The organism is Pseudomonas kielensis (assembly GCF_030505375.1).
GTDB lineage: Bacteria > Pseudomonadota > Gammaproteobacteria > Pseudomonadales > Pseudomonadaceae > Aquipseudomonas > Aquipseudomonas kielensis.
The window spans coordinates 4,207,562-4,265,232 of the sequence record NZ_CP130043.1 but is presented as its reverse complement, the minus strand read 5'-3'; the positions used below and the strand labels follow the sequence as shown (position 1 = coordinate 4,265,232).

51 protein-coding genes, 5 tRNA genes and 1 pseudogene (1 of these 57 cut by a window edge) are annotated in these 57,671 nt (G+C 59.1%); 39 read left to right on the top strand and 18 right to left on the bottom strand.

What is annotated here, in order from left to right; translation table 11 throughout:
- The first annotated feature begins 98 nt into the window (after window positions 1-98).
- The 21 genes from Q1W70_RS19940 to nuoN all read left to right on the top strand — a co-directional run bounded on the left by Q1W70_RS19940 (window position 99) and on the right by nuoN (window position 23,866).
- Complete coding sequence (locus Q1W70_RS19940) at window positions 99-545, top strand: NUDIX hydrolase (protein ID WP_166589922.1); 447 nt, start codon at window positions 99-101, stop codon at window positions 543-545.
- 59 nt (window positions 546-604) lie between these two features.
- Complete coding sequence (gene mnmA / locus Q1W70_RS19935; RefSeq protein ID WP_166589923.1) at window positions 605-1,729, top strand: tRNA 2-thiouridine(34) synthase MnmA; 1,125 nt, start codon at window positions 605-607, stop codon at window positions 1,727-1,729.
- Window positions 1,726-2,349, top strand: a complete 624-nt coding sequence (hflD, locus tag Q1W70_RS19930; RefSeq protein ID WP_095165225.1) for a high frequency lysogenization protein HflD — start codon at window positions 1,726-1,728, stop codon at window positions 2,347-2,349. Before mnmA ends, hflD begins: the two co-directional genes overlap by 4 nt.
- Before the next feature lie 124 nt (window positions 2,350-2,473).
- Window positions 2,474-3,844 (top strand): adenylosuccinate lyase, encoded by a 1,371-nt coding sequence (purB, locus tag Q1W70_RS19925; protein WP_166589924.1) that lies wholly within the window; start codon window positions 2,474-2,476, stop codon window positions 3,842-3,844.
- Window positions 3,845-3,930: 86 nt separating this feature from the next.
- Entirely contained in the window at window positions 3,931-5,100 is a 1,170-nt protein-coding gene (locus Q1W70_RS19920; protein WP_166589925.1) for a ribosomal protein uL16 3-hydroxylase, read from the top strand.
- Window positions 5,093-5,518: a GNAT family N-acetyltransferase gene (locus Q1W70_RS19915; RefSeq protein ID WP_166589926.1), complete on the top strand. Its 426-nt coding sequence runs from the start codon at window positions 5,093-5,095 to the stop codon at window positions 5,516-5,518. The genes Q1W70_RS19920 and Q1W70_RS19915 overlap by 8 nt, the downstream gene beginning before the upstream one ends.
- A gap of 183 nt (window positions 5,519-5,701) precedes the next feature.
- Window positions 5,702-6,439, top strand: coding sequence for a secretin N-terminal domain-containing protein (locus tag Q1W70_RS19910; RefSeq protein ID WP_166589927.1), 738 nt, complete (start codon window positions 5,702-5,704; stop codon window positions 6,437-6,439).
- A gap of 495 nt (window positions 6,440-6,934) precedes the next feature.
- Window positions 6,935-8,260, top strand: coding sequence for an isocitrate lyase (gene aceA / locus Q1W70_RS19905; protein WP_008032724.1), 1,326 nt, complete (start codon window positions 6,935-6,937; stop codon window positions 8,258-8,260).
- A 668-nt stretch (window positions 8,261-8,928) separates the two neighbouring features.
- Window positions 8,929-9,342, top strand: a complete 414-nt coding sequence (locus tag Q1W70_RS19900) for an NADH-quinone oxidoreductase subunit A (RefSeq protein ID WP_007905050.1) — start codon at window positions 8,929-8,931, stop codon at window positions 9,340-9,342.
- 10 nt (window positions 9,343-9,352) lie between these two features.
- Window positions 9,353-10,027: a NuoB/complex I 20 kDa subunit family protein gene (locus tag Q1W70_RS19895; protein ID WP_074755324.1), complete on the top strand. Its 675-nt coding sequence runs from the start codon at window positions 9,353-9,355 to the stop codon at window positions 10,025-10,027.
- 72 nt (window positions 10,028-10,099) lie between these two features.
- The gene (nuoC, locus tag Q1W70_RS19890; RefSeq protein WP_095165240.1) at window positions 10,100-11,884 is read left to right on the top strand and encodes an NADH-quinone oxidoreductase subunit C/D; all 1,785 of its coding nucleotides are present in this window, start codon (window positions 10,100-10,102) and stop codon (window positions 11,882-11,884) included.
- Window positions 11,885-11,886: 2 nt separating this feature from the next.
- Entirely contained in the window at window positions 11,887-12,384 is a 498-nt protein-coding gene (gene nuoE / locus Q1W70_RS19885) for an NADH-quinone oxidoreductase subunit NuoE (RefSeq protein WP_008020715.1), read from the top strand.
- Complete coding sequence (gene nuoF / locus Q1W70_RS19880) at window positions 12,381-13,736, top strand: NADH-quinone oxidoreductase subunit NuoF (RefSeq protein ID WP_095165241.1); 1,356 nt, start codon at window positions 12,381-12,383, stop codon at window positions 13,734-13,736. Before nuoE ends, nuoF begins: the two co-directional genes overlap by 4 nt.
- A 136-nt stretch (window positions 13,737-13,872) precedes the next feature.
- A complete protein-coding gene (gene nuoG, locus Q1W70_RS19875; RefSeq protein WP_166589928.1) occupies window positions 13,873-16,587 on the top strand; it encodes an NADH-quinone oxidoreductase subunit NuoG in 2,715 nt (904 codons plus the stop codon).
- The gene (gene nuoH, locus Q1W70_RS19870; RefSeq protein ID WP_166589929.1) at window positions 16,584-17,591 is read left to right on the top strand and encodes an NADH-quinone oxidoreductase subunit NuoH; all 1,008 of its coding nucleotides are present in this window, start codon (window positions 16,584-16,586) and stop codon (window positions 17,589-17,591) included. The genes nuoG and nuoH overlap by 4 nt, the downstream gene beginning before the upstream one ends.
- 11 nt (window positions 17,592-17,602) lie before the next feature.
- On the top strand, window positions 17,603-18,151 hold the full coding sequence (gene nuoI / locus Q1W70_RS19865) for an NADH-quinone oxidoreductase subunit NuoI (RefSeq protein ID WP_042559871.1): 549 nt from the start codon (window positions 17,603-17,605) through the stop codon (window positions 18,149-18,151).
- A 9-nt stretch (window positions 18,152-18,160) separates the two neighbouring features.
- A complete protein-coding gene (gene nuoJ / locus Q1W70_RS19860; RefSeq protein ID WP_166589930.1) occupies window positions 18,161-18,661 on the top strand; it encodes an NADH-quinone oxidoreductase subunit J in 501 nt (166 codons plus the stop codon).
- A gap of 3 nt (window positions 18,662-18,664) precedes the next feature.
- Window positions 18,665-18,973 (top strand): NADH-quinone oxidoreductase subunit NuoK, encoded by a 309-nt coding sequence (nuoK, locus tag Q1W70_RS19855; protein WP_093421177.1) that lies wholly within the window; start codon window positions 18,665-18,667, stop codon window positions 18,971-18,973.
- Window positions 18,970-20,823 (top strand): NADH-quinone oxidoreductase subunit L, encoded by a 1,854-nt coding sequence (gene nuoL / locus Q1W70_RS19850; protein ID WP_159996946.1) that lies wholly within the window; start codon window positions 18,970-18,972, stop codon window positions 20,821-20,823. Before nuoK ends, nuoL begins: the two co-directional genes overlap by 4 nt.
- A 39-nt stretch (window positions 20,824-20,862) precedes the next feature.
- The gene (gene nuoM / locus Q1W70_RS19845) at window positions 20,863-22,395 is read left to right on the top strand and encodes an NADH-quinone oxidoreductase subunit M (RefSeq protein ID WP_159996948.1); all 1,533 of its coding nucleotides are present in this window, start codon (window positions 20,863-20,865) and stop codon (window positions 22,393-22,395) included.
- 7 nt (window positions 22,396-22,402) lie between these two features.
- Window positions 22,403-23,866, top strand: coding sequence for an NADH-quinone oxidoreductase subunit NuoN (gene nuoN / locus Q1W70_RS19840; protein WP_159996950.1), 1,464 nt, complete (start codon window positions 22,403-22,405; stop codon window positions 23,864-23,866).
- Window positions 23,867-23,936: 70 nt separating this feature from the next.
- Here nuoN and Q1W70_RS19835 read toward each other — a convergent pair whose 3' ends face one another.
- From Q1W70_RS19835 to gltX, 8 genes are all read right to left on the bottom strand, one after another.
- Window positions 23,937-24,374 (bottom strand): acyl-CoA thioesterase, encoded by a 438-nt coding sequence (locus Q1W70_RS19835; protein WP_166589931.1) that lies wholly within the window; start codon window positions 24,372-24,374, stop codon window positions 23,937-23,939.
- 48 nt (window positions 24,375-24,422) lie between these two features.
- A complete protein-coding gene (locus tag Q1W70_RS19830) occupies window positions 24,423-25,256 on the bottom strand; it encodes an alpha/beta fold hydrolase (RefSeq protein ID WP_166589932.1) in 834 nt (277 codons plus the stop codon).
- 29 nt (window positions 25,257-25,285) lie between these two features.
- A complete protein-coding gene (locus Q1W70_RS19825) occupies window positions 25,286-25,825 on the bottom strand; it encodes a TetR/AcrR family transcriptional regulator (protein ID WP_166589933.1) in 540 nt (179 codons plus the stop codon).
- 180 nt (window positions 25,826-26,005) lie between these two features.
- Window positions 26,006-26,081: transfer RNA gene (locus Q1W70_RS19820), tRNA-Glu, on the bottom strand.
- A gap of 79 nt (window positions 26,082-26,160) precedes the next feature.
- Window positions 26,161-26,236, bottom strand: a tRNA-Ala gene (locus Q1W70_RS19815).
- A 53-nt stretch (window positions 26,237-26,289) separates the two neighbouring features.
- Window positions 26,290-26,365, bottom strand: a tRNA-Glu gene (locus Q1W70_RS19810).
- A gap of 78 nt (window positions 26,366-26,443) precedes the next feature.
- Window positions 26,444-26,519, bottom strand: a tRNA-Ala gene (locus Q1W70_RS19805).
- A 180-nt stretch (window positions 26,520-26,699) separates the two neighbouring features.
- Entirely contained in the window at window positions 26,700-28,181 is a 1,482-nt protein-coding gene (gltX, locus tag Q1W70_RS19800) for a glutamate--tRNA ligase (protein ID WP_166589934.1), read from the bottom strand.
- Between the two features lie 231 nt (window positions 28,182-28,412).
- On the opposite strand from gltX, the gene Q1W70_RS19795 reads away from it, so the two are divergent.
- Both Q1W70_RS19795 and Q1W70_RS19790 read left to right on the top strand, forming a co-directional pair.
- The gene (locus Q1W70_RS19795; protein WP_166589935.1) at window positions 28,413-29,459 is read left to right on the top strand and encodes an HlyD family secretion protein; all 1,047 of its coding nucleotides are present in this window, start codon (window positions 28,413-28,415) and stop codon (window positions 29,457-29,459) included.
- Complete coding sequence (locus Q1W70_RS19790; protein ID WP_166589936.1) at window positions 29,449-30,999, top strand: MDR family MFS transporter; 1,551 nt, start codon at window positions 29,449-29,451, stop codon at window positions 30,997-30,999. The genes Q1W70_RS19795 and Q1W70_RS19790 overlap by 11 nt, the downstream gene beginning before the upstream one ends.
- Window positions 31,000-31,058: 59 nt before the next feature.
- Here Q1W70_RS19790 and uvrB read toward each other — a convergent pair whose 3' ends face one another.
- Window positions 31,059-33,074 carry an excinuclease ABC subunit UvrB gene (gene uvrB, locus Q1W70_RS19785; RefSeq protein WP_166589937.1) on the bottom strand — a complete coding sequence of 672 codons (2,016 nt, stop codon included), beginning with the start codon at window positions 33,072-33,074 and terminating at the stop codon, window positions 31,059-31,061.
- Window positions 33,075-33,424: 350 nt separating this feature from the next.
- Between uvrB and Q1W70_RS19780 the strand changes: the two genes are divergently transcribed.
- Window positions 33,425-34,621 (top strand): amino acid aminotransferase, encoded by a 1,197-nt coding sequence (locus Q1W70_RS19780; RefSeq protein ID WP_166589938.1) that lies wholly within the window; start codon window positions 33,425-33,427, stop codon window positions 34,619-34,621.
- Between the two features lie 194 nt (window positions 34,622-34,815).
- Entirely contained in the window at window positions 34,816-35,019 is a 204-nt protein-coding gene (locus Q1W70_RS19775) for a hypothetical protein (protein ID WP_166589939.1), read from the top strand.
- A 4-nt stretch (window positions 35,020-35,023) separates the two neighbouring features.
- On the opposite strand, the gene Q1W70_RS19770 is transcribed toward Q1W70_RS19775, so the two are convergent.
- Window positions 35,024-35,257, bottom strand: coding sequence for a hypothetical protein (locus Q1W70_RS19770; protein ID WP_095165258.1), 234 nt, complete (start codon window positions 35,255-35,257; stop codon window positions 35,024-35,026).
- A gap of 252 nt (window positions 35,258-35,509) precedes the next feature.
- Between Q1W70_RS19770 and Q1W70_RS19765 the strand changes: the two genes are divergently transcribed.
- A tRNA-Asn gene (locus Q1W70_RS19765) sits at window positions 35,510-35,585 on the top strand.
- 81 nt (window positions 35,586-35,666) lie between these two features.
- On the opposite strand, the gene Q1W70_RS19760 is transcribed toward Q1W70_RS19765, so the two are convergent.
- The 6 genes from Q1W70_RS19760 to Q1W70_RS19735 all read right to left on the bottom strand — a co-directional run bounded on the left by Q1W70_RS19760 (window position 35,667) and on the right by Q1W70_RS19735 (window position 42,456).
- Entirely contained in the window at window positions 35,667-36,686 is a 1,020-nt protein-coding gene (locus Q1W70_RS19760) for an alpha-xenorhabdolysin family binary toxin subunit B (RefSeq protein WP_166589940.1), read from the bottom strand.
- Window positions 36,687-36,700: 14 nt separating this feature from the next.
- A complete protein-coding gene (locus tag Q1W70_RS19755; protein WP_302097796.1) occupies window positions 36,701-36,889 on the bottom strand; it encodes a hypothetical protein in 189 nt (62 codons plus the stop codon).
- Complete coding sequence (locus tag Q1W70_RS19750) at window positions 36,873-37,901, bottom strand: hypothetical protein (RefSeq protein WP_302097794.1); 1,029 nt, start codon at window positions 37,899-37,901, stop codon at window positions 36,873-36,875. Before Q1W70_RS19750 ends, Q1W70_RS19755 begins: the two co-directional genes overlap by 17 nt.
- A gap of 239 nt (window positions 37,902-38,140) precedes the next feature.
- Window positions 38,141-39,664, bottom strand: a complete 1,524-nt coding sequence (locus Q1W70_RS19745) for a nucleobase:cation symporter-2 family protein (protein WP_166589942.1) — start codon at window positions 39,662-39,664, stop codon at window positions 38,141-38,143.
- 209 nt (window positions 39,665-39,873) lie between these two features.
- The gene (locus Q1W70_RS19740; protein ID WP_166589943.1) at window positions 39,874-40,704 is read right to left on the bottom strand and encodes an arylamine N-acetyltransferase family protein; all 831 of its coding nucleotides are present in this window, start codon (window positions 40,702-40,704) and stop codon (window positions 39,874-39,876) included.
- 183 nt (window positions 40,705-40,887) lie between these two features.
- Window positions 40,888-42,456: a sensor domain-containing diguanylate cyclase gene (locus Q1W70_RS19735; RefSeq protein ID WP_166589944.1), complete on the bottom strand. Its 1,569-nt coding sequence runs from the start codon at window positions 42,454-42,456 to the stop codon at window positions 40,888-40,890.
- Window positions 42,457-42,660: 204 nt separating this feature from the next.
- Here Q1W70_RS19735 and Q1W70_RS19730 point away from each other — a divergent pair, with 204 nt between their 5' ends.
- Window positions 42,661-43,293, top strand: coding sequence for an HAD family hydrolase (locus Q1W70_RS19730; protein ID WP_178117376.1), 633 nt, complete (start codon window positions 42,661-42,663; stop codon window positions 43,291-43,293).
- A 93-nt stretch (window positions 43,294-43,386) separates the two neighbouring features.
- Here Q1W70_RS19730 and Q1W70_RS19725 read toward each other — a convergent pair whose 3' ends face one another.
- Complete coding sequence (locus tag Q1W70_RS19725) at window positions 43,387-44,052, bottom strand: ribonuclease T2 family protein (RefSeq protein WP_302097792.1); 666 nt, start codon at window positions 44,050-44,052, stop codon at window positions 43,387-43,389.
- 174 nt (window positions 44,053-44,226) lie between these two features.
- Here Q1W70_RS19725 and Q1W70_RS19720 point away from each other — a divergent pair, with 174 nt between their 5' ends.
- From Q1W70_RS19720 to kdsB, 11 genes and pseudogenes are all read left to right on the top strand, one after another.
- Window positions 44,227-44,715 (top strand): hypothetical protein, encoded by a 489-nt coding sequence (locus tag Q1W70_RS19720; RefSeq protein WP_166589946.1) that lies wholly within the window; start codon window positions 44,227-44,229, stop codon window positions 44,713-44,715.
- Window positions 44,716-44,898: 183 nt separating this feature from the next.
- Window positions 44,899-45,132: pseudogene (locus Q1W70_RS19715) on the top strand (arsenical resistance protein ArsH); the annotation flags it as partial.
- A gap of 914 nt (window positions 45,133-46,046) precedes the next feature.
- The gene (locus Q1W70_RS19710; RefSeq protein WP_232534544.1) at window positions 46,047-46,838 is read left to right on the top strand and encodes an ABC transporter permease; all 792 of its coding nucleotides are present in this window, start codon (window positions 46,047-46,049) and stop codon (window positions 46,836-46,838) included.
- 10 nt (window positions 46,839-46,848) lie between these two features.
- A complete protein-coding gene (locus Q1W70_RS19705; protein WP_182341146.1) occupies window positions 46,849-47,502 on the top strand; it encodes an ABC transporter ATP-binding protein in 654 nt (217 codons plus the stop codon).
- A 49-nt stretch (window positions 47,503-47,551) separates the two neighbouring features.
- The gene (locus Q1W70_RS19700; RefSeq protein WP_166589949.1) at window positions 47,552-48,658 is read left to right on the top strand and encodes a KpsE/RkpR family capsule polysaccharide export protein; all 1,107 of its coding nucleotides are present in this window, start codon (window positions 47,552-47,554) and stop codon (window positions 48,656-48,658) included.
- Window positions 48,651-49,742, top strand: coding sequence for a polysaccharide biosynthesis/export family protein (locus tag Q1W70_RS19695; protein WP_182341150.1), 1,092 nt, complete (start codon window positions 48,651-48,653; stop codon window positions 49,740-49,742). The genes Q1W70_RS19700 and Q1W70_RS19695 overlap by 8 nt, the downstream gene beginning before the upstream one ends.
- A 120-nt stretch (window positions 49,743-49,862) precedes the next feature.
- Window positions 49,863-50,843: a glycosyltransferase family 4 protein gene (locus Q1W70_RS19690; protein ID WP_182341154.1), complete on the top strand. Its 981-nt coding sequence runs from the start codon at window positions 49,863-49,865 to the stop codon at window positions 50,841-50,843.
- Window positions 50,840-52,576, top strand: coding sequence for a capsular polysaccharide export protein, LipB/KpsS family (locus Q1W70_RS19685; protein WP_302097788.1), 1,737 nt, complete (start codon window positions 50,840-50,842; stop codon window positions 52,574-52,576). Before Q1W70_RS19690 ends, Q1W70_RS19685 begins: the two co-directional genes overlap by 4 nt.
- A 38-nt stretch (window positions 52,577-52,614) precedes the next feature.
- Complete coding sequence (locus tag Q1W70_RS19680; protein ID WP_182341161.1) at window positions 52,615-54,153, top strand: hypothetical protein; 1,539 nt, start codon at window positions 52,615-52,617, stop codon at window positions 54,151-54,153.
- Entirely contained in the window at window positions 54,150-54,992 is an 843-nt protein-coding gene (kdsA, locus tag Q1W70_RS19675; protein ID WP_182341164.1) for a 3-deoxy-8-phosphooctulonate synthase, read from the top strand. The genes Q1W70_RS19680 and kdsA overlap by 4 nt, the downstream gene beginning before the upstream one ends.
- A 31-nt stretch (window positions 54,993-55,023) precedes the next feature.
- Window positions 55,024-56,310 carry a 3-deoxy-manno-octulosonate cytidylyltransferase gene (kdsB, locus tag Q1W70_RS19670; RefSeq protein ID WP_302097787.1) on the top strand — a complete coding sequence of 429 codons (1,287 nt, stop codon included), beginning with the start codon at window positions 55,024-55,026 and terminating at the stop codon, window positions 56,308-56,310.
- Window positions 56,311-56,455: 145 nt separating this feature from the next.
- Here the strand turns inward: kdsB and Q1W70_RS19665 are convergent, their stop codons facing one another.
- Window positions 56,456-57,388, bottom strand: a complete 933-nt coding sequence (locus Q1W70_RS19665) for a KpsF/GutQ family sugar-phosphate isomerase (RefSeq protein WP_182341168.1) — start codon at window positions 57,386-57,388, stop codon at window positions 56,456-56,458.
- 238 nt (window positions 57,389-57,626) lie between these two features.
- Here Q1W70_RS19665 and Q1W70_RS19660 point away from each other — a divergent pair, with 238 nt between their 5' ends.
- On the top strand, window positions 57,627-57,671 hold the start of the coding sequence (locus Q1W70_RS19660) for a phosphotransferase (RefSeq protein ID WP_302097786.1). It continues 996 nt past the right edge of the window; the window shows 45 of its 1,041 coding nt (coding positions 1-45); it begins with the start codon at window positions 57,627-57,629; its stop codon lies beyond the right edge, outside the window.

Here is a 57,671-nt window from a genome sequence, read left to right as displayed (position 1 = left end):
ATATCATTCAGCATTGGTGTGAACTGATCCGCCGCAATCGCGAGCAAGCTCGCTCCCACACTGTTTTTTATTCCAATACCAGAAACCGAGGAAGCTGCATGGATTGGCTACCCCACATCACCGTCGCCACTATCGTCGAGGACAACGGCCGATTCCTCATGGTTGAAGAGCACAAAGCCGGGCGCAACGTACTGAACCAGCCCGCCGGCCACCTGGATCCGGATGAGACCCTGACCGAAGCCGCCGTACGCGAAACCCTCGAAGAGACCGGCTGGGACGTCGAGCCGACCGGCGTGGTAGGCATTTATCTCTACACCGCCCCCAGCAACGGCGTGACCTATCAACGGGTCTGCTTTATCGCCAAAGCCATCAAGCACCACCCCGATTACCCACTGGACGACGGCATCGTCGGCGCCAAGTGGCTGACTCGGGACGAGTTGCTGGCCCAGCGCGAAAGCTGGCGCAGCGAGCTGATCATCCGCTGCATCGACGATTACCTGCAGGGAAATTGCTTCAGTCTCGAACTCATCCGTCCTTCTCTTTAGCCTTGCGGGCGCCAGCCTGTTAGAATCGCGTCCTTTTTCAAGACACTCATTAAATTCCCATGCGTGATCCAGCCCCTTCTGACACCCAATCGAAGCGCGTCATTGTCGGCATGTCCGGCGGCGTGGACTCTTCCGTTTCCGCCCTACTGCTGATCGAGCAGGGTTACCAGGTGGAAGGCCTGTTCATGAAGAACTGGGAAGAGGACGACGGTACGGACTATTGCACCGCCATGGATGACCTGGCCGACGCCCAGGCCGTGTGCGACAAGATCGGCATCAAGCTGCACACCGCCAACTTCGCCGCCGAGTACTGGGACAACGTGTTCGAGCACTTCCTGGCCGAGTACAAAGCCGGTCGCACCCCGAACCCGGACATCCTGTGCAACCGTGAGATCAAGTTCAAGGCGTTCCTCGACTACGCCATGATGCTCGGCGCCGACCTGATCGCCACCGGCCACTACGTGCGCCGCCGCGACATTGATGGCCGCACCGAACTGCTCAAGGGCCTGGACCCGAACAAGGACCAGAGCTACTTCCTGCACGCCGTCGGCGGTGAACAGATCGCCAAGACCCTGTTTCCGGTCGGCGAGCTGGAAAAACCGCAAGTGCGCGCAATCGCCGAGAAACACGACCTGGCCACGGCCAAGAAGAAAGACTCCACCGGCATCTGCTTTATCGGTGAACGGCGCTTCAGCGACTTCCTCAAGCAATACCTGCCGGCCCAGCCGGGCGAAATCAAGACCACCGAAGGTGAAGTGATCGGCCGCCACCACGGCCTGATGTACCACACCATCGGCCAACGCCAGGGCCTGGGCATCGGCGGCTTGAAAGACGCCGGCGACGAGCCCTGGTACGTGCTGGTCAAGGACCTTGAGCACAACGAGTTGATCGTTGGCCAGGGCAACAACCACCCATGGCTGTTCTCCGGCGCCCTGCTCGCCTCCGAGATCTACTGGGTCAACCCGGTCGACCTGAGCCAGCCGCGCCGCCTGACCGCCAAGGTCCGCTACCGCCAGAACGACCAGGCCTGCACCCTGGAACAAACCGCGACCGGCTATCGCGCCACCTTCGATGAGCCGCAACGCGCCGTCACGCCTGGTCAGTCCGTGGTGTTCTATGACGGTGAAATCTGCCTCGGTGGCGGCGTCATCGAAGTTGCAGAACCCTGGAGCAGCAAGGCATGAGCCCCACTCAGGAGCAATTGACCGCGCTGGGCGGTGTCTTCCTGGCCGCCGTGCTGGTGGACAAGATCGCCAAGACCGGCCAGGTCAGCGAAGCCGGCCTGACCTGCATGCTCGGCAGCCTGCTGATCCGCGACCCCAAGGACACCCTGGAAGTCTACGGCGGCGACGACCTCAACCTGCGCGAAGGCTATCGCGCGTTGATCGGCGCCCTGGAGCGCGACCCCAGCACCCTGCAACGCGAGCCGCTGCGCTACGCCCTGTCGATGCTCGGCCTTGAGCGTCAACTGGCCAAGCGCGAGGACATGCTCGCGGAAATCGGCAAGCGCCTGCCCCAGATCCAGTCCCAGGTTGAACATTTCGGCCCGGCGCACGAGAACGTGATTGCCGCCTGTGGCGCTTTGTACCAGGACACCCTGAGCACTCTGCGCCAGCGCATCCAGGTACACGGCGACATGCGCAACCTGCAGCAGCCCAGCAACGCCTCGAAAATCCGCGCCCTGTTGCTGGCCGGGATCCGCTCGGCACGCCTATGGCGGCAACTGGGTGGGCACCGCTGGCAGTTGGTGATCAGCCGTCGCAAATTGCTCAAAGAACTTTACCCATTGATGCGCAACGAATAAGTCGCATCAAGGGTCCTGTACACCGTGTTAGGCGTAATACGCTGGTCAGTTGGCAACGGACCGGCGGATTTTTTCATGTATGATACGCGCCCCATTTCGTTGCCCGACTGTCCGAGAACACCCCATGCAGCTCTCTTCGCTCACTGCGGTTTCCCCTGTTGACGGCCGCTACGCCGGCAAAACCCAGGCCCTGCGGCCGATTTTCAGCGAATACGGCCTGATCCGTGCTCGCGTCCTGGTGGAAGTGCGCTGGCTTCAACGCCTGGCCGCTCACGCCGCCATCCCTGAAGTGCCCGCCTTCTCCGCGCAAGCCAACGCCGTTCTCAATGAACTGGCCGAGAACTTCTCGCTGGAGCACGCCGAGCGCGTCAAAGAGATCGAGCGCACCACCAACCACGACGTCAAGGCCATCGAATACCTGCTCAAAGAGCAAGCGGCCAAGCTGCCGGAACTGGCCAACGTCAGCGAGTTCATCCACTTTGCCTGCACCAGCGAGGACATCAACAACCTGTCCCACGCCCTGATGCTGCGCGAAGGCCGTGATGACGTGATGCTGCCGCTGATGCGCCAGACCGCTGACGCCATCCGTGAACTGGCGATCCGCTTCGCCGACGTGCCGATGCTGTCGCGCACCCACGGGCAACCGGCTTCGCCGACCACCCTGGGCAAAGAGCTGGCCAACGTGGTGTACCGCCTGGAGCGCCAGATCGCCCAGGTCGCTGCCGTGCCACTGCTGGGCAAGATCAACGGCGCCGTAGGCAACTACAACGCGCACCTGTCGGCCTACCCGCAGATCGACTGGGAAGCCAACGCCCGCGCCTTCATCGAAGACGAACTGGGCCTGGGCTTCAACCCGTACACCACCCAGATCGAGCCGCACGACTACATCGCCGAACTGTTCGACGCGATCGCACGCTTCAACACCATCCTGATCGACTTCGACCGCGACATCTGGGGCTACATCTCCCTGGGTTATTTCAAACAGCGCACCATCGCTGGCGAAATCGGTTCCTCGACCATGCCGCACAAGGTCAACCCGATCGACTTCGAAAACTCCGAAGGCAACCTGGGTATCGCCAACGCACTGTTCCAGCACCTGGCGAGCAAACTGCCGATCTCCCGCTGGCAGCGCGACCTGACCGACTCCACCGTACTGCGCAACCTTGGCGTGGGCTTTGCCCACAGCGTGATCGCGTACGAAGCCAGCCTCAAAGGCATCAGCAAGCTGGAGCTCAACGCGCAGAAAATCGCCGCTGACCTGGACGCGTGCTGGGAAGTATTGGCCGAGCCGATCCAGACCGTGATGCGCCGCTACAACATCGAAAACCCGTACGAAAAGCTCAAAGAATTGACCCGCGGCAAGGGCATCAGCCCTGAAGCGCTGCAGACTTTCATCGATGCACTGGACATGCCTGCCGAGGCCAAGGCCGAGCTGAAACTGCTCACCCCGGCCAACTACATCGGTAACGCAGTCGAGCAAGCTCGACGCATCTGATCGACCGCTTGACCCGTTTGAGACGCCCGGCAGCGCCGGGCGTTTTTATTCCCGTCTGAAAAGTGCTTTTTTTCAATAGGTTACACATGAATCCTGATATTCCTCTGCAACTTCTGGGCGGCATCACTGCACGCGAGTTCCTGCGCGACTACTGGCAGAAAAAACCGCTGCTGATCCGCCAGGCAATCCCTGACTTCGAAAGCCCGATCGACGCCGACGAACTGGCCGGCCTGGCCCTGGAAGAAGAAGTCGAATCGCGCCTGGTCATCGAGCACGGCGAGCGCCCTTGGGAATTGCGTCGCGGCCCGTTCGCCGAAGACGAGTTCAGCAAGCTGCCGGAGCGTGACTGGACCCTGCTGGTGCAGGCTGTCGACCAGTTCGTACCAGAAGTCAGCGAACTGCTGGAAAACTTCCGCTTCCTGCCGAGCTGGCGCATCGACGACGTGATGATCAGCTTCGCCGCCCCAGGTGGCAGTGTTGGCCCGCACTTTGACAATTACGATGTGTTCCTGCTGCAAGGCCATGGCCAGCGCAACTGGAAAATCGGCCAGATGTGCGACTCCGAGAGCCCGCTGCTGCAACACGCCGACCTGCGCATCCTGGCCGACTTCGAAGCCACCGACGAGTGGGTCCTGGAGCCGGGCGACATGCTCTACCTGCCGCCACGCCTGGCCCACTGCGGCGTCGCCGTGGATGACTGCCTGACCTACTCGGTAGGCTTCCGCGCGCCGAGCGCCGCTGAAGTGCTGACCCACTTCACTGACTTCCTCAGCCAGTTCCTGCCTGATGAAGAGCGCTACACCGACGCCGACGCACAACCGGCCGCCGACCCGCACCAGATCCAGCATGACGCACTCGACCGCTTGAAAGGCCTGCTGGCCGAGCACATGAGCGACGAGCGCCTGTTGCTGACCTGGTTCGGCCAGTTCATGACCGAACCGCGCTACCCTGAGTTGGTCGCAGGCCCGGAAGACGTGACCGAGGACGACTTCCTTGGCGCCCTGGAACAAGGTGCGGTGCTGATTCGCAACCCGAGCGCGCGCCTGGCCTGGTCCGAAGTCGACGACGACCTGCTGCTGTTTGCCAGCGGCCAGAGCCGTTACCTGCCGGGCAAGCTGCGCGAGCTGCTGAAAATGATTTGCGCCGCCGACGCGCTGCACGTCGACAACCTCGGCCATTGGCTGAGCGACGAAGACGGCCGCGGCCTGCTGTGCGAACTGGTCAAGCAAGGTAGCCTGGGGTTTGCCGATGAATAAGATTCGCGTACGTGTCGCAGACTGGCAAAAGGATAACGCCGAGATCCGGCGCATTCGTGAAGCGGTATTCATCGCCGAGCAATCGGTTCCACCCGAGCTGGAATGGGATGCCGACGACGCAAGCGCCGTGCATTTCCTCGCCCTTGAAGGCGACTTTCCGATCGGTACCGCCCGCCTGCTGCCCGACGGCCACATTGGCCGGGTCTCGGTGCTCAAGGACTGGCGCGGCCTGAAAGTCGGCGACGCCTTGATGCAAGCGGTAATCGGCGAAGCCGAGGCGCGGGGGCTCAAGCAGCAGATGCTCAGCGCCCAGGTGCAGGCCACGGCGTTCTATGAGCGCCTGGGCTTCAAGATTGTCAGTGAAGAGTTCCTGGAAGCCGGGATTCCTCATGTCGACATGGTGCGTGGCTCGGCCTGAAACCGGGCTGTGGCCATCGCGGGCAAGCGGAGCGCCGCCCGGCCCGCGATGGCACTATCAAACCACCCAAAACGCCCCGCCATCCACCGATGCCGGGGCGTTTTGCTGCCTACGATTCAACTTGCTCCACCGCAGGCCGACAAACTGGCACTATCAAGACACTTGAATGCGGAGATAACGGATATGTCCCTACGCACCCTGCTGACCACCCTGCTGCTCGGCTGCAGCTTTGCGGCCTCGGCGGCGACCGAAGTGGTACCGCTCAACCACCGCACCAGTGCCGACCTGCTACCCGTGGCGCAGCATTTCATCGGCAAGGACGGCACCGTCAGCGCCTATGGCAATCAACTGATCGTCAACGCAGATCCCACCAGGATCGACGAACTTAGGACCCTGCTCAGCCAGCTCGACACTGCGCCAAAACGCCTGTTGATCACGGTCGACACCAACCAGAACCCCCCACAGGACAGCGGCGACCAGCAGACTCAGATCATTAGCTACGGCACCGCCAGCCGCGAGGGTGGCATCCAGCAGATCCAGGCCAGTGAAGGCGTGCCGGCGCTGATCCAGACCGGCCAGAGCGTCCCGCTCACCAGCACTGGGACCGACACCTACGGCCGCCTGCAAAGCCAGACCGAATACCGCAACGTCACCCAGGGTTTCTACGTGACTGCCAGCGTCACCGGCGAAACCGTGCACCTGGCCATCAGCACCAACCGTGACCGCATGAGCCAGGAACGTGCGGATGTAGTGAATGTGCAAAGCACCGACACAAGTGTCAGCGGTCGACTGGGCCAATGGATCACCCTGGCGGGGATCAGCCGCCAGACCCAGGCCGATAAACAGGGCATGACCCGTACCTATGGGACCCAGGGCCGGGATGACCTGACCTTGCGGGTGAAAGTCGATACCTTGGACTAACTCACCGAAAACTGACTGATTAGTCGTATTAGACCAAAGATGTAGTGCCTGAAAAAAAGCACTACAAAACGTTTGACGAGGCAAAAAAGCAAAGGCATGATGGCCTCGCTCCCGCTAATCAGAGGCCCTGGCAAGGGCCTTCGAAGCGTTGCTTGCAACTACCCTGCGAGCCGTTTCGTGTCTGTACCGCCCACAAGGTGTGTTTGACGAGGTTGCCGACTGGAACGAAGTTGTCCCGAGGGACGGAAGCGTAATTAGGTAACCCGGCACACCACTGATGTTCGCACCAGGCCCACGACGCCCGAATGCGCCCGACAGCCCGCCCTTACCTGCTCAGCCTCCACCCTCGAGCCCATCGTTCATCCCGTCGCCACCCCCGCCACATTCGCCTTGACCGGCAAGCTTCTGGTCAGCGAGCAGCCTGTTACGCCTATTGACACGCGTACCCGGCAAACGGAATTTTCCACCAAGACCTATGCGACGAGGTTTATCTCCATGGCACTGACACGCGAACAGCAAATTGCAGCCCTCGAAAAAGACTGGGCTGAAAACCCACGCTGGAAAGGCGTGACACGCGCTTACTCCGCTGCTGACGTCGTCCGCCTGCGCGGCTCGGTTCAACCTGAGCACACCTTTGCAAAACTGGGCGCCGAGAAGCTGTGGAACCTGGTGACCCAGGGCGCCAAGCCGTCCTTCCGCCCTGAGAAAGATTTCGTCAACTGCATGGGTGCCCTGACCGGCGGCCAGGCTGTGCAACAAGTCAAAGCCGGCATCCAGGCGATCTACCTGTCGGGCTGGCAAGTGGCCGCGGACAACAACTCCGCCGAATCGATGTACCCGGACCAGTCGCTGTACCCGGTTGACTCGGTACCCACCGTCGTCAAGCGCATCAACAACTCGTTCCGTCGTGCTGACCAGATCCAGTGGAAAGCCGGCAAAGGCCCGGGCGATGAAGGCTACATCGACTACTTCGCTCCAATCGTGGCTGACGCCGAAGCCGGTTTCGGCGGCGTACTGAACGCCTACGAGCTGATGAAGAGCATGATCGAGGCAGGCGCTGCCGGCGTTCACTTCGAAGACCAACTGGCTTCCGTGAAGAAGTGCGGCCACATGGGCGGCAAGGTACTGGTTCCTACCCAGGAAGCGGTACAGAAGCTGACCGCTGCTCGTCTGGCAGCTGACGTTGCCGGTACACCGACCATCATCCTGGCCCGTACCGACGCCAACGCCGCTGACCTGCTGACTTCCGACTGCGACCCGTACGACCAGCCATTCGTGACTGGCGAACGTACCCAGGAAGGTTTCTACAAAGTGCGCGCCGGTCTGGACCAGGCCATCGCCCGCGGCCTGGCTTACGCGCCATACGCCGACCTGATCTGGTGCGAAACCGCCAAGCCGGACCTGGACGAAGCTCGTCGCTTCGCTGAAGCAATCAAGAAGGAATACCCGGACCAACTGCTGTCGTACAACTGCTCGCCTTCCTTCAACTGGAAGAAAAACCTGGACGACGCGACCATCGCCAAGTTCCAGCGCGAACTGTCCGCCATGGGTTACAAGCACCAGTTCATCACCCTGGCCGGCATTCACAACATGTGGCACAGCATGTTCAACCTGGCGCACGACTACGCCCGCAACGACATGACTGCCTACGTGAAGCTGCAGGAGCAGGAATTCGCTGACGCCGCCAAGGGTTACACCTTCGTGGCTCACCAGCAGGAAGTGGGCACCGGCTACTTCGACGACATGACCACCGTGATCCAGGGTGGCTCGTCTTCGGTTACCGCACTGACCGGCTCCACCGAAGAAGAACAGTTCCACTGATCGACTTCGCCTTGAGCACACGGCCATCGCAGACCTGGTAGAAAGCTAACTGCAATGCCGAAAATCTGACGCCCCGACTGGTTCGGGGCGTTTTTTTGCGTGGCATTTCTCAGTAACACAGCCCCCCTGTAGGAGCGAGCGCCCGCTTGCGGCTTGCTCGCGAAGGACTCCAACGATAATGCGCCCTGCTTGAACGACCGCGTTTTCCGAAGGCTTTTTCGCGAGCAAGCACACGCCTACAGGAGACCGTGGCGCATGAAGCAAAACATTGATCCAGAGCGGTATCGACAATGGCCAAAACGGTTAAAAACTGCGCCCTGGCAACTTGCTGTAGCACGCAAGTAACCGTAACTTAGCCGCTACCCGACCTTGGAATAGTTTAAAAACCACCCCAAATAATATTGATTATCATTTAGCTCGAACTATATTCATTGCAACCGCCACAAAACATAATTAACAAAACCCCGGCTAATGCCCGTACCGCACGGGCTGCAGGGCCTCGCAGGTGCGCTATGTCCTTATTCCTATAAATAATTTCGCTATAGGAATTTTACTTGCACGGTGTTTAGCCATAAAATCACCGCGATTGATTGCGCTGCGACATATCGTCACTGCTTTATTTCTTTATCAAGCTCAGAGACCCTTGCTCTCTGTTAAGGATTACCAGCATGCCCGAAGCGACAGGACTCATGGCCCACAACTGGGGCTTTGCCATTTTCCTTCTGGGTGTCGGCGGCCTTTGTGCCTTCATGCTCGGCGTCTCCAGCCTCCTCGGGTCAAAAGCCTGGGGCCGCAGCAAAAACGAACCGTTCGAGTCCGGCATGCTACCTACAGGTGGCGCCCGCTTGCGGCTCTCAGCCAAATTCTATCTGGTCGCGATGTTGTTCGTGATCTTCGATATCGAAGCCCTCTTTCTCTTTGCATGGTCTGTGTCCGTCCGCGAAAGCGGCTGGACCGGATTCGTCGAAGCTCTCGTTTTCATAGCAATTCTGTTGGCAGGTCTTGTCTACCTATTTCGAGTGGGCGCCCTTGACTGGGCTCCGGAAGCTCGTCGTAAGCGGCAGGCGAAGCTGAAACAATGAGGCTTTGGCAATGCAATACAATCTCACCAGGATCGACCCGGATGCTCCTAACGAGCAGTACCCGATCGGCGAGCGGGAAACCGTTTCCGATCCGTTAGAAGATCAAGTCCACAAAAACATCTTCATGGGCAAGCTCGAAGACGTGCTGAGCGGTGCAGTCAACTGGGGGCGTAAAAACTCCCTGTGGCCGTACAACTTCGGCCTTTCGTGCTGCTACGTGGAAATGACCACTGCCTTCACGGCGCCCCACGACATCGCGCGCTTTGGCGCCGAGGTTATCCGGGCATCGCCGCGCCAGGCGGATTTCATGGTTATCGCCGGTACCTGCTTCATCAAGATGGCGCCGATCATTCAGCGTCTCTACGAGCAAATGCTCGAGCCGAAGTGGGTCATCTCCATGGGCTCGTGCGCCAACTCCGGTGGCATGTACGACATCTACTCCGTGGTTCAGGGAGTGGACAAGTTCCTGCCCGTGGACGTCTACGTGCCTGGCTGCCCGCCCCGCCCTGAAGCTTTCCTGCAAGGCCTGATGCTGCTGCAGGAGTCGATTGGCCAGGAGCGTCGCCCGCTTTCCTGGGTCGTCGGCGATCAAGGCGTGTACCGCGCCGAGATGCCTTCGCAAAAGGAACAGCGCCGCGAACAGCGAATCGCAGTCACCAACCTGCGCAGCCCCGACGAAGTCTGATCCAGATCTGTTCCTGCAAAGAAACCGAAAGCTGGCTTCATTCTTTACGTTGACCGAAAGCGATAAATAACCATGACTACAGGCAGTGCTCTGTACATCCCGCCTTACAAGGCAGACGACCAGGATGTGGTCGTCGAACTGAACAACCGTTTTGGCCCCGAGGCATTCACTGCCCAGCCTACCCGCACCGGCATGCCGGTGCTTTGGGTTGCCCGTGCCAAACTCGTCGAAGTCCTGACCTTCCTGCGCAACCTGCCCAAGCCGTACGTCATGCTCTATGACCTGCATGGCGTGGACGAGCGTCTGCGCACCAAGCGTCAAGGGCTACCAGGCGGCGTCGACTTCACCGTGTTCTACCACCTGATGTCGATCGAACGTAATAGTGACGTAATGATCAAGGTCGCCTTGTCCGAGAGCGACCTCAGCGTGCCGTCCGTCACCAGCATCTGGCCCAACGCCAACTGGTACGAGCGTGAAGTCTGGGACATGTACGGCATCGACTTCAAAGGTCACCCGCACCTGTCGCGCATCATGATGCCGCCGACCTGGGAAGGTCACCCGCTGCGCAAGGACTTCCCGGCCCGCGCCACCGAGTTCGACCCGTTCAGCCTGACCCTGGCCAAGCAACAGCTCGAGGAAGAAGCCGCGCGCTTCAAGCCTGAAGACTGGGGCATGAAACGCTCCGGGGCGAACGAGGACTACATGTTCCTCAACCTGGGTCCCAACCACCCTTCGGCTCACGGTGCGTTCCGCATCATCCTGCAGCTGGACGGCGAAGAGATCGTCGACTGCGTACCGGACATCGGCTACCACCACCGTGGTGCCGAGAAAATGGCCGAGCGTCAGTCCTGGCACAGCTTCATCCCGTACACCGACCGTATCGACTACCTCGGCGGCGTGATGAACAACCTGCCGTACGTGCTCTCGGTCGAGAAGCTGGCCGGCATCAAGGTGCCCGAGAAGGTCGACGTCATCCGCATCATGATGGCCGAGTTCTTCCGGATCACCAGCCACCTGCTGTTCCTGGGTACCTACATCCAGGACGTCGGCGCCATGACCCCGGTGTTCTTCACCTTCACCGACCGCCAGAAGGCGTACACGGTGATCGAAGCCATTACGGGCTTTCGCCTGCACCCGGCCTGGTACCGCATCGGTGGTGTCGCCCACGACCTGCCACGCGGCTGGGAAAAACTGGTCAAGGACTTCGTTGAATGGCTGCCAAAGCGCCTCGACGAATACACCAAGGCCGCCCTGCAGAACAGCATCCTCAAGGGTCGGACCATCGGCGTCGCCGCCTACAACACCAAAGAGGCCCTGGAATGGGGCGTCACCGGTGCCGGCCTGCGTTCCACCGGTTGCGATTTCGACCTGCGCAAGGCGCGTCCGTACTCCGGCTACGAGAACTTCGAATTCGAAGTACCGCTGGCGGCCAATGGCGATGCCTACGACCGCTGCATGGTGCGCGTCGAAGAAATGCGCCAGAGCATCAAGATCATCGACCAGTGCATGCGCAACATGCCGGAAGGCCCGTACAAGGCGGATCACCCGCTGACCACGCCGCCGCCTAAAGAGCGCACGCTGCAGCACATCGAGACCCTGATCACGCACTTCTTGCAAGTTTCGTGGGGCCCGGTCATGCCGGCCAACGAATCCTTCCAGATGATCGAAGCGACCAAGGGCATCAACAGTTACTACCTGACGAGCGACGGCGGCACCATGAGCTACCGCACCCGGATCCGTACTCCAAGCTTCCCGCACCTGCAGCAGATCCCTTCGGTGATCAAAGGCAGCATGGTCGCGGACTTGATTGCGTACCTGGGTAGTATCGACTTCGTTATGGCCGACGTGGACCGCTAAGCATGAACAGCACGCTTATCCAGACAGACCGTTTCACCTTGAGTGAAACCGAGCGCTCGGCCATCGAGCACGAGTTGCATCACTACGAAGACCCGCGCGCGGCGTCGATCGAAGCCCTGAAGATCGTCCAGAAGGAACGTGGCTGGGTGCCCGATGGCGCCCTGTACGCCATCGGCGAAATCCTCGGCATCCCGGCCAGCGACGTTGAAGGCGTGGCGACGTTCTACAGCCAGATCTTCCGCCAGCCAGTGGGCCGCCACATCATTCGCGTCTGCGACAGCATGGTCTGCTACATCGGCGGCCACGAGTCGGTGGTCAGCGAAATCCAGAGCAAGCTGGGGATCGGCCTGGGCCAGACCACTGCCGACGGTCGCTTCACCCTGCTGCCAGTCTGCTGCCTCGGCAACTGCGACAAGGCGCCGGCGTTGATGATCGACGACGACACTTTCGGTGACGTACAGCCTGCTGGCGTTGCCAAACTGTTGGAGGGCTACGTATGACCCTGACTTCCTTCGGCCCGGCCAACCGCATCAAGCGCTCGGCAGAGACCCATCCGCTGACCTGGCGCCTGCGTGACGACGGCGAGGCTGTGTGGCTCGACGAGTACCAGGCCAAGAACGGTTACGCGGCCGCTCGCAAGGCCTTCGCCGACATGGCCCAGGACGACATCGTCCAGACCGTGAAAGACGCCGGCCTCAAGGGGCGCGGCGGTGCAGGCTTCCCCACGGGCGTGAAGTGGGGCCTGATGCCCAAAGACGAATCCATCAACATCCGCTACCTGCTGTGCAACGCGGATGAAATGGAGCCCAACACCTGGAAAGACCGCATGCTGATGGAGCAACTGCCCCATCTGCTGATCGAAGGCATGCTGATCAGCGCCCGCGCGCTGAAAACCTACCGTGGCTACATCTTCCTGCGTGGCGAGTACACCACCGCCGCCAAGCACCTCAACCGTGCCGTGGAAGAAGCCAAGGCCGCTGGCCTGCTGGGCAAGAACATCCTCGGCTCGGGCTTTGACTTCGAGCTGTTCGTGCACACCGGCGCCGGGCGTTACATCTGCGGTGAAGAAACCGCACTGATCAACTCCCTCGAAGGCCGCCGCGCCAACCCGCGCTCCAAGCCACCCTTCCCTGCCGCCGTAGGCGTGTGGGGCAAGCCGACCTGCGTGAACAACGTCGAAACCCTGTGCAACGTGCCGGCGATCATTGCCGACGGCGTGGACTGGTACAAGTCGTTGGCCCGTGAAGGCAGCGAAGACATGGGCACCAAGCTCATGGGCTTCTCCGGCAAGGTCAAGAACCCGGGCCTGTGGGAGCTGCCGTTCGGCGTGACCGGCCGCGAGCTGTTCGAAGACTACGCTGGCGGCATGCGCGACGGCTTCAAGCTCAAGGCCTGGCAGCCAGGCGGCGCCGGTACCGGCTTCCTGTTGCCAGAACACCTGGACGCACAAATGTACGCCGGCGGCATCGCCAAAGTGGGCACCCGTATGGGTACCGGCCTGGCCATGGCGGTGGACGACAGCGTCAACATGGTGTCCCTACTGCGCAACATGGAACAGTTCTTCGCCCGTGAGTCGTGCGGTTTCTGCACCCCTTGCCGCGATGGCCTGCCATGGAGCGTCAAGCTGCTGATGGCCATCGAGAAAGGCGAAGGCCAACCCGGTGACATCGAGACCCTGCTGGGTCTGGTCGGCTTCCTCGGCCCAGGCAAGACCTTCTGTGCTCACGCACCGGGTGCCGTGGAGCCATTGGGCAGCGCAATCAAATACTTCCGTCCAGAGTTCGAAGCCGGCATCGCGCCTATCAGCGCCGCTGTCCCGCCTCTGGCAAGGCCGATCGTAGTCGGCGCGTAACGCTTAACAAGGCGAAGGGTCCGTGCCCTTCGCCTTCTCGTGTGATGACGCCGCCCGCGGCTGTTTTGACTCACGCGAATGACAAGATTCCATTAGCCACGCCCGCTGACACCGGGCCAACGAAGAACTTTGAACCATGGCCACTATCCACGTAGACGGCAAAGCGCTCGAAGTCGACGGGGCAGACAACCTGTTACAGGCATGTCTGTCGCTAGGCCTCGATATTCCTTACTTCTGCTGGCACCCCGCCCTTGGCAGCGTTGGCGCTTGCCGCCAGTGCGCGGTCAAGCAGTACACCGACGAAAACGACACCCGTGGTCGTATCGTCATGTCCTGCATGACCCCTGCCACCGATGGCACCTGGATCTCCATCGACGATGAAGAGTCCAAGGCCTTTCGCGCCAGCGTTGTTGAATGGCTGATGACCAACCACCCTCACGACTGCCCGGTCTGTGAGGAAGGCGGTCACTGCCACCTGCAAGACATGACGGTAATGACCGGCCACAACGAGCGCCGTTACCGCTTCACCAAGCGTACTCACCAGAACCAGCAACTGGGCCCGTTCATCTCCCACGAGATGAACCGCTGCATCGCCTGCTACCGCTGCGTGCGCTTCTATAAAGACTACGCCGGCGGCACCGACCTCGGTGTGTTCGGCGCCCACGACAACGTGTACTTCGGTCGCGTTGAAGACGGCACCCTGGAAAGCGAGTTCTCCGGCAACCTCACCGAGGTCTGCCCGACCGGTGTGTTCACCGACAAGACTCACTCCGAGCGCTACAACCGCAAGTGGGACATGCAATTCTCGCCGAGCATCTGCCATGGCTGCTCCAGCGGTTGCAACATCTCCCCGGGTGAGCGCTACGGCGAACTGCGTCGCATCGAGAACCGTTTCAACGGTTCGGTGAACCAGTACTTCCTGTGCGACCGTGGCCGTTTCGGCTATGGCTACGTCAACCGCGAAGACCGCCCACGCCAGCCACTGCTGGCCAATGGCGCCAAACTGAGCCTCGACGAAGCGCTGGATAAAGCCGCCGACCTGCTGCGCGGTCGCAACATCGTCGGTATCGGTTCGCCCCGCGCGAGCCTCGAAAGCAACCACGCGTTGCGCGAACTGGTCGGCGCCGAGCACTTCTACAGCGGTATCGAAGCCGCTGAACTGGAGCGTATCCGCCTGGTCCTGCAGGTGCTCAAAGACAGCCCGCTGCCAGTGCCGAACATGCGCGACATCGAAGACCACGACGCGATCTTCGTCCTCGGTGAAGACCTGACCCAGACTGCCGCCCGCATGGCCCTGTCCCTGCGCCAGTCGGTCAAGGGCAAGGCCGAAGACATGGCCGACGCCATGCGCGTCCAGCCTTGGCTCGACGCCGCGGTGAAGAACATCGGCCAGCACGCGCTGAACCCGCTGTTCATCGCAAGCATCGCTGAAACCAAGCTCGACGACATCGCCGAAGAGTGCGTACACGCCGCTCCCGACGACTTGGCCCGCATCGGTTTCGCCGTGGCTCACGCCCTCGACGCCAGCGCCCCAGCCGTTGCCGGCCTGGACAGCGAAGCCCTGGCACTGGCCCAGCGCATCGCCGACGCCCTGCTGGCAGCCAAGCGCCCACTGATCATCGCCGGCACTTCCCTGGGCTCCAAAGCCTTGATCGAAGCCGCCGCGAACATCGCCAAGGCGTTGAAGCTGCGCGAGAAGAACGGTTCCATCAGCCTGATCGTCCCAGAGGCCAACAGCCTTGGCCTGGCCATGCTCGGTGGCGAATCGGTTGACGCTGCCCTGCAAGCGGTCATCGACGGCCAGGCCGACGCCATCGTCGTACTGGAAAACGATCTGTACACCCGCACCGCCAAGGCCACGGTCGATGCAGCCCTGAACGCCGCGAAAGTGCTGATCGTCGCTGACCATCAGAAGACCGCCACCAGCGATCGCGCGCACCTGGTCCTGCCAGCTGCCAGCTTCGCCGAAGGCGATGGCACCCTGGTCAGCCAGGAAGGTCGCGCCCAGCGCTTCTTCCAGGTGTTCGATCCGAAGTACATGGACGCCAGCATCCTGGTCCACGAAGGCTGGCGCTGGCTGCACGCCCTGCGCGCCACCCTGCTGAACCAGCCGATCGACTGGACCCAGCTCGACCACGTGACCGCTGCCGTCGCTTCCAGCACGCCGCAACTGGCGCGCATCGTCGATGCCGCCCCGTCCGCTGCGTTCCGCATCAAGGGCATGAAGCTGGCCCGTGAGCCGCTGCGTTACTCCGGCCGGACCGCCATGCGGGCCGACATCAGCGTGCATGAACCGCGTACCCCGCAAGACAACGACACCGCGTTCGCCTTCTCCATGGAAGGTTACTCGGGCTCGGTCGAGCCGCGTCAGCAAGTGCCATTCGCCTGGTCCCCGGGCTGGAACTCGCCGCAAGCCTGGAACAAGTTCCAGGACGAAGTCGGTGGTCACATCCGCGCTGGCGACCCGGGCACCCGCCTGATCGAAAGCACCGGTGATGCGCTGAACTGGTTCGCCAATGTGCCTCGCGCCTTCAACCCGGCCCAGGGCACCTGGCAGGTCGTGCCGTTCTTCCACCTGTTCGGCAGCGAAGAGAACTCTTCCAAGGCCGCGCCGGTACAAGAGCGCATTCCGGCCGCCTACGTGGCGCTGGCCAAGTCCGAAGCCGATCGCCTGGGAGTCAACGATGGCGCCCTGCTGAGCCTGAACGTGGCCGGCCAGACCCTGCGTCTGCCGCTGCGCATCAATGAACAGCTGGGTGCTGGCCTGGTGGCCCTGCCTGTCGGTCTGGCGGGCATTCCACCGGCGATCGCAGGCTTTTCCGTTGACGGTCTGCAGGAGGCAGCGCAATGACCTGGTTCACCCCTGAAGTGATCGACACCATCATCGCGGTCGTCAAGGCCCTGGTGGTGATGCTGGCCGTGGTGGTCGCAGGTGCCCTGCTCAGCTTCGTCGAACGTCGCCTGCTGGGCTGGTGGCAGGACCGTTATGGTCCGAACCGCGTTGGCCCGTTCGGCATGTTCCAGATCGCCGCCGACATGCTCAAGATGTTCTTCAAGGAAGACTGGACCCCGCCGTTTGCCGACAAGGTGATTTTCACCCTGGCACCGGTCGTGGCCATGAGCGCCTTGCTGATCGCCTTCGCGATCATCCCGATCACCCCGACCTGGGGTGTGGCGGACCTGAACATCGGCCTGCTGTTCTTCTTCGCCATGGCCGGCCTGTCGGTCTACGCGGTGCTGTTCGCCGGCTGGTCGAGTAACAACAAGTTCGCCCTGCTGGGCAGCTTGCGTGCCTCGGCCCAGACCGTGTCCTACGAAGTGTTCATGGGCCTGGCGCTCATGGGCATCGTGGTCCAGGTCGGCTCGTTCAACATGCGCGACATCGTCGAGTACCAGGCGCAGAACCTGTGGTTCATCATTCCGCAGTTCTTCGGTTTCTGTACCTTCTTCGTTGCTGGCGTCGCCGTGACTCACCGTCACCCGTTCGACCAGCCGGAAGCGGAGCAGGAACTGGCCGACGGTTACCACATTGAATATGCCGGCATGAAATGGGGCATGTTCTTCGTCGGCGAGTACATCGGCATCATCCTGATCTCGGCGCTGCTGGTCACCCTGTTCTTCGGTGGCTGGCACGGTCCGTTCGGCATCCTGCCGCAACTGGCTTTCTTCTGGTTCGCATTGAAGACCGCGTTCTTCATCATGCTGTTCATCCTGCTGCGCGCTTCGATTCCGCGCCCGCGTTATGACCAGGTGATGGATTTCAGCTGGAAATTCTGCCTGCCACTGACCCTGATCAATTTGCTGGTGACCGCTGCGGTTGTGTTGTTGAACACGCCTGCGGGCGCGGTTCAGTGAGGATTTGACCCATGTTCAAATATATTGGCGACATCGTTAAGGGTACTGGTACCCAGTTGCGCAGCCTGATCATGGTTTTCGGCCATGGCTTTCGCAAGCGCGACACCCTGCAATACCCGGAAGAGGCGGTGTACCTGCCGCCTCGCTACCGTGGCCGTATCGTCCTGACCCGCGACCCCGATGGTGAAGAGCGTTGTGTAGCCTGCAACCTGTGCGCCGTGGCCTGCCCGGTCGGCTGCATCTCGCTGCAGAAAGCTGAAACCGAAGACGGTCGCTGGTACCCGGACTTCTTCCGTATCAACTTCTCGCGCTGCATTTTCTGCGGCCTGTGCGAAGAAGCCTGCCCGACCACCGCAATCCAGCTCACGCCGGATTTCGAAATGGCCGAGTTCAAGCGTCAGGACCTGGTTTACGAGAAAGAAGATCTGCTGATCTCCGGTCCCGGTAAAAACCCTGACTACAACTTCTATCGTGTTGCAGGTATGGCCATTGCCGGTAAGCCAAAAGGCTCCGCGCAAAATGAAGCCGAGCCGATCAACGTGAAGAGCTTGCTGCCTTAAGGAAGAAAGATGGAATTCGCTTTCTATTTCGCATCGGGTATCGCGGTGGTGTCCACGCTTCGTGTGATCACCAACACCAACCCTGTGCACGCCCTGCTCTACCTGATTATTTCGCTGATCGCCGTGGCGATGACCTTCTTCAGCCTCGGTGCGCCATTTGCCGGGGTCCTGGAAGTGATCGCCTATGCCGGCGCCATCATGGTGCTGTTCGTGTTCGTGGTGATGATGCTGAACCTGGGCCCGGCCTCGGTTCAGCAGGAACGCGTCTGGCTCAAGCCCGGTATCTGGCTGGGCCCGGTCGTGCTCGCCGCGTTGCTGTTGGCTGAACTGCTGTACGTACTGTTCAGCCACTCCAGCGGCGCTGCCATTGGTCTTACCACCGTGGACGCCAAGGCCGTGGGCATCAGCCTGTTCGGTCCTTACCTGCTGGTGGTCGAACTCGCCTCGATGCTGCTGCTCGCTGCAGCCGTCACGGCGTTCCATTTGGGCCGCAACGAGGCGAAGGAGTAATTCATGCCTGCTATCCCTTTAGAGCATGGACTGGCCGTCGCCGGCATCCTGTTCTGCCTCGGCCTGGTCGGCCTGATGGTCCGCCGCAACATTCTTTTCGTGTTGATGAGCCTGGAAGTGATGATGAACGCCGCTGCCCTGGCATTCATCGTTGCCGGTGCACGTTGGGGCCAGCCGGATGGACAAGTCATGTTCATCCTGGTGATCAGCCTGGCAGCCGCCGAGGCCAGTATTGGCCTGGCGATCCTGCTGCAACTGTATCGCCGCTTCCACACGCTCGATATCGACGCTGCCAGTGAGATGCGCGGATGAACCTACTCTTCCTGACTTTCGTATTCCCCCTGATCGGGTTCCTGCTGCTGTCGTTCTCCCGCGGACGCATCTCGGAAAACCTCGCGGCACTGATCGGCGTCGGCTCCATCGGCCTCTCGGCGATCGTCACTGCCTACGTAATCTGGCAGTTCAACGTCGCACCGCCTGAAGGCGGCCACTACACCCAGGTGTTGTGGCAGTGGATGGCGGTGGAAGGTTTCACCCCCAACTTCGCCCTGTACCTGGATGGCCTGTCGGTCACCATGCTCGGCGTCGTGGTGGGTGTGGGCTTCCTGATCCACCTGTTCGCGTCCTGGTACATGCGCGGTGAAGCCGGTTACTCGCGCTTCTTCGCCTACACCAACCTGTTTATCGCCAGCATGCTGTTCCTGGTGCTGGGCGATAACCTGCTGTTCCTGTACTTCGGCTGGGAAGGCGTGGGCCTGTGCTCCTACCTGTTGATCGGTTTCTACTACAGCAACCGCAACAACGGTAACGCGGCACTCAAGGCGTTCATCGTCACCCGTATCGGCGACGTGTTCATGGCCATCGGCCTGTTCATCCTGTTCCAACAGGTGGGCACGCTGAACATCCAGGAACTGCTGGTGCTGGCACCGCAGAAATTCCAGGCCGGCGACTTCTGGATCGTGTTGGCGACCCTGATGCTGCTGGGTGGCGCGGTCGGTAAATCGGCCCAACTGCCGCTGCAAACCTGGTTGGCGGACGCAATGGCCGGCCCGACCCCGGTTTCGGCACTGATCCACGCCGCGACCATGGTCACCGCCGGTGTCTACCTGATTGCCCGTACCCACGGTCTGTTTGCCCTGGCGCCGGACATTCTGCAACTGGTCGGCATCGTCGGCGGTGTGACCCTGGTGCTGGCGGGTTTCGCAGCCCTGGTCCAGACCGACATCAAGCGTATCCTCGCCTACTCGACCATGAGCCAGATCGGCTACATGTTCCTGGCCCTGGGCGTCGGTGCCTGGGACGGCGCGATCTTCCACCTGATGACCCACGCCTTCTTCAAGGCGCTGCTGTTCCTCGCGTCCGGTGCGGTGATCGTGGCCTGCCACCACGAGCAGAACATCTTCAAGATGGGCGGCCTGTGGAAAAAACTGCCACTGGCCTACGCCAGCTTCATCGTCGGCGGCGCGGCCCTGGCGGCCCTGCCACTGGTGACCGCAGGTTTCTACTCGAAAGACGAAATCCTCTGGGAAGCCTTTGCCAGCGGCAACCACGCCCTGCTGTACGCAGGTCTGGTGGGTGCATTCATGACCTCGCTGTACACCTTCCGCCTGATCTTCATCGCGTTCCACGGTGAAGCGAAGACCGAAGCCCACGCCGGCCACGGCATTGCCCACTGGCTGCCACTGTCGGTGCTGATCGTGCTGTCGACTGCCATTGGCGCGATGATCGTGCCGCCGCTGCACGGTGTCCTGCCGCAAAGCGTCGGGCATGCCGGTGGCGAAGCCAAGCACAGCCTGGAAATCGCCTCGGGCGCCATCGCTCTGTCCGGTATCCTGCTGGCCGCGCTGCTGTTCCTGGGCAAGCGTCGGTTTGTCACGGCCATCGCCAACAGCGGCATCGGCCGTCTGCTCTCGGCCTGGTGGTTCGCCGCCTGGGGCTTCGACTGGATCTACGACAAGCTGTTCGTCAAGCCGTACCTGGCGATCAGTCACCTGCTGCGCAAAGACCCGTTCGACCAAACCATCGGTTTGATCCCGCGTCTGGCCAAAGGGGGTCACAACTCCCTGAGCCGCACCGAGACGGGTCAACTGCGTTGGTACGCCGCCTCGATGGCTGCTGGTGCCGTGCTGGTTATCGGCGCCATCGTGCTGGTAGCGGTCTGATATGAACCTTGCGAATTTGCGAAAGGAAACGAGCCCGTCATGATTCTGCCTTGGCTAATCCTGATCCCCTTCATCGGCGGCCTGTTGTGCTGGATGGGTGAGCGCTTCGGCGCCACCCTCCCACGCTGGATTGCGCTGTTGACCATGACCCTGGAACTCGCCCTCGGCCTCTGGCTGTGGGCCCACGGTGACTATTCATTTGCTCCGGCACCTGGCGCCGATCCGACTTGGGCGCTTGAGTTCAAGCACGTCTGGATCGAGCGTTTTGGCATCAACGTGCACCTGGCCCTCGACGGCCTGTCGCTGTTGATGATCCTGCTGACCGGCCTGCTGGGTATCCTCTCGGTACTCTGCTCGTGGAAAGAGATTCAGCGTCACGTGGGTTTCTTCCACCTGAACCTGATGTGGATCCTGGGCGGCGTTGTCGGCGTGTTCCTCGCGCTGGACCTGTTCATGTTCTTCTTCTTCTGGGAAATGATGCTGGTGCCGATGTACTTCCTCATCGCGCTCTGGGGTCACAGTTCTTCGGACGGCAAGAAAACCCGGATCTACGCGGCGACCAAGTTCTTCATCTTCACTCAGGCTTCCGGCCTGATCATGCTGGTGGCGATCCTCGGTCTGGTACTGGTCAACTTCAACAGCACAGGCGTGATTACGTTCAACTACGCCGACCTGTTGAAAACCAAGATGTCGATGACCACCGAGTACATCCTGATGCTCGGCTTCTTCATCGCCTTCGCGGTCAAGCTGCCCGTGGTGCCGTTCCACTCCTGGCTGCCTGACGCTCACGCCCAGGCGCCGACCGCAGGCTCCGTCGACCTTGCCGGTATCTTGCTGAAAACCGCGGCCTACGGCCTGCTGCGTTTCGCCCTGCCGCTGTTCCCGAACGCCTCGGCCGAGTTCGCGCCGATCGCCATGGCCCTGGGCCTGGTCGGGATCTTCTACGGTGCGTTCCTGGCATTTGCCCAGACCGACATCAAGCGCCTGATCGCGTTCTCCAGCGTCTCGCACATGGGCTTCGTGCTGATCGGTATCTACTCCGGCAGCCAGCTGGCCCTGCAAGGCGCCGTGATCCAGATGCTTGCCCACGGCCTGTCCGCGGCGGCACTGTTTATCCTCAGCGGCCAGCTGTACGAGCGCACCCACACCCGCGACATGCGTGAAATGGGTGGCCTGTGGTCGAAGATCGCCTACCTGCCGGCCATCAGCCTGTTCTTCGCAGCCGCTTCCCTGGGCCTGCCAGGTACCGGCAACTTCGTCGGTGAGTTCCTGATCCTGATCGGCACGTTCGCCAGTGCGCCATGGATCACCGCGATTGCCACCTCCGGCCTGGTGTTCGGTTCGGTCTACTCGCTGATCATGATCCACCGTGCCTACTTCGGCCCGTCCAAGTCGGACGCGGTGCTGCACGGTATGGATGCTCGCGAACTGATCATGGTGCTCGGCCTTGCGGTACTGCTGATCTACCTCGGCGTCTACCCGCAACCGTTCCTCGATACCTCTGCTGCGACGATGCATGGTGTGCAGCAATGGCTCGGTACCGCCTTCACTCAACTCGCTTCGGCCCGGTAAGAGCGCTATGGAATTCACGATTCAACACTTTATCGCGCTAGCGCCACTGTTGATCACCAGCCTCACCGTGATTGTGGTGATGCTGGCTATCGCATGGCGCCGCAACCACTCACAGACTTTCCTGCTCTCGGTGGCGGGTCTTAACCTGGCCTTGCTGTCTATCCTGCCGGCACTCAAGGTCGCGCCGCTGGTCGTCACCCCGCTGATGCTGGTCGACAACTTCGCGCTGCTGTACATCGCACTGATCCTTGTGGCGACCCTGGCCTGCGTCACCCTCGCCCACGCCTACCTCGGCGAAGGCGGCACTGGCTACCCGGGCAACCGCGAAGAGCTGTACCTGCTGATCCTGCTGGCTGCGGCCGGCGGTATCGTGCTGGTCAGCGCGCAACACCTGGCCGGCTTGTTCATCGGCCTGGAGCTGCTCTCGGTACCGGTCTACGGTCTGGTGGCCTACGCCTTCTTCAACAAGCGCTCCCTGGAAGCCGGCATCAAGTACATGGTGCTGTCGGCTGCCGGTTCCGCGTTCCTGTTGTTCGGCATGGCGCTGCTCTATGCCGATGCTGGCAGCCTGAGCTTCAGCGGTATCGGTCACGCCCTGGCCGCCAGCGGCGCGGCCAGCCCGCTGGCGCAACTGGGCATGGCGATGATGCTGGTGGGCCTGGCGTTCAAACTGTCCCTGGTGCCTTTCCACTTGTGGACGCCGGACGTGTACGAAGGTGCTCCCGCCCCTGTCGCCGCGTTCCTGGCGACTGCCTCGAAAGTTGCAGTGTTTGCGGTCATGGTGCGTCTGTTCCAGATATCCCCAGCTGCCAACACCGCCGTGCTGAGCAACGTCCTGACCGTGATCGCGATTGCCTCGATCCTGTTCGGTAACCTGTTGGCACTGACCCAGAGCAACCTCAAGCGTCTGCTGGGTTACTCCTCCATTGCCCACTTCGGCTACCTGCTGATTGCCCTGGTGGCGAGCAAGGGCCTGGCCCTGGAAGCCATCGGCGTGTACCTGGTCACCTACGTGATCACCAGCCTTGGCGCGTTCGGCGTGATCACCCTGATGTCCTCGCCATACAAAGGCCGTGACGCCGACGCCCTGTACGAGTACCGCGGCCTGTTCTGGCGCCGTCCGTACCTGACCGCCGTGCTGACCGTGATGATGCTGTCCCTGGCCGGCATTCCGCTGACCGCTGGCTTCATCGGCAAGTTCTACATCATTGCCACCGGTGTCGAAGCGCACCAATGGTGGCTGGTCGGTTCGCTGGTGCTGGGTAGCGCCATCGGCGTGTTCTACTACCTGCGCGTGATGGTTACCCTGTTCCTGATCGAGCCTAACCTGCGCCGCGTCGACGCACAGCTGCACTGGGAGCAAAAGGCAGGTGGCGTAATGCTGCTGGCCATCGCCGCCCTGGCGTTCTTCCTGGGCGTCTACCCGCAACCGCTGCTGACCCTGGTCCAGCAAGCCGGCCTGGCGGGCTGATCGCTCAAGCGAAACGCAGCAACAAAAAAACGGCACCCTCGGGTGCCGTTTTTGCATTCCATCAATCCGTTCAGGCGGGGACGTGCAACGCTGGACCGTAGCCTTCGATGAACTCGGCGGGCATGCGCTTGGGCCTGCCGCTGGACAGTTCGATACAGACAAAGGTGGTTTGCGCGCGCAGCAGGGTCGCGTTGTCGCTGGGGCGAACCAGCTGGAAATGCCGGGTCATTTTCAGGCGCTGGTCCCAGTCGACGATCCAGGTCGCCAACTGCAGCTCGTCACCCTCATAGGCCGCCGCCAGGTAATCGATCTCGTGGCGGACCACGGCCATGGCCCGGTCCAACCGTCGATACTCCACCAGGTCCAGCCCAAGGCGCTGTGAGTGGCGCCAGGCGCAACGTTCGAGCCAGGTGACATACACCGCGTTGTTGGCGTGTCCCAGCCCGTCGATGTCCTCTGCGGCCACCTGCAGGTCAATCACAAAGGGTGTTGCCCGATCCCAGCCCATGCCTCGCTCCCGGTCCGATTATTCGACCGGGAGCAGTGTAACGGATGATCAGGCCGATTGCCGCGTCTGCAGGCTGCGACCCGCGAGCAAGCCCAGCACCCCGTCGATCACTCGCGAGTCGGCCAGCACCCGCTGATGTCCGCCCTCCTCCAGGCGCAACAGACGACTGTCGAACCAGGCCTCGTGGATCAGTTGCGACTCGCTCACCGGGACGAAGATATCGTCCTCGGCATGTACGATCAGCCCGGGCATATCCAGCTGATAGTGGGCGACATCGAGCCTTGAAGCCGAAAACCCCACATCCTTTTCAATTTGCCGGATAAACGCCGAGCGCGCCCTGGGCGGCATTCCGACGTAGCGGGCAAAACCGCGCAGCACGCCCAGAATCCGCGCCGGTGCCGCGATACTCACCAGGGTTTCGGTGCGCAGCCCCAGTTGCACTGCCAGCATCGCACTGGCGCCGCCCATGGAGTGACCGATGACCCCTTGCAGGGGCGGCAACTCGGCCGCGGCTTCGAGCATGGCGCGGGCGAACATCACGACGTTGGCCTCGCGCCCCGGCGAACGGCCGTGGGCAGGACCGTCCAGGGCGACCACCGTATAACCGGCGTCCACCAGGGCGGTGATCAGGCTGGCGAACTGGGTCGGCCGCCCTTCCCAGCCGTGCATCAGTAACACCGCCGGGCCCTGCCCCCAGCGCAAGGCCGAGAGCCCAAAGCGCAAGGTGATGCGCTCGGCGCTGGCCAGCAGCGGCATTTCCCAGTCACGGGGCGGCAATTCACGGGGCGTCATGAACACCTGCCGCATCTTGCTCGCAATCAACTTCGGCGCCACCCAGCCCAACGTGCCGTTAACGCCGCGAACCCAACTCAAGGTGCTCATCGCTCATCTCCAAAGGCCAACGCTTCAGGTCACAGCACCGCCGACTTGGCGGCACGCAGCAATCGATCAGACAACTCACCGGCTCCCAGCGCTCGCGCCAGAGCCAGACCTCCCACCATCAGCGCCAGGTCTGCCAGGACCTTGTCGGCGTCTTCCGGGCTGTTGGCCAACTGCGCGACCATCAGCTCGACGTGCTCGTTCAGGGCCACCCGGAAGTCATCCGGCAGGCGGCCCAGCTCCCCCACCGACGCCGGAATCGGGCAGGCATTTTCGGTGGAGTCGCGGTGTTTGCGCGACAGGTAGAACGCCGCGACCAACGCCCGGCGCTCTTCCCCGGTCAGCTCGGCATCCATGTCGGCGATCAACGCCCGACGCTGGCCGAGCAACTGGGTGAAGGCTTCCAGCATCATCGCGTCCTTGCTTTCGAAGTGCGCATAGAAGCCGCCGACAGTCAGGCCGGCCGCACCCATCACTTCGCCCACGCTCGGTTCCGCCGGGCCACGTTGAATCAGCGCAGAGCTGGCGGCCTGGAGAATGCGTTCACGGGTTTGAGCTTTTTTGTCGTTCATCGTTACCTCCGAATATTACGATGGAAATATTATTCTCATAATAAATTTACGCAAGGGTTGGATTTGACCGTTGGTCAGAAGAGCAGAGGGGGAATTGGGGAATTGGCCAAACGCCAGACAAACAAAAGGGCCATTCAATAATTGAATGACCCTTATAAAATCCCGCAGAGCGGGTAATCGTGGCGTCCCCTAGGGGACTCGAACCCCTGTTACCGCCGTGAAAGGGCGGTGTCCTAGGCCACTAGACGAAGGGGACGCAAACCCTTCTATACACTGATCAGCGCTGAGTACTGATCGCTTCAAGGCCGGTGTGGCCAGACCTTGAAGTGTAAAATTGGTGGAGCTTAGCGGGATCGAACCGCTGACCTCCTGCATGCCATGCAGGCGCTCTCCCAGCTGAGCTAAAGCCCCAGATTTTTCGCCTCGCGGCGGAGTGACATCTTGCAACATCACTTCTGTAAAACTGGCGTCCCCTAGGGGACTCGAACCCCTGTTACCGCCGTGAAAGGGCGGTGTCCTAGGCCACTAGACGAAGGGGACACAAACCTTCTATACAACTGATCAACGCTGAGTGTTGATCGCTTCAAGGCCGGTGTGGCCAGACCTTGAAGTGTAAATTGGTGGAGCTAGACGGGATCGAACCGTCGACCTCTTGCATGCCATGCAAGCGCTCTCCCAGCTGAGCTATAGCCCCTCATCGTTGATGTCATCGCTGAGGACGGGGCGAATCTTAAGGGCGTATCGGATGCCTGTCAAACTTATTTTTCAAAAAATTTAAAATTTTTTGCCGACATTACAATCACTTACCGCCCTCCCCCCGGAAATCCGGGGGTTTGGCGCAGGCCAAAGGCCTGGCAGGAGCTGCTGCTGGGAATCAGGCGATCGCGGCCAACAGCTTTTCCCACTCCTTGTTTTCTTTCTTCGACACGCCACCGAGCAGGTCGATGGCCTGGCGCAGACGGAAACGGGTCAGGTCCGGGCCGAGGATTTCCATGGCGTCGAGCACCGACACCGAGCTCGCCTGACCGGTGATCGCGGCGAACATCAACGGCATGGCATCGCGCAGCTTCAGCTCAAGGGATTCGACGACCGCCTGAATCGTCGCGGTGATGTTGTCCTTCTGCCACTGGCGCAGGCTCTCCAGCTTCCACAGGATCAACTGCATCAACTGGCGCACCTGGTCGCCCGAGAGCTTCTTGGATTCGAACAGCTTGGCATCCGGGTTGACGCCACCGGCGAAGAAGAACCCGGCGAGCGGTGCCACCTGGCTGAAGGTTTCCACCCGGCCCTGCACGTGGGGCGCGATCTTCATCATGTACTCAGGGTTCAGCGCCCAGGTCTGCAGGCGGCTGGCGAACTCTTCCACCGGCAGGTCACGCAGCCACTGGCCGTTGAGCCAGGACAGCTTCTCGATGTCGAAGATCGGCCCGCCCAGGGACACGCGCTTGAGGTCGAAGTTGTCGACCATCTCTTGCAGGGAGAACTTCTCGCGCTCGTCCGGCATCGACCAGCCCATGCGCCCCAGGTAGTTGAGCATCGCTTCCGGCATGAAGCCCATGCGCTCGTAGAAGGTCACCGAGGTCGGGTTCTTGCGCTTGGACAGCTTGCTCTTGTCCGGATTGCGCAGCAGCGGCATGTAGCACAGCTCCGGCTGCTCCCAGCCGAAGTATTCGTACAGCAGGATCAGTTTCGGCGCCGATGGCAGCCACTCTTCGCCGCGCAGGACGTGGGTGATGCCCATCAGGTGGTCATCGACCACGTTGGCCAGGAAGTAGGTCGGCAGGCCGTCGGTCTTCATCAGCACTTGCATGTCCATGCGATCCCACGGGATCTCGACGTCGCCACGCAGCATGTCCGGCACCACGCAGACACCTTCGGTCGGCACCTTCATGCGGATCACGTGGGGTTCGCCAGCGGCCAGGCGGCGCGCCACTTCTTCCTTGGACAGCAGCAGCGCCCGACCGTCGTAGCGCGGGGTCTCGCCGCGAGCCATTTGCTCGGCGCGCATCTGGTCCAGTTCCTCGGCAGTGCAGAAGCATGGGAACGCATGCCCCATGTCTACGAGCTGCTGGCAGTACTTCTGGTAGATCTCGCCCCGCTCGCTCTGCCGGTACGGGCCGTGCGGGCCGCCGACGTCCGGGCCTTCAGCCCAGTCGATGCCCAGCCAGCGCAAGGCATCAAAAATCTGCTGTTCGGACTCGCGGGTCGAGCGCAACTGATCGGTGTCTTCGATGCGCAGGATGAACTCACCGCCATGCTGCTTGGCAAAGCAGTAGTTGAACAAAGCGATGTAAGCGGTGCCGACATGGGGATCGCCGGTAGGCGATGGCGCGATGCGAGTGCGGACGGTGGTCATGGCGTGTCTCGAAAGATGATGAAAAGCGGAGATGAAACAAAGGGCGAATGGTAACAGGCGACACCCGCCCGGCTCCAGTGAGCAGGGCATATAAGCCAAGATTGAGGCCACAAAAGGCGCTAACAGCGGCAAATGCCTGAATATCAATGGGTGGCATTTACCACCTGTCGGCTATGTGCCAGATTCACCAGCTGTTAAATTTCCTTACACTTTATCGACTACAAGCTGCCCATGCCTGCCCAACTCAAGCGTCGCCTGTTTATCTTCCTGTTTATCGTCCTGCTGGTCGCCGGCGGCTTTTTTTCCGAGTGGTTTTTCAAGGGACGGTTTTACGAAAGCACCGATAACGCCTATGTGCAGGGTGAAATCACCCGCGTTTCCAGCCAGTTGAGCGCACGCATCGACGAGGTGTTGGTGCAGGACAACCAGCACGTGGAAAAAGGCCAGCTGCTGATCCGCCTCGAAGGTGAGGACTTCCGCCTTGCCGTCGACCGTGCTGCCGCCGCCCTCGCCACCCGCCAGGCCGAGCGCCTGCAAGCCCAGAGCAAACTGACCCAGCAAGCCAGCCTGATCGCCTCCAGCGAAGCCCAGGTCGCCTCCAGCCAGGCCAGCCTGGGGCGTTCGCAAATTGATCTGTCCCGCGCCGAAACCCTGCGCAAGCCCGGCTACGTCTCGGAAGAACGGGTCACCACCCTGTCGGCGGAAAACCATATCGCTCGCTCCCAGGTCACCAAGGCCCAGGCCGACGCCCAGGCACAGCGCCAACAGGTCAACGCCCTGAGCGCCGAGATCAAGCGCCTCGACGCGCAGATCGCCAATGCCCAGGCCGACCTGGCCCAGGCCGAGCTGAACCTGACCCGCAGCGAGATCCACTCGCCCATCAGCGGCCTGGTCGGCCAACGCGCAGCGCGCAACGGCCAGGTGGTGCAAGCCGGCGCGTACCTGCTGTCGATCGTCCCGGACCAGGACATCTGGATTCAGGCCAACTTCAAGGAAACCCAGATCGGCCACATGCAGCCTGGGCAAAAGGCCGAGTTGATTTTTGATGCCTACGGCGACACCCCGATCGACGCCCGGGTCGACAGCCTGTTCGCCGCCTCCGGCGCCCAGTTCAGCCTGCTGCCGCCAGACAATGCCACCGGCAACTTCACCAAGGTGGTGCAACGGATTCCGGTGAAGCTGACGTTTGCCGCGGATAACCCGCTGCACGGCAAGATCCGTCCAGGCATGTCGGTCACCGTCAAAGTGAACATCAAAGACCCTGTCGATGGCCGGTGATCAACTGATCCGCCCGGTCGGCGAACCGACCCGGCGGGACTGGATTGCAGTCATGAGCGTGATGCTCGGCGCCTTCATGGCGGTACTCGACATCCAGATCACCAACTCCTCGCTCAAGGACATCCAGGGCGCGCTGTCGGCGACGCTTGAGGAAGGCTCGTGGATTTCCACCTCCTACCTGGTGGCGGAAATCATCATGATCCCCCTCACCGCCTGGCTGGTGCAGTTGCTCTCGGCACGCCGCCTGGCGGTCTGGGTCTCGGTCGGTTTCCTGTTCGCCTCCCTGCTCTGCTCCATGGCCTGGAGTCTGGAAAGCATGATCGTGTTCCGCGCCTTGCAGGGTTTTACCGGCGGCGCGCTGATCCCCCTGGCGTTCACCCTGACGCTGATCAAGCTGCCCGAACACCATCGCGCCAAAGGCATGGCCATGTTCGCCATGACCGCCACCTTCGCCCCCTCCATCGGCCCGACCCTGGGTGGCTGGCTCACGGAAAACTGGGGCTGGGAGTACATCTTCTACATCAACATCCCGCCCGGCATGATCATGATTGCCGGCCTGATGTATGGCCTGGAGAAGAAAGAGGCGCACTGGGAACTGCTCAAGAGCACCGATTACACCGGCATCCTCACCCTGGGCGTCGGCCTGGGCTGCCTGCAGGTGTTCCTCGAGGAAGGCCATCGCAAGGACTGGCTGGAGTCGAGCCTGATCGTCACCCTGGGCAGCATTGCCCTGGTCAGCCTGATCACCTTTGTCATCGTCCAGGTGTCCAAGCCCAACCCGCTGATCAACCTGGGCATCCTGCGCAACCGCAACTTCGGCCTGTCGAGTATCTCCAGCCTGGGCATGGGGGTGGGGCTGTATGGCTCGATCTACCTGCTGCCGCTGTACCTGGCGCAGATCCAGAACTACAACGCCCTGCAGATCGGTGAAGTGATCATGTGGATGGGCGTGCCCCAGCTGTTTCTGATTCCGCTGGTGCCCAAGCTGATGAAGTACATCTCACCGAAGTGGCTGTGTACCCTGGGTTTTGGCCTGTTCGGCCTGGCGAGCTTTTCGTCGGGGGTGCTGAACCCGGACTTTGCCGGGCCGCAGTTCAACCAGATCCAGATCATCCGGGCACTGGGGCAGCCGCTGATCATGGTCACCATCTCGCTGATCGCCACCGCCTACATCCTGCCCGAGGATGCCGGCTCGGCGTCGAGCCTGTTCAACATCCTGCGCAACCTCGGTGGCGCCATCGGCATCGCCCTGCTCGCCACCCTGCTGGATGCGCGGACCAAGACCTACTTCGATTACTTGCGCGAAGCCATCGTGCCAACCAACCCGCAAGTGGCCGAGCGCCTGACCAGCCTGACCGACCGCTTTGGCAGCGAGACGGCCGCGCTGGGCAAGCTCAGCGAGATTGCCCATCAGCAGGCATCGATCATGGCGTACAACGACGCCTTTCATTTTGTCGGGATTGCGCTGGGGGTGAGCATGCTGGCGATTCTGCTGACCAAGGCGTTGCCGGCGGGGATCAAGGCTGGAGAGGCGCACTAGTTGAATTTATAGCGCACTGGCGGGCTTGCCCGCGATGAGGCCCTGTCAGGCGCCGAGGATCAGACCGCCAGCAACCGCTCGCGCATCTTGGCGATTTCGTCGCGGGTCTGGGCTGCGGCTTCGAACTCCAGGTCGCGGGCGAGCTGGTACATCTTCTCTTCCAACTGGCGAATGCGCTTGGTGATCTCGCTCGGCGAGCGCAGTTCGTTTTCGTACTTGGCGCTTTCCTCGGCCGCCTTGGCCATGCCCTTGCGCTTCTTGCTGCGCGAACCCGGCACGGTGGCGCCTTCCATGATGTCGGCAACATCCTTGAACACCCCTTTGGGGGTGATGCCGTTGGCCAGGTTGAACGCGATCTGCTTGTCACGACGACGTTCGGTCTCGCCGATCGCCCGCTCCATCGAACCCGTGATGCGGTCGGCATACAGAATCGCCCGGCCGTTGAGGTTACGCGCGGCGCGGCCGATGGTCTGGATCAGCGAGCGCTCGGAACGCAGGAAGCCTTCCTTGTCGGCATCGAGAATCGCCACCAGCGACACTTCCGGCATGTCCAGGCCTTCACGCAACAGGTTGATCCCCACCAACACGTCGAAAGTGCCCAGGCGCAAGTCGCGGATGATCTCCACCCGCTCCACGGTGTCGATGTCCGAGTGCAGATAACGCACGCGCACACCGTGGTCGGCCAGGTAGTCGGTGAGGTCTTCGGACATGCGCTTGGTCAGCGTGGTGACCAGCACCCGCTCCTCCAGCGCTACCCGTTTGGTGATCTCCGACAGCAGGTCGTCGACCTGGGTCAGCGCCGGGCGGATTTCGATCTGCGGGTCCACCAGGCCGGTCGGACGCACCACTTGCTCGACCACGCGCCCGGCGTGTTCGGCTTCGTAGTTACCCGGGGTGGCCGAGACGAAAATCGTCTGCGGACTGATGCTTTCGAACTCATCGAAGCGCATCGGCCGGTTATCCAGCGCCGAAGGCAGGCGGAACCCGTATTCCACCAGGGTTTCCTTGCGTGAACGGTCGCCCTTATACATCGCACCCACCTGCGGCACGCTGACGTGGGACTCGTCGATCACCAGCAAGGCATCGGCCGGCAAGTAGTCGAACAAGGTCGGTGGCGCCTGGCCAGATTCACGGCCGGACAGGTAGCGCGAGTAGTTTTCGATGCCGTTGCAATAGCCCAGCTCCAGGATCATCTCCAGGTCAAACCGGGTGCGCTGCTCCAGGCGCTGGGCTTCCACCAGCTTGTTGTTGGTGCGCAGGTAGTCGAGACGCTCCTGCAGCTCGACCTTGATCCCCTCGATGGCGCCGAGCAGGGTTTCACGGGGCGTCACGTAGTGGCTCTTGGGGTAGAAGGTAAAGCGCGGCAGCTTGCGGATCACCTCCCCGGTCAGCGGATCAAAGGCCGAAAGGCTTTCGACTTCGTCATCGAACAGCTCGATGCGGATCGCTTCCAGGTCCGATTCCGCCGGGTAGACATCGATCACGTCGCCGCGCACGCGGAAGGTGGCACGGGCGAAATCCATGTCGTTGCGGGTGTATTGCAGGTCGGCCAGGCGGCGGACCAGGGCACGCTGATCGAGTTTGTCGCCACGATCAATGTGCAAGACCATCTTCAGATAGGTTTCCGGGCTACCCAGGCCGTAGATGCAGGACACCGTGGTGACGATGATCGCGTCCTTGCGCTCAAGCAACGCCTTGGTCGCCGACAGGCGCATCTGTTCGATGTGGTCGTTGATCGAGGCGTCCTTCTCAATGAAGGTGTCGGACGACGGCACGTAGGCTTCCGGCTGGTAGTAGTCGTAGTAGGAAACGAAGTACTCGACAGCGTTGTTGGGGAAAAACGCCTTGAATTCGCCATACAACTGCGCGGCCAGGGTCTTGTTCGGCGCCAGCACCAGGGTCGGACGCTGCACCTGAGCGATCACGTTGGCGATGCTGAAGGTCTTGCCGGAACCTGTCACACCGAGCAGCGTCTGGTGCGCGAGCCCGGCCTCGATGCCCTCGACCATCAGGCGGATGGCTTCCGGCTGATCGCCGGCAGGCTCGAAGCGGGTGACTAGCTGGAATTCGGACATACCTACCTCTGGTTTTGCGCGGCGCGCACGCCCGCCTGAGCGGGGGGGCCAGGCAGCCACGATGAACAGCGCTGACGACGGATGTCGCGGGGAAAAATCATGATAACCGTTGATGTGGTGGCGAATACCTGTAGTTTCAAGGTAATCGTCCTACATGCCCCGTAATAGACCGTCATGACAATAAGACTAACGGTTGGCAAATAAACCGAAAAACTTGCCGGAAAAGGTCAAACGCCTGTCGCCCTGCCCGGTGATGGCCTCTATACTAGCTCCCCGTTTGTGCACCGCTCTAGTGCATTCGGCTGGAGCGCCACACGTCCCTCCACATTCCATTCAGAGCCGCCGCAATAATGAGCCTGTTCTCCGCTGTCGAAATGGCACCACGCGATCCAATCCTGGGCCTCAACGAAGCATTCAACGCTGACACCCGAACCAACAAGGTCAACCTGGGGGTCGGTGTTTACTGCAACGAGGAGGGGCGAATTCCACTCCTGCGCGCCGTAGTCGAAGCCGAGACAACTCGCGCCGCTCAACACGCTTCCCGCGGCTACCTGCCGATCGACGGCATCGCTGCCTACGACCAGGCCGTGCAAAAGCTGCTGTTTGGCGCTGATTCGCCGCTGCTGGCCGCTGGCCGCGTGGTCACCACCCAGTCCGTGGGCGGTACCGGCGCGCTGAAAATCGGTGCCGATTTCCTCAAGCAACTGCTGCCGGACGCCGTCGTGGCCATCAGCGACCCGAGCTGGGAAAACCACCGCGCGCTGTTCGAAACCGCCGGCTTCCCGGTGCAGAACTACCGCTACTACGACGCCGCCACCCATGACGTCAACCGCGTCGGCCTGCTGGAAGACCTCAACGCCCTGCCTGCCAACTCCATCGTGGTGCTGCACGCCTGCTGCCACAACCCGACCGGCGTCGACCTGAGCCCGGCGGACTGGAAAAACGTCCTGGAAGTGGTCAAGGCGAAAAACCTCGTGCCGTTCCTCGACATGGCCTACCAGGGCTTTGGCGACGGCATCGACGAAGACGCCGCTGCCGTGCGCCTGTTCGCCGAGTCGGGGCTGAACTTCTTCGTTTCCAGCTCGTTCTCCAAATCGTTCTCGCTGTACGGCGAGCGCGTCGGCGCACTGTCGATCGTCAGCGAATCGAAAGAAGAAAGCGCGCGCGTGCTGTCGCAAGTCAAACGCGTGATCCGCACCAACTACTCCAACCCGCCGACGCACGGCGCGGCAGTGGTTGCCGCCGTGCTCAACAGCCCGGAACTGCGCGCCCAGTGGGAGCAGGAACTGGCCGAGATGCGCCTGCGCATTCGTGGCATGCGTACCCAGATGGTGGACCTGCTGGCCCAGCACGCCCCAGATCATGACTTCAGCTTTGTCGGCCGCCAGTGCGGGATGTTCTCCTACTCCGGCCTGACCGTTGAACAAGTGACCCGCCTGCGCAACGAGTTCGGCATCTACGCCCTGGACACCGGCCGCATCTGCGTGGCCGCGCTGAACCAGAACAACATCGCAGCCGTGACCCAGGCCATCGTTCAGGTGATCTGAAGCTCAGCTCGATAAAAAAGGGGAAGCCGCTTGGCTTCCCCTTTTTGTTTGCGAGCAGATAATACCCAACGCCAAGGCTCCACACTCTAGACTCTAGAGCGCCTCACTGTGGAGGCGAGCCGGGCGGCGCTCCGTCTGCTCGCGAAGCGCTCTGCCACAGACACAGCAAAACTTCGAAACCCTTGAGAGCCGAGATGAAAAACGACAATTTACGCGCCGACCGCGATGACGACCTGGATCACTTCGCCCCTCGCCCTGCGACCAAGCGTGGCAACAGCCTGGTGCTGCAAGTGGCAAGCGGGGTGTTTCTCGGCGGCCTGGCCCTGTGGCTGGTGCAACTGGCCGCCACTTCGCTGTATGCCAAGCTCATGCTCGGCACCGTGACCTTCGGCGGTTGACGGTTCAGCCAGCCAGCTGGCTCGACCGCTGACTGGCGGCATCGTCATAGGCCACGTACAAGGCCTCGGCCACCTGGCTCTTGATCGCCTTGGCGCTTTCCAGCCCCAGCACAAACCCCTCGGCCTTGCCCCCGGCACGATTGAGCTCTTCAGCGGTGCCGGCCTGGGTGATCGCTTCGAACAGTTTTTCGGCGGGCGCACCCACGCCTTTGGGCAGGCTGATCTGGGCAATGCTCATGCGTGCACCCCGCACGCCAGGATTTGAGAGAACAGCGGTTGTTGAGTCATGACGCCTACCTTGTGGGCTAATGGCCGACAGCGCGTGAAACCACGCCCGGGGGCCCATGGTAGACCTCTACTGCGTTTCTGGTAACCGCCAATGACCGCCGACTGCCCACCCCGCAACGAATCGACACCACTCACCGGAAAAAACCCTGCAGATTCAATTTTTTGTTGACTTGTTCTTTTTAATCAGTAACATACGGCGCATTCCGCGATAGCTCAGTTGGTAGAGCAAGTGACTGTTAATCACTGGGTCCCTGGTTCGAGTCCAGGTCGTGGAGCCAGACAGCAAGATCAAAAAGCCCCTGAATCGAACGATCAGGGGCTTTTTTGTGGGCGAGAGAAAAGCCCGGCGGGCAGGCCTACTAAATACGCCACGCCGAAGCGATAGGTTCAAGGGTTTTGTGCAAGGCGACGCCTTGCGCTGTAATCGCACTCAAACTCTCAAGAGGGGTGTGCGGCGGCAGATCAAACGCGGTGACAAAACCACCGATCTGCCTAGCCAGCAACTGAGCCTCCCGCACGTAATCGAGCCGTACCGCATCAAGCCGAGTGACCCGACTCAAGGCTTGCGCCTGCTTGATCGAGTCCGTCAACAACCTGGTCAACTGGTCTTTTTGATCCAGGTAGTGCTGACGCTTTATCCTCAGGTCATTCCTGAGCTTCACCATGTCGACGTAGCGGATGTATTGCGACGCATGTTCGACCAATTTCCTGAACAGGCGTACACCACGTTTCACCATTTCAACTTGCGGGGCGCTTAAATCAAGCCCATCCAACTCTTCATCACTCGCGATCCAGGGCAATAGGTAATCGAACAGGTTCTTGTCATCGATCACCCTGATGCACTCGTCAATGTCCTTGCGCTGCTCATCCAATTCAAGCAGTCGCGTATCCAGATCCTGCAGAGCCAATCGAATGCCATTTTCCAGGTTGACCGAGTTCGTGCTGCCCGCCTCGTCAGTGGGCAATACCTCAATGTCGTCGACTTGATTGATCGCCGTAGTCATGCCAAGCCAGAAACCCCGGACACGCCGCATGTCGGCATTGACACTGCTTATATAGTCCTCTCTCAACTCTTCCTTGGCCCGCTGCCGCGCCTGCTCATCCAATTCCTGAGCGCTCTCCAGCCGATCGAGTTCAGCGTTCAAGCTTAAAAAATTGGCATTTCTCAACAACGGCATCATGGCGACCGTCGATTGCAAAATGCTTGAATGCGCGTCATTGAGCACTGCATTGAGGCGCCCAAGCCTGGCCTGCAGATACTCGGCAAACCCCAGGGAAATCTCCGAAACGGCCATGTTTATTGAGTATTTGCTTTGTTTCATCAGCGCGTAATCCGGCTGGCGCTGCTCTTGAGTGGACATCCTGTCTATCTCGTTCATACACCTTCCCTCGGTTAACTTGCGAACTGCTGTTTATTGAAGTCTTCGATGGCCTTGTTTAGAGAGTGCAACAGGGACTCGGCCAGCGCTTTGACGTTCTCCCACGGCTCAATACCGCGGATAAAACTTTGCTTGAAACGTATCAAGCTCACGCCCTCCTTGATCAGCGAAAGCTCGCTCGCAGACTTATCTATTTCTGCCAATACCGAATCCCACACCATCACCAAGGCTTCTGCAGACTGCGGACGCCGCTCGCATGAAACCGTAAATATTGTCCAACGAGTTACTGTGAGACAGTATTAAACTAGGCAACTTTTCCTGACCGTCGATCATCGCGATAAGGCTGCGCCGCTTTTTCTCGAAAGTTCGCAACTTTTTCATCGCCTCAGCCCCACCCCGCCCCATGAGCGCTTCCTCCGGCCCGACCAGGATAAAGTCCAGCAGAACAGCAACAGGATTCAATCCCTTCAGCACACTGGGGATCGCCAGCGTTCTGACTTCTTTTTCTGCTTGAGCAATATCACGCTCGATCTCTGCAAGTGATTCGCGAAACCGGATCAGGTCCACCGCAAAGTCGATGGTATTGAGCTTGTTTCTTTTCAGCTTGACCGAGGGCACTAGCTGTTCGCTCAACTCCCGGTGAAAACGCTCAATGGACTCTTTCAATTCGACCGTAGGCGCACGGCTCAGATTGACACTCTCCTTCAGGTCCTGAAACATCCCTTCAAGCTCTTCGTACACAGCCCGGTCAAGCTGATCAAACGGAATGAAGGGCGTTTCATCCACTGCGATAGGACCGTAGTTCTTGACCCGTTCACTGATCGGCATGGCTTCGATTTGCTGCACAAGGTCTGCGGCAAATTTGCCCTGTGTTTTTGCAAACGCACCTAAATTACCTCCCACCAGCAACAACTTGCTTTCAATCGGCAGCCACGTTCCAGCATGGACCTTGATCTTTGTGTGCAGCTCCTGAATGTCCGTCCACTGGAAATCCGGATGATCAATAATCCCACCCAGTGCGAGTTCGATCCCCTCACGATCCGTCGGAAGAAACTTGCCCTGCTCCACATAAAGTTTTATTTGCAACAGCTGATCTGAAGTCACGATCAACCGTCGCCCCTCAACACCTCCAGCTGCCTTTAGCGCTTGCTCGCTCGTGTCGGAGCGATCAGCCCCGTTAAAACTGCCCACATCTTCCATAACGTTGACTTCCATTCGTTAAACAACTCGGCAATTCAAGAAAACGCATCAACAACCTTGCGATTATTAAACGTCGAGTGCCGATGGTAGCCGAACTTAAAAGACAACAAAGTCGCAACGTTCAGCTTATACCGTAGGAAGCCCCCATCACTTAATGTACGTCGCACCTACCCACAACACAGCCATCCAACACCACAAAAAAGGCCGAGCTGTTTATTCAACAGGTCGGCCTCTATTATCGCCAGTGACTGCGGTCAGACGTGCTCGCTACTCTTGATCTGCGCAGGTCGATGTTCCGGCGCGTCATGGCCATGGCTCTCCACCACCACGGGCACTTCATTGCCATCGCAGTCATGCAACTTGCCATCGCTGAAGTAGTCGCCTTCACGCAGCGCAGCCAGGTCCTGGAAGCGCAGGGTGCGCTCGGTACCGGCGGCAAATACCGACTGTTGGTCGGAGTTGCCGGTGGTGAAGTGGTTGAAGGTCAGGTTTAGCGCAATGGCCATGATTGCCGACGAACTGATACCAGAATGGAAGATCGTGGCGAACCAGCTTGGGAAGTGGTCGTAGAAGTTCGGCGCAGCGATGGGGATCATGCCGAAGCCGATCGAGGTGGCGACGATGATGAGGTTGACGTTGTTACGGTAGTCGACCTTGGACAAGGTACGAATGCCGCTGGCGGCCACGGTGCCGAACAGCACGATACCGGCCCCACCGAGTACCGACGTCGGCACCGCGGCAATCACCCGCCCCATGAACGGCAGCAGCCCGAGGATCACCAGGAACAATCCACCCGTGGCCACCACGTAGCGGCTCTTGATCCCGGTCACTGCCACCAGCCCGACGTTCTGGGCGAAGGCGCTCTGGGTGAAGGAGCCGAAGATCGGCGCGATCATGCTCGACAGCATGTCGGCCCGCAGGCCGTTGCCCAGGCGCTTGGAGTCGACCTTGGTGTCGATGATCTCACCCACCGCAAGGATGTCCGCCGAGGTCTCGACCAGGGTCACCATGACCACGATGCACATCGACAGGATGGCGGCGAAGTGAAAGGTCGGCATACCGAAGTGGAACGGCGTCGGGAAGCCGAACATCGGCCCTTCGCTGACGCTGGAAAAGTCCGCCATGCCGAGGAACACTGCAATCAGGGTCCCGATGACCATGGCCAACAGGATCGACAGACGAGAGATGGTGGCACTGCCGATCTTGCTCAGCAGCAGCACCAACACCAGGGTCACGGCCGCCAGGCCGATGTTGGCCATGCTGCCAAAGTCTTCGGCATGGCTGTTGCCGCCCATGGCCCAGCGCGCGGCCACCGGCATCAGCGTCAGGCCGATGGTGGTGATGACAATCCCGGTCACCAGCGGCGGGAAGAACTTGGTGATCCGCGAGAACACCGGGGTGATCAACAAGCCGATCAACGAGGCGGCAATCACTGCCCCCAGGATCGACTGGAAGCCGCCCTCACCGCCACTGCTGACAATCGCCACCATGGTCGCGACACCGGAGAACGACACGCCCTGCACCAGCGGCAACTGACAACCAAAGAACGGTAGGCCCAGGGTTTGCAGCAGCGTTGCCAACCCGCCTGCAAACAACGATGCCGCGATCAACAGACCAATGTCTGCCGGAGAAAGCCCGGCCGCCTGGCCGATGATCAGTGGTACCGCAACGATACCGCCATACATGGTCAGAACGTGTTGCAGGCCGTAAGCCATATTCGCGCCGACCCCGAGGTTTTCATCCTCGGGCCGTTGGTGTGAAACAGAGGGCGTTTTCATCGTGGGGGGTTCCCTGGGTTTTTGTTATGCGCACACTGTATTCAACACCCAAGACAAATGTCCATAGAGTTGTATACAACTTGTCAGTCACATAATGGACAAGCATCCACCCCAGCCCGCTTCCAACCGTCTAGCCCGCACGTTTCTGGCTTTACCGCCGGTCGAAAAATAGCTGATCGATCGATCAGCTTTTTTTCGCGTGCCGGTACTTATTGCTCAGCGGCGATCAATCTCGCCAGGGTCGCCCGCAGTGCCGGATGCTCGGGCACCTGGAGCGAGAATTCGCTGCGCAGCACGTCGATCAGCGCCTGCACATCGCTGATCTCGCGCCGCTCGCTGGGGCACCCCAGGCGATGCACAGCATAGCTGCCATTGTTCAGGGTGTGGCGCACGCCCTCCCCGGTCCGCGCCACCATCAGACGCTGCAGGAACGGCGACTGGGGGTGAGTCGAGACATACCAGTTGCCAATCTCGTAATCGATATCGCCCTGCCGCTGCAGGTCGAAGACATACATTGCCCGCCACTCGTCCGCGACCTTGGCGCGCAAGGTGTAGCTCTCGTCTTCGCGGGTGATGCGATAGGGCTCATGGGGCGTTACCTGCTCCTGCTCGGTGTCGAGCAGCAGCGGCGCCGTCGGCACCATGCCGCCAAACCCCACATCGGTGATGTAGCGCACGCCATTGAGGGTCACCAGCGTCAGGCGATGGGTACGCGCCGCCCAGGCGTCCTGCGGGGCGTTCATCACCACGCGCCCGGTGATACCACGGACCTGGTACCCCAGGTGCAACAACAAGGTCATGTACAGATTGTTGAGCTCGTAGCAATAGCCGCCACGCCCCTCCAACAACACTTTGTGCTGGACCGAGGGCAGGTCGAGGGGCACGGGCAATCCGGCCAGGGGCGAGAGATTTTCGAAGACGAAAGTGCTGGTGTGCCTTAGCTGCAGTTCAGCCAGGGTTTCCAGGGTGGGTGCGGGTGGCGTGGCAAAACCAAGACGCTGAAGGTACAGGTCGATGTATTCGAGCGCAGTTGGGGTCATGAGCGATTCCTTGGACATGAAGGCGCACCGGAGCCGGCGCGGTCGAGTGCCGTGCCGATGGGCAAAAGTTATACGACAGCCACCACTGGCAACGACAATTGATTTCCCTCATCGGCCCGCTGAAGAAAAAGGCGACGCCCGGCCTGACCATCAAGCAGACCATCGAACGGCAACGCCAGGCCTTCAGCCCCGACTATGGGTATCGCTTGAACGCCTCTCCCGAGAGGCCACCTGCGTGCGATTCCTGCCGAAGTTCTTGGCCTGGTACAACGCCGCATCCGCGCACTCGATGAGCCACTCAATGCTGTCGCCGTCCTTGGGCACGAAGGCATGGCAGCCGAGACTGACGGTCAACTGCCCCGAAGGTGCGCCGCTGTGGAGAATATTGGCGTCCCGGACGCTGTGCCGAATCCGCTCGGCAATGGCGACTGCACCCTCGATATCGGTATCCGGCAACAGCACCGCAAACTCTTCCCCACCGTAGCGCACCACCAGGTCAGACGGGCGCTGGCAGCAGCCTTTGACCACGCCGGCGACCCGCGCCAGGCACTGGTCACCGGCGACGTGGCCGTAGCTGTCATTGAAGCGCTTGAAGTAGTCGATATCGAGCATGATCAGGCTTAGCGGACTTTGCTGGCGCAGGCCCCGGGCAAACTCGACCTGCAACGCCCGCTCGAACAACCGCCGGTTCGCCAGACCGGTCAGGCTGTCATGGGTCGCGATCACTTCCAGGCGCTCCTGGGCCGCACGCAGGTCTGCCTCGATGCGCTCACCATTGCGCACCTGCAGCACAAACACCCAACCGAACAGACTGACGCCGAGCACCACCAGGGCCACGATGACACTGGACTGCACCGCGTTGGCGTACCAGCCACGCAGCACCACGGCCTCCGGGGTGGCCGACGCCACCACCAGCGGATAAGCGTCCAGTTGCTGGTAGCCGTACAGCCGCAGTTCACCGTCCACCCGCGAACGAATCATCGCGGTGCCCGAGGGCGCATTCGGCAAGTAATGCCGGAAGATCTCCCCTTGCGCCAGCGACTCCCCAATGCGCAACTCCGCACCCGGCCGCCGCGAAAGCAAGGTGCCGTCCGCCAGGGCCAGAAACATCAAGGCGCGGTCGTCAAGACTGAAGCTTGTGAAAAACCGGTCGAAATACTCCATGCGGATCCCTGCCATCAGTACGCCCTGGAACTGACCATTGCGGTCATTCACTCGCCGCGACAACGGGATGATCCACTCACCGTTCTGCCGACTGCGGATCGCCGGGCCAATATGGGCCTGCAACGAAGCGTTCTGTTGATGGAACTTGAAATACTCGCGATCGGCGACGCCCTGCCGGGTTGGCAACTCACCAAAGGACGTCACCACCCACTGCCCTTGGCGATCGAACAGAAACAGCCCATGCAACTGCTGCAGGGCCTGCACCCGACGGGCAAAGGTGCGCTGCAAACGCGGGGTCAACGCCACGCCGAAGCCGTCGGCCTGAATCCAGTCGGCCAGGCTGGTCACCACCAGGTCGGCAGCCACGAAGGTATCCTCAGCCTGTTGCGCCATCGCCCGCGTGAGGTTCACAGAAGCGATTTGCGCCTGGGACAAGTCGTGCTCTCGGGATTGCTCAAGCTGCAGGTACAACAGGCCGCACAGGCTCAGGCACACCGCCGCAATAAAGATCACCGCCGCCTTGCGCAGGGGTAAACGCTTCAGTGGGCCGCCGAGCGTATCGTGGGGGTCGTGAATGGGGGTTGGCAAATGCATCATCCTTGAAGGGTAAAGCGCGAGCAAATGCCCGGATCCCTCGATCGGCGAAGCTTAGCCTACGGCGGTGACGCGGGGCAAACCACGACAACGCGATAACACCTGGAAACACTTGCCGCGCAGCCAATGCCGGCAGTTCCTCCATGGGCTCTGCTAGGCTCAATCCTTCACTCTGATCGGTAGCCCATGGAGGAACGCATGAATCATCAGGACCTTGTGCCCAACATCAACACCGTGGTCTTCGACCTGGGCAATGTGCTGATTCGCTGGAACCCGAGAAACCTCTACCGCAAGTTGTTTGGCGATGACGAGCAGGCCATGGAGACCTTTCTGTCCGAGGTCTGCAGCACCGACTGGAACGAACGCCAGGACGCCGGGCGCTCATGGCAGGAAGCGATCGACGAAGCCATCGCCCGCCACCCGACGCAAGAGACACTGATTCGTGCCTACCGCGAACGCTGGGAAGAGATGCTCGACGGCGCACTGGAAGAGACCGTCGAGATCCTCGAGCAACTGCACGCCAAGAAAGTGCGCCTGCTGGCCCTGACCAACTGGTCGGCGGAAACCTTCCCCATTGCCCTTGAGCGCTTCGCCTTCCTGAACAAATTCGAAGGCATCCTGGTCTCGGGCGTCGAAGGCATCATCAAGCCCGCACCACAGATCTTCCAACTGCTCAAATCGCGCTACCAGTTCGAAGCTCACCACGCCGTGTTTATCGACGACCACGCCCCCAACATCGAAGGCGCCCGCCGCGAAGGTTTCCATGCGCTGCAGTTCAGCAACGCCGGACAACTGCGCAAAGACCTCGCCGCCCTGGGCCTGCCCCTATAAAAATGGTCGTGTCGAGCAACTGTGCACTGCCAAGCACCTGTAGCAGCCGCCTCGCTTCGCTCGACAGCGGCTACAAAAACCGCACCCAGACCCTCAACGCATCGGCGGCACTCGAATATCACCCGAGCGACACTGGTTTTTCACCCCCTTGCCGCACGCCTGGAAGGACAGGTCCTTTGCCATGCACACACGCACCTCCGACAACTCAGGGCCTCGACAGATCACTGCAATACCGTCTGACGGTATCCCGGGGTTGCTGCGGCGAAACATCTGCGTGATGTCCTGGGCTGAGAAGTACACCTCTTTGCTCAACGGCTGCAGCGGCTCAGGAATTTTCACCGCACCAAGCGCCTTGTCCGCAGCCGCCAGGTAGCCCATGGCACCCAGCCCGCTGCAGGTACCGTGCTTGGCCCACTCATGCTTGAGCAAGGCCGGCGTGACAAACAACGTCAGCCCCCGCGCCCGCTCGGCCGCCGACAACCGCGCATTCGGCGCGCAGGACTGCGGCCAGCCACCCTTGGCGTATTGCGGCCAAAGCCCGTGCAACACAAACCCGTAGCCCTTGCCCGAGCACTGGGCATTTTCCGGGCGCGTCAGGCAAAAGGTCGGCGACCAGGACAACGCCAGCAGGTAATAGTCGAACACCCCCGACGCCGACTCGTTCTGCTGTTTGTTGCGCGAGGATTGCGGCGTATTGCTCAGGACCACACTGCCAATCGCCAGCACACCAAACAGGACCCATACAGACAGTTGTTTCATTCACACACCTGAAAGCGGAACATCCAATGGGTCTATTGTGAGGGCTGGCCGCGCATGAGCAGAAGACATTCTTCTCCAACCCGCATCAAGGGAGTGCCAGCGACTGGCAATCACTCGCTCAACTGCAGTACCTTGAAAACGCAGACCACTCTGAACACACGATAGGGAATCGAAATGAGCAAGGCAGACGAACTCGCCACGAAACTGAAGCAAAAACAAAAAACCCGTGTGGACGCCGAGGCCCGCGCCGACCTGGCCATTGAGCACTGGCCAAGCCAGGTCTATGACATGTACCACCAACTGGAAACCTGGTTGGAGCCGCTGACCCACGCCGGCCTCAACATCCGCCGAGTGCCGACCCGCGTGTTCGAGCGCCTGCCATCCGGCGAGACCTTCAACTACGCCATCGACCAGTTGCAGATCGAGGGCAACCACAACACCATTACCCTCGACCCCATAGCCCGTTTCACCATCGGCGGTACGGGCCAGGTCGACATCCGTGGCAAAGGCCAGGCGCTGTACATCCGCCGCACCGAGAACGACATGGCCGAGCCCGTATGGCAAATCCAGCCCGTGCCCCGCACCGGACAACCACGCCCCACGCCGGTGGCGCTGGACGAACTGAACTTCCTCTCAGTGATCGAGCAAGGGCTGGAGCTCTGACGGCTCCCACCACTGCACAAGCGCGGGCGACCCACCAAGGTCGCCCTTTTGGTTTCAGCCGACGGCGCACCATCGATAAAGATCCACCTCCGCGCTTTACCTTGTATTCGATAATCCGCCTGTAGCGCCGGTCATGATCACGGCCTACGCACCATAGAGAAGATGCGATGGCCAGAAAGCCAGGCCGTGATGCAAGTCTCCGGTGGTTCCCTGCCCTCCGCGCCCAAAGTCCTCCTCGAGTTCGACGAGCACAACCGCATGAAACCCTCGGCGCTCTATGACCGAGTGGTGGATGTGATGGAAGAGCTGGTGAAGTTCATGTTGCTGCGCGATCGACCAGGTCTGGTGGATCGGTATTCAGAGCGCTGGGAGACTGCGCGGGAGTTGAGTGGGCGGGTTAATCAGCGGGGGATTTAGGGACGAGATAGCAATTGGATTAAGCAAATCACCTGGTCGTAGTAGGAGTCAGTATGTATAGAGGGCTATTGCTTGAGCGCCAATACGAGTGTCGCCCCTATATTCGGTCCATCATTGCACCCGTATTACTCGCCAAGACTGCGCAAGCACACTCCGCGCCTCTGAAAGCCCCAGGATAGAGAAACGACAACCGCAATGGTACAAGCGTCCCAACTTCACTTAAGGCATATCAGCATTCCAATTGCACAGAGACTTGAATGCCCAGCCGGACTACAGACTGCAAATCGCCTCCCCCCTCCGATAAATCAATCCCTCCCGGACGCGGGCTGCCTGGGTGATCAAATCATAGAATCGACCCGATGACTGATCGAGCAGACTGCCGAAATGCTGCAATGAACCAGGCTCCCACGATGGTCAGCGGGCACCATCACAGGCCAGGAATTCGGGAATTTTTCCGCTTGCACAATCATACGAATCAAGCTTGTTAGCGGTAGACGTATCCAATCCTCCGCCACAGCTGTAAACAATGCCTCTAATGAGTTGATGTATATAAAGTTCACTCTCCCTTGTACAAGTTCCAAGCCCGGTACAAATAATTGCGAACAACAGCCAAGTAGTAGCCTAGTGATATCACCGAAGGGCCTAATATCAAACTGTCATTTGTCGGACCTATGCTGATTCAATACAGGCTACATCTGAGGCGGACGTAAGAATTATGCGCAGGGAATAGGACTGTGAATGTAGGAAATAGGGAAGGATTCTTACTTGACGCTAAGACCGCCCAGCGATTAATCTCCCGCCCTTAGAGCACGGAAGCCGCCCAAATCCCCATATCAGCGCGCGGGACCCGGGCATTTCCTGAAATGAATTCACCGGCGCGCCCAATCGCGCCGCTTTGCTGTGCGGTAAATATCTTGAAGCCTCGCTCCTCCTTCCAGATTCAAAAATCGGTCATCTTTGCCCTGGTGCTACGCGAAGCCCGAGCCCGTTTTGGTGAGCGGCGCATGGGGGCAGTTTGGACGCTAATCGAGCCGATTTGCCATCTACTGATTTTTACCCTCCTGTTCACCCTGATTCGTGGCCGCACCGTGGCAGGCGTTGAATATCCAGTATTTATCCTCGTAGGCATGGCCCCCTTCCTACTCTATCGCAACATCGCCCTGCGACTGATGGATAGCCTGCGAGAGAACCGATCATTATTTGCCTATAAACAGATCAAGCCACTGGACACATACGTAGCGCGCGCGCTGGTGGAAGCCTGCATCAGCGCTACGGTCTATGCCATTCTATTGTTCGGCTTTGCCTGGTTTGGTTTCGACATGACGGTAAGCGATCCAATCCAGTGGGCGGCTACCCTGGGCTTGGGACTGTGCTTTGCCTTTGGTCTGGGTATGTTGCTCGCACTCCTAACCCATGCCATGCCTAGCCTCAAGCTCGTCATACGCATGGCATTTTTTCCACTGTACTTCATCTCAGGCGTACTGATGCCAGCCGCCTACCTGCCGCAAGCGATGATGCCATTGTTGCTGCTCAATCCGTTCCTCCATTTGGTCGAATTGATTCGCGCCGAAGTTCTGCCCCACTACACCCCAGTTGATGGCGTCTCTGAAGCGTATGTAATTACGTTCACGGTGGTTTTGCTGTTCATTGCCTTGGGCAGTTACCGCGCCCGTCGTTTGCACCTGATTTCCACGAAGAACGGATGAGTACAGGCCCGTGTTCGAGCTTAAGAACGTCACCAAATCCTACCTAACCCCCAAAGGGCGTCGGTATGTGTTTCGCAACCTGTCGCTGTCCCTTCCGCCAGACAAAAACATTGGTCTTATCGGCCGAAACGGTGCGGGCAAGTCAACACTGATGCGCCTGCTTGGCGGTGCCGACATCCCAGACTCAGGCTCCATCGTGACCGACAAAAGCATTTCCTGGCCTGTGGGTTTGTCGGGAGGTTTTCAAGGCAGCATGACCGGCCGAGACAACATAAAGTTCGTCTCGCGGATCTACGGAGCTGAAGGCGAAGCCATGCGCGAGAAGGTTCGTTACGTCCAGGAGTTTGCCGAAATTGGCGACTGGATCGATGAACCGATCAAGACTTACTCATCTGGGATGAGGTCTCGCGTGGCCTTTGGCCTGAGTATGGCCTTCGACTTCGATTACTACCTGATCGACGAAGTAATGTCGGTGGGCGACGCCCAGTTCAAACGCAAATGCGCAGAAGTATTCCAGCAAAAACTGCAGCAATCGAAAGTCGTGCTGGTTACCCACACCATGCCGGAGATCGAAAAGCTTTGCGACATAGTCTTGCTGGTACGCGATGGCGGCATTCAGATCTACGAAGACGTCGCCGAAGGCATCAAGGCCTATAACACCTGATAACCCCCCTTATATCGCAGCACCGTTCCATTTCAAGGATGCATCACATATGAGCAGTACGGGTAAACTCAAGGGCTGGCGCCTGGCAATCGGCCTGGTGATCCTGCCACTGGCCTTGGCAGCCATTTACTACGGCGTGTTCGCCACTGACCGCTACGTCAGCTCCGCCCAGGTAGTCGTCCGCCAGGACGGTGGCAATCAAGGCGCTGCAGTGCCGGGGCTGGCTACTCTACTCACCGGCACCAACCCGGCCTCCCGGGAGGAAACCCTCTACCTGCGTGAATACATTGTGTCGATGGACATGATGCTGCTGCTCGAAGAGCGCCTGCACTGGGTCGAACAGTACGCCGCCCAGCGCAGCGACATCTTCTTCTGGCTGAACAAGGACGCAGAGCGCGAAGACCTGCTCAAGTACTACCAGCGCATGGTTTCAGCTCACTACGACGAAACCACCGGCCTGCTGCGGGTTGAGGTGCAAGCTTTTACCCCGGAACTCTCGGAACAGATGCTGCGCACCATCCTCGAGGCCAGCGAGCACTTCGTCAACGAAGTCAGCCACAGCATTGCCCGTGAGCAAATGACCTTTGCCAAAGGCGAGCTGGAAACCGCGCGAATCAATTACGCCGAGCGCAAGACAGAACTGCTGGACTTCCAGAACGTAAACAAAGTACTGGACGGTGCCAACACCGCACAGAGCCGCGCCACCATCATTGCCGACCTGGAAAGCCAGTACACCAAAGAGCAGGCGATCCTCACCGAAATGCAGTTCAAGCTGCGCCCTGACTCGCCTCAAGTGAAACAGCAAAAGCAAAAGGTCAATGCCATCACCCAGCAACTGGCCAAGGAAAAACGCCTGCTGGTCTCGTCACCGGGCGGCTCACAACTGAACGTCGTTGCCTCGCGCTTCCAGCAATTGACACTGGACGCCGGCATTGCCGAAGAAAGCTACAAGACCGCGGTAGCCGCCCTCGACAACGCCCGCATCGAGGCCAGCAAAAAGATCCGCACCCTGGTCACCGTAGTCAGCCCAAACACGCCACAACTCGCCCTGTACCCAGAGCGCTTGTATAACCTGGCAACGATCTTGCTTGGCCTGCTCATGCTGTACGGCATTACCCGCTTCATCCTGGCTTCGATCGAGGATCATCGTGATTAAATCCCTTGCTGTCCCACCAAAATTCAAACTGAAGCTGGCGGCGCTGGCCCTGGCAAGCCTGGGCCTGGCCGGATGCGGCGGCACATTGTCGGGCGCAGGCCCGTACAAGGGTGATATCGAAACCAAGAATGAGTCTTACAACCTGGTCGAAATCAACGCCAACACCATCGGCCCGTACATGCGTGGCGCCGTGCGTCCGGTGCAAGCCTCCATCGCCAAGCCAGTTGCGCCCTCCGCGCGCCTGATGGCGGGAGACATCCTGAACGTACTGATCACCGACAACGCTCCAGAAGGTTCGGCATTGTTTGCCCCGCTCTCCAGCGGCGGCACCCAACTGAAGACCCGCATTGATGACCAGGGCATGATCTCCCTGCCTTACGTGGGTCGTCAGTTCGTTGCCGGCATGACCCTCAACCAGGTTGAGGAGATGATCCGCAAGCAACTCAAGGGCGTGACCACCGACGTGCAGACCCATGTCGAACTGGTGGGCGACCTGTCGGGTTCGGTACTGGTAGCCGGCGCCGTCAAATCCCCCGGTCGATTCAGCACCTTGCAAGGCCCCCTGACCTTGTTGGATGCGGTTAACCAAGCGGGCGGCCCGGTGATGGAGCCGCACCTGGTAAACGTCACCGTGCGCACCGGCAGCCAGGTACAGCAGTTCAACTACGAAGACGTACTTGCCGGCAACAACATGGTGCTGCGTCCAAACTCGGAAGTTGTCCTGGACCGTGCCCGCCAACGTTTTGTTGCCATGGGCGCCGTCGGCGAACCTGGCCTCAAGGACCTACCAGCGCAAAACACCAGCTTGCTCGATGCACTGGGCAGCGTCGGCGGCCTGAGAGAAGCCAATGCCAACCCAGAAGGCGTATTTGTATTTCGCATGGGTGAAGGAACCAATCCGAAACCCACGGTCCTACGTCTGGACATGCGTGACCCGGCAGCCGTTTTCTACGCCCGCCAGATCATGATCAAACCGGACGACACGATCTACGTGACCAACGCGGCAATTTATGAATGGCAAAAAGTCATCTCGCCAGTCGTACAGACGATGCTATTAGGACGCGCAGTTGGCGCTTACAAGTAAATAAAACTCAGTCAGGGGATCAGGATGACCGTCCTGATTAACCCTGCCCCTCTTGAAATAGATGCCTGACTTACCAGCATTACAACTTAAATCACGAATTTTCAGGGCCGAAAACTCGAAATGACTATCATCATAAACCACGTTACATCCAACAATGTTCACAGCGGGATTTTCGAAGATATATTTAGTTATTTCTCCCGCTACACAGACGGTATCGCAGAACAGATAATTAGTGAAAAACCGGTGATCGGCGCACACGTTCGCCATTATCACCGCCCACACCTAGAAGATAAGTTGATCTCACCCTGCGTCGTTACTGTTCACCACGACCTGAATGACCCTGATGGATGGCTTTCGATCAATGCGTTCCTTGATCGCTATCGCGAAGCTGACATGGTTATCTGCCTGAACACACTCCAACAGAAGAAACTGGCAGAATGTGGCATTCACCACACATGCGTCGTTCCTCACGGCTACAATCACCACCTGATAGATAGTGCTCGAACCAAAGGTAGAATCAAACGAGATAAATTCACCCTTGCTGTTGTATCCAAAAGATATGGGAGAAAGGTAAAGGGTGAAGCATTCCTATTTGAACTTGCCAAACGCTTAGATCCATCATTGATAGAATTTTTTCTTGTTGGCGATGGAAGATCTGAAGAAGGTCGCGTATTCAGAAGTTTAGGATTTGAAGCGGAAGTGTATGAGAGAATTCCATACGCAACACTAATTGATGCCTACCGCGGCATTGATGCACTCCTGATGACTAGCTACTTCGAAGGTGGCCCCGCCAACATCCCTGAAGCTGCCGCAATGGGTGTCCCTGTCCTTTCCAATCCGATTGGCATGGTTCCGGACCTAATTGAGAATGGCCGTCACGGAATCTACCTGACAATGGATCCGGCTGAAGACGCAAAAACCATCAATCGCCTGGCCAGCAACGAGAACAATATTTATTCGAATATGCTTCACTCAAGCCAAACACCTAGCCAGAACCTAATCACCTGGCAAGATTCGATCATCATGAACATGAAGCAACACGTTAATCTGCTTAAAGGAAAGCAGGATTCAATTATCAAAGCAATGGAAGCATTTGCATGAGCAAGTTCCTTATCGCGGACCCGGTACACATTCACACCCGAAACTTTGGCAGCCTTTTCGACTATCTACATGACGCCAAAGCGACTGTAATTGTCAACAACGAGTACCGAGAGTGGATGAGCGCTTTCGGAGATTACACACCCTTTCAAGATAAGCTGACAGAGCACTACAACCTCTTAAAGGACATGACATCCTCGCAGCTTTTTGAATACAGCGTCTTTCAGATCAACGCATTTAAAGTCGCTCGCGCCGAGATACTTTCACTGGCAATCACATCAGAAGACCTCCGCGACCAGACGCTACCAAGCGACTTAAAAACACTACTCACCCTTCTACTGTCCAGCCACAGAGACCTCGTACTCTGGAACATGGCTGCCGCCATACACTGGATTAATTATTGGGCCACTATCCTCAAGCGCCACAACCCGAAATTCGTACTGGTTTTTTCGGGCAGTCTTGTTTACGCCAGAGCCTTACTTGAGTTCACGCGCACCCATACCGCACGACCATTTGTACTGGAAAGTTTCTTCACAGGAAACGACAACTACACAGAAGAAAAGTACGAGCCTATTGCCAACAACTCAAACCTTAAATACCAAGCATATTACAAGTCACTTGAGCCAAAAATCTCTGCCGACGAACGCGACCGCGAACGCAACAAAGCACTTAACAAGGTTGTATCTGCAAAAAACAAAAATGTTAGCCAACCTAAAGAAACAAACGTTAAACTTTTCAAAAACGGCAAGCCAACGCTACTGATTACAGGACAAGTTCTCAACGACTTCTCTGTCCTTGAGTATAATGGCACCGGCATGAATACGATCGCCTTCTACTCGAAGCTAATCGACAAACTGCTTAGAAAAACTGATTTTAACATCATATTCAAGTCTCACCCATGGGAGCAGAAAAAGAAAAACATTACCTCCGCTCTAACCCTAGAAACCCTTTGTAGAAAATATGACGCAACACCTTATATTGCAGCCGCGAACGACCGCTTGATATTGATAGAAGACTTTAACATCAAGTCGCTATTCAAGCAGGTTGATTATATATCAGGGATCAACTCACAAGCCCTGCTTGAGGCAGCATTTGAGGGTTATCAACCCATACAATTCGGCAATGCCTTTTATGGCGATAAGGGTTTTACTTCCGACTACCGTACCGACCAGATTGATGATTTCATAGAGGATCTATTAGCCGGAAAAGTACCTAGCCGACTTGGAATTACTGAATATCGTCAGTATGAGACTTTTCTGCTGAGAACTCTACAGCGCTCACTTGTCTCTGCCTTTCCATCAGGAAAGGCTCAGCTTAAAAGCATTTTCCAGCTACCATCCCACGTTTCTTTGGTGAAGCCAACTGTACCTGGGGCAGTAGTAGAGAAGCCTGCACCAGCCAAACCTGCGGCAGCACCAAAACCTGCGCCTGCGAAGCCCGCAGCAACTAAGCCGCAACCCGCAAAACCCGCAGCACCCGCAGCACCCGCTCCCGCTGTAAAAGCTCCAGCAGCGGCAGCAGCACCAGCTGTCAAACCAGCACCAGCACCAGCACCAGCACCACAAATGATTCCCGCAACACTTGGAGAGGTTGCCGAGAAAGCTGAGAAATCCAAGAAAAAATGGGAAAAATTCCGCAGGACACCAAAAAAATTCTTTTCAGATTCGAAGAATAAGCGAATTCATTGGATGCATATTTTCTTTCCAAAAAGAATGAGCTTTTCGAGAAAAAAATAAAGTGATACTGGAGCGGGCGCCAGAGTATATTTAAGCAAATGCGTCTGGACCCGCCCAAACTAACTATAAGAGATCATAATGTGACGGGCGCGCACGACCTATTAGTGTTTGTTAAACAGCATGAGGAAACCACCTCAGGAAAAAAGGTTCTCTACGCAAGACTGGACGGCGAACAACACACTGAAAAGCTATTGATTGTCATGAGCACCCACAATCATGGTGATAGATATATGGCTCTTCGCTCCTTCACAGAAAACCAAATTTGTGATTTATTATTCATCACCGACCCAAACAACACATGGTATCTTGATCGAGATAATGGAGAGAGCTTTCAGCGCGTCATCTCACATTACATCAAGAACTACAAACCAGAAAACACCTTTCTATTCGGATCATCCATGTCAGGATACGGCGCAATTTTGCACGCGCTGAAACTTGACCTGAACGCAATTGCGTTCAACCCACAAATAAACTTAGACATCACAAAAAATTACGCCTGGCCAGAACTTATTGAGCACATCGACAACCTGAATGGGAACCATACGAAGATCGAAGACATCGTCCATAACACTTGGAAAAATTCCGCAATTTACTTAATTCACGGACATGACGACATAGATGTAATCAATGCAAAGCTGTTCACCAACGCACAGCCCGATCAAAAGAAACTTATCGTTCACACGATAAACATAGAGTCACATGTCCTTAATCTTGGAAATAGCGCCGACTATACTTACGACTTAATAAACGTACTACTTGCTCTACGAACCAAGCCAGACCTTTCATCCATTACCGAAAAAATAACAACCGACGCAAAGAATCTAAGGAGGTCCCTACGCCTAGAAAGAGAAAACACTAATTGTTTTGACCCCTTCAGATCGCTATGCGCACCCAATAAAGGCGCACTCTGGCAGTATCGCCATGACTACAAAGAAACCAACATTCCGATTTTCTTCAACAACACCGGTTTTTATCGCGGAAGCTCGCTTTCAGGCACAACATGCAACCTCAATAAAACCTCTTGGCAATTAGTCACACCAACATATAATAAAAAATACAACCTCATAGAATCCCACTACCTAAACACAGCAGGCGAAATTAGCTCTTCAACTGATGATTTTTTCATTAATGATCACTGGAAGCTACGGAACAAGTCACAGTCAACAATTACGATAAACGGCCAACAGGGCCAAATTGAAATCGATGTGCAAGACCCACGAGATACGAATATTTATTTGCACTCCAGCGTCACAAAGCCAGTGAAACTAAACACCTTAGCAGGTCAATTTCTGACCTTCACTGCAGACGTATTTAGCTCGCAAGGTGAAGCCTCCATTACGCTTGGTGGTGTTGGAAATTTTGGATATCATCACAAGAACTCTGAAAAAAGCGTACCTGGTGAATGGACGCAGCTCGTCGTTTTCGAGCAGTTCCTATCGGTAAATAAAGGCCATAAAGACAAATTATTCGTTCGATTCAATTTAGCTTCAGACGGAAAAAGCAAAGTCGTCAAAATAAAAAATATCTGCTTGACAATCGGTTACTTCCCAATGGGATTCTCTGAGATAAAAAAATGATCAAAATTACTCCAACCATCGAATGCTCCAACAACGCCCCCTTCGTCCTGTTCGGCGGCATCAACGTCCTGGAATCCCTGGACCTGGCCCTGACCGCTTGCGCCGAATACGTGCGCGTCACCGAGAAGCTGGGCATTCCTTACGTGTTCAAGGCCAGCTTCGACAAGGCCAACCGCTCTTCGATCCACTCCTACCGCGGCCCAGGCATGGAAGAAGGCCTGCGTATCTTCGAAAAGGTCAAAGCTGAATTCGGCGTGCCGGTAATCACCGACGTCCACGAGATCTATCAGTGCGCTCCGGTTGCCGAAGTCGCCGACGTGCTGCAACTGCCTGCGTTCCTGGCGCGCCAGACTGACCTGGTAGTGGCCCTGGCCAAGACCGGCAAGCCGGTGAACATCAAGAAGCCGCAGTTCCTGAGCCCGTCGCAGATGCAGAACATCGTGCACAAGTTCAAGGAAGCCGGTAACGACCAGTTGATCCTGTGCGACCGCGGCACCTGCCTGGGTTATGACAACCTGGTGGTGGACATGCTCGGTTTTGGCGTGATGAAGCGCACCTGCGAAGACTTGCCGATCATTTTCGACGTGACCCACGCCCTGCAGCAACGCGATCCGTCGGGTGCTGCGTCCGGTGGTCGTCGTGAGCAAGTGGTCGAACTGGCGCGTGCTGGCATGGGCGTTGGCCTGGCCGGTCTGTTCCTGGAAGCTCACCCAAATCCGGACCAGGCCAAGTGCGATGGCCCAAGCGCCCTGCCGCTGGACCAACTGGAGCCGTTCCTGGCACAGATCAAGGCCCTGGATGACCTGATCAAATCGTTCGCACCGCTGAACATTGCCTGAAACAGCGGCTCTTGAAGCAAGGATTGTGAACATGGCAAGTACAGAACAACGGGTCGCGATCGTCATTCCGGCCCGCTATGGCTCGACCCGCCTGCCGGGCAAGCCGCTGGCCGACATTGCTGGCAAGCCGATGGTGCAGCACGTTTACGAACGCGCCCTGCAAGTGGCCAACGCCCAGGTTGTGGTGGTCGCCACCGACGATGAGCGGGTCGCGCAAGCGGTGCGTGCTTTCGGTGGTGAATGTGTGATGACCTCGCCGGACCATCCGTCCGGCACCGACCGCCTGGCCGAAGTCATGGCCCAGGTCGATGCGGACATCTACATCAACCTGCAGGGTGATGAACCGCTGGTACGTCCGGCCGACATCGAAGCCCTTGCCGCTGGCATGCTCGCCGATGCAGACGTGAAGGTCGGCACCCTGTGCCACCCGATCGATGCGCACGAAGCCGGCAATCCGAACACCGTGAAGGTGGTGCTGGCCAATAACGGCAATGCCCTGTATTTCAGCCGCTCGCCGATCCCCTACCCACGGGATGGCGAAGTCGCGCACTACCTCAAGCACGTAGGTGTGTATGGCTATCGTCGCGAAGTGCTGGCCGACTACAGCGGCCTGCCACAACCGATGCTCGAGCACGCCGAGAAACTCGAACAACTGCGACTGATGGCGGCCGGTTATTGCATTCGTGCGTATCTGGTTGAACCCACCGGCCCGGGTGTCGATACGCCGGAGTGCCTGGAGCAGGTGCGAGCAATCATGAGTGGCCAGGCGCCAGCGCCACAGCCTACCCTCAACGATGTGCGCCTGGTGATCACCGACGTCGATGGCGTGCTGACCGATGGCGGCATCTATTACGATGCCACCGGCGAATGCCTGAAGCGCTTCCATGTGCGCGACGGCATGGGCATGCGCCTGCTGGAAGAGAATGGTGTGCGCGTGGCGGTGCTGTCCGGCCGCGACTCGGCGACGCTGCGCAAGCGCGTGGCTGACCTGGGCATCACCCTCTGCCAGTTCGGCGTCAAGGACAAGCAGGCCGCCTGCAATCAACTGATGGCCGAAGCTGGCGTCAGCGCCGCGCACACCGCGTGCATCGGCGACGACTGCATCGACCTGCCGGCCTTTGCGGCCTGCGCCCTGTCCTTTGCAGTGGCGGATGCGCCGGTGTACGTGAAGGCTGCGGCCACCCACACCCTGAACGCAGCAGGCGGTACTGGCGCGTTCCGTGAAGTCGCGGACGCCATTCTGTTTGCTCAGGGCAAGGATGCCGTGCTCGGCACTGCGGCAGGTTATGCGCAGGTGATGGCGAAGATGGCACAGTAGTGGATGAACGAGCGGAGTCGAGCAATAGCTCGATCAACTCGCTGAAACGAAAAAAACGGTAGGAGCTGGCTCCTACCGTTTTTTTGGACGCTCGATAAGGCAGTTGGGGGCCGTGTTGACCCCGAACTTTGCACCGGCGACACGATCAGTCGAAGATTTCGACCACGCCAACTACTGCGTCTTCGTGATTGGTCACAGCCAGGGCACGGATCTTGTTATCAAGCATGTAGGCTTCGGCTTCAGCCAGTTGCGAATCATCCTTGATGGTGTGCGGCTTGGCGGTCATGAAGTGACCTACTGTGGTGTGGATCACCCCTTCGTCTTCCAGCAGCGCACGACGCAAGTCGCCGTCGGTAACGATGCCGACCAGAACACCGTCGTCCATCACAACCGTCAGGCCCATGCGGCTTTGGGTCATGACCATCAGGCAGTCGTGAAAGCTGGTGGTCGGCGTCACGATCGGTGCCGGTGTGTGCATCACGTCGCTGACGCGGGTCAGCAGTTTACGGCCCAGGCTGCCGCCGGGGTGGTAGCGTGCGAAGTCCATCGGCTTGAATTGCAGGGCCTCGATCAAGGCAACTGCCAGGGCATCGCCCATGGCCATGGTTGCCAGGGTCGAGGTGGTCGGCGCCAGGTTGTTCGGGCACACTTCGCGCTCGACGGAGATATCCAGCCAGATGTCGGCATGCTTGGCCAGGCTCGATTTACCGTTACCGGTCATCGCAATGATTTTATTACCGAAAGACTTCAGGCTTGGAATCACCTTGATCACTTCTTCGGTTTCGCCGCTGTAGCTGATCAGGATCACCACGTCGATCGGCTTGAGCATGCCCAGGTCGCCATGAAAGGCTTCGGCTGGGTGCAGGAAAAAACTCGGGGTGCCGGTGGAGGCGAAGGTGGCAACCATTTTCTGCCCGATCAGGCCGGATTTGCCCATACCACAGACCACGGTACGACCTTTACAACCTAAGATCAGCTCGACAGCATTCTGGAACTCACCATCCAGGCGAGCAGCCATCTGAGTGACAGCCTGCGCCTGGGCAATGAGGGCTTCTTTAGCGATAGCGAGGTGATTCATGTTTGACTTTCGTCCCTGAAAACTACGTAGTGTTAAGCGGCGAATTTTAAGGTCTTTGCAACATTTAGCAAAGTCCCAATCCTGCACGCAGTGGGATTTAACCAGTTTAATGCCGCCCCAAGCCACAGCGGCGGCGTTTTTAGTAAACTTTTCGTTGAATCAGTGATCTGTATCACGCAGCATACTGTTACCAAAACCGCTACAAATCGGACATACGGCTCTTGCCTAAGTTGAAGTTATGAAAATGGATCTACACCCCCTGCATGGCCGCAGAACCCTCTAT

Coding starts and splice junctions, on each gene's coding strand:
- Q1W70_RS19700 (WP_166589949.1), top strand. CDS start 47,552: ATGAGCAGTACGGGTAAACTCAAGGGCTGGCGCCTGGCAATCGGCCTG.
- Q1W70_RS19915 (WP_166589926.1), top strand. CDS start 5,093: ATGAATAAGATTCGCGTACGTGTCGCAGACTGGCAAAAGGATAACGCC.
- Q1W70_RS19790 (WP_166589936.1), top strand. CDS start 29,449: ATGGCCGGTGATCAACTGATCCGCCCGGTCGGCGAACCGACCCGGCGG.
- Q1W70_RS19830 (WP_166589932.1), bottom strand. CDS start 25,256: ATGAGCACCTTGAGTTGGGTTCGCGGCGTTAACGGCACGTTGGGCTGG.
- Q1W70_RS19730 (WP_178117376.1), top strand. CDS start 42,661: ATGAATCATCAGGACCTTGTGCCCAACATCAACACCGTGGTCTTCGAC.
- Q1W70_RS19725 (WP_302097792.1), bottom strand. CDS start 44,052: ATGAAACAACTGTCTGTATGGGTCCTGTTTGGTGTGCTGGCGATTGGC.
- Q1W70_RS19920 (WP_166589925.1), top strand. CDS start 3,931: ATGAATCCTGATATTCCTCTGCAACTTCTGGGCGGCATCACTGCACGC.
- Q1W70_RS19665 (WP_182341168.1), bottom strand. CDS start 57,388: ATGAATCACCTCGCTATCGCTAAAGAAGCCCTCATTGCCCAGGCGCAG.
- Q1W70_RS19690 (WP_182341154.1), top strand. CDS start 49,863: ATGACTATCATCATAAACCACGTTACATCCAACAATGTTCACAGCGGG.
- nuoH (WP_166589929.1), top strand. CDS start 16,584: ATGACCTGGTTCACCCCTGAAGTGATCGACACCATCATCGCGGTCGTC.
- uvrB (WP_166589937.1), bottom strand. CDS start 33,074: ATGTCCGAATTCCAGCTAGTCACCCGCTTCGAGCCTGCCGGCGATCAG.
- Q1W70_RS19795 (WP_166589935.1), top strand. CDS start 28,413: ATGCCTGCCCAACTCAAGCGTCGCCTGTTTATCTTCCTGTTTATCGTC.
- Q1W70_RS19910 (WP_166589927.1), top strand. CDS start 5,702: ATGTCCCTACGCACCCTGCTGACCACCCTGCTGCTCGGCTGCAGCTTT.
- nuoM (WP_159996948.1), top strand. CDS start 20,863: ATGATTCTGCCTTGGCTAATCCTGATCCCCTTCATCGGCGGCCTGTTG.
- nuoJ (WP_166589930.1), top strand. CDS start 18,161: ATGGAATTCGCTTTCTATTTCGCATCGGGTATCGCGGTGGTGTCCACG.
- Q1W70_RS19770 (WP_095165258.1), bottom strand. CDS start 35,257: ATGAGCATTGCCCAGATCAGCCTGCCCAAAGGCGTGGGTGCGCCCGCC.
- kdsA (WP_182341164.1), top strand. CDS start 54,150: ATGATCAAAATTACTCCAACCATCGAATGCTCCAACAACGCCCCCTTC.
- nuoG (WP_166589928.1), top strand. CDS start 13,873: ATGGCCACTATCCACGTAGACGGCAAAGCGCTCGAAGTCGACGGGGCA.
- kdsB (WP_302097787.1), top strand. CDS start 55,024: ATGGCAAGTACAGAACAACGGGTCGCGATCGTCATTCCGGCCCGCTAT.
- gltX (WP_166589934.1), bottom strand. CDS start 28,181: ATGACCACCGTCCGCACTCGCATCGCGCCATCGCCTACCGGCGATCCC.
- Q1W70_RS19750 (WP_302097794.1), bottom strand. CDS start 37,901: ATGGAAGTCAACGTTATGGAAGATGTGGGCAGTTTTAACGGGGCTGAT.
- mnmA (WP_166589923.1), top strand. CDS start 605: ATGCGTGATCCAGCCCCTTCTGACACCCAATCGAAGCGCGTCATTGTC.
- Q1W70_RS19775 (WP_166589939.1), top strand. CDS start 34,816: ATGAAAAACGACAATTTACGCGCCGACCGCGATGACGACCTGGATCAC.
- Q1W70_RS19895 (WP_074755324.1), top strand. CDS start 9,353: ATGCAATACAATCTCACCAGGATCGACCCGGATGCTCCTAACGAGCAG.
- nuoC (WP_095165240.1), top strand. CDS start 10,100: ATGACTACAGGCAGTGCTCTGTACATCCCGCCTTACAAGGCAGACGAC.
- Q1W70_RS19940 (WP_166589922.1), top strand. CDS start 99: ATGGATTGGCTACCCCACATCACCGTCGCCACTATCGTCGAGGACAAC.
- nuoL (WP_159996946.1), top strand. CDS start 18,970: ATGAACCTACTCTTCCTGACTTTCGTATTCCCCCTGATCGGGTTCCTG.
- Q1W70_RS19780 (WP_166589938.1), top strand. CDS start 33,425: ATGAGCCTGTTCTCCGCTGTCGAAATGGCACCACGCGATCCAATCCTG.
- nuoN (WP_159996950.1), top strand. CDS start 22,403: ATGGAATTCACGATTCAACACTTTATCGCGCTAGCGCCACTGTTGATC.
- Q1W70_RS19680 (WP_182341161.1), top strand. CDS start 52,615: ATGCGTCTGGACCCGCCCAAACTAACTATAAGAGATCATAATGTGACG.
- aceA (WP_008032724.1), top strand. CDS start 6,935: ATGGCACTGACACGCGAACAGCAAATTGCAGCCCTCGAAAAAGACTGG.
- Q1W70_RS19740 (WP_166589943.1), bottom strand. CDS start 40,704: ATGACCCCAACTGCGCTCGAATACATCGACCTGTACCTTCAGCGTCTT.
- Q1W70_RS19835 (WP_166589931.1), bottom strand. CDS start 24,374: ATGGGCTGGGATCGGGCAACACCCTTTGTGATTGACCTGCAGGTGGCC.
- Q1W70_RS19825 (WP_166589933.1), bottom strand. CDS start 25,825: ATGAACGACAAAAAAGCTCAAACCCGTGAACGCATTCTCCAGGCCGCC.
- Q1W70_RS19745 (WP_166589942.1), bottom strand. CDS start 39,664: ATGAAAACGCCCTCTGTTTCACACCAACGGCCCGAGGATGAAAACCTC.
- purB (WP_166589924.1), top strand. CDS start 2,474: ATGCAGCTCTCTTCGCTCACTGCGGTTTCCCCTGTTGACGGCCGCTAC.
- nuoK (WP_093421177.1), top strand. CDS start 18,665: ATGCCTGCTATCCCTTTAGAGCATGGACTGGCCGTCGCCGGCATCCTG.
- Q1W70_RS19720 (WP_166589946.1), top strand. CDS start 44,227: ATGAGCAAGGCAGACGAACTCGCCACGAAACTGAAGCAAAAACAAAAA.
- nuoI (WP_042559871.1), top strand. CDS start 17,603: ATGTTCAAATATATTGGCGACATCGTTAAGGGTACTGGTACCCAGTTG.
- hflD (WP_095165225.1), top strand. CDS start 1,726: ATGAGCCCCACTCAGGAGCAATTGACCGCGCTGGGCGGTGTCTTCCTG.
- Q1W70_RS19900 (WP_007905050.1), top strand. CDS start 8,929: ATGCCCGAAGCGACAGGACTCATGGCCCACAACTGGGGCTTTGCCATT.
- Q1W70_RS19685 (WP_302097788.1), top strand. CDS start 50,840: ATGAGCAAGTTCCTTATCGCGGACCCGGTACACATTCACACCCGAAAC.
- nuoF (WP_095165241.1), top strand. CDS start 12,381: ATGACCCTGACTTCCTTCGGCCCGGCCAACCGCATCAAGCGCTCGGCA.
- nuoE (WP_008020715.1), top strand. CDS start 11,887: ATGAACAGCACGCTTATCCAGACAGACCGTTTCACCTTGAGTGAAACC.
- Q1W70_RS19760 (WP_166589940.1), bottom strand. CDS start 36,686: ATGAACGAGATAGACAGGATGTCCACTCAAGAGCAGCGCCAGCCGGAT.